The organism is Streptomyces sp. NPDC058758, assembly GCF_042746075.1.
Lineage (GTDB): Bacteria > Actinomycetota > Actinomycetes > Streptomycetales > Streptomycetaceae > Streptomyces.
Map to the genome: position 1 here is coordinate 1 of NZ_JBHYPS010000046.1, position 56772 is coordinate 56772.

Consider the following 56772-nt stretch of genomic DNA (forward strand, 5'->3'; position numbering starts at 1 on the left):
CGATCTCCCACAAGCCGTCCGGAACAATCCAACTCCAAGTACCCCGCCCCATGCCGGTCTCAACGACCGCCTCACCACATAGGACACGGTCTTAGCCTCCGACCGCTACCGCCGTCATGCCTCATCGGCCCGGGACCGGCGTGGAATTTCGCGGAATCCGCGCTGCGAGTGCACCAGGGCCGGGACGATGGCGGCATGAGCGAACAGGACGCGGGGCCGGGAGATCCGGTGGTGGTGAGGGTTCCGGTGGAGCCCGTGGACGCCGTGATGGAGGCTGATGCCCGCGATGCCGTGGACCGCTACAGCGGCCTGGCGGTGCGGGGCCCGTTGTTCGGCGTCGCCGCACAGGACCCGCAGGACGGGCGGCGGTGGCGGGTGGTCGTAGAGGTCACCCACGGTTGTCCGCAGTACGCCCGCGACGCGCTGAACTCCCTGCTCTGGTTCCGGGCCAAGGACGAGGCGCCGAGCAGGCAGGAACGCCGCGCGCTGCTGGCGGCGGTCGCACGCCTGGAGACCGAGCCCGTCGACGAGCTCACCGTCCTGGGCACCCGCTACCGCGTTGTGCGGGCGGAGGAGTACGCGGCCGTCGACGAGCGCGGCGGTATCGAGACGCCGCGGCCGACCGACCCCGAACCCCTCACCCCCCACTGGGGCCCCGGCCTGCGCAGCGTCCGGGTCGATGACGGTCTCGTCCTCGATCCGGACGCACCCTTGTCCCCGCTGCAGGCGGCGGAACGCGTCGCCCTGCGCCCCCTGGCCTACAGCGGCATCCGCTTCCCGGACACGGTCCTCGCCGATTCCGCACGGGCCGTACAGAGCCATCCGGACGTCCTGCTGATGCCGGCGGCGTTCCTGATCACCGAGCGGTCCGGCGACGGCGAGTGGTCCGCGGGCAGCAGCCTCCACGCCACCGCCCACGACGCCCGCCGCACCCTGGACTTCGCCCTGACCTGGATGGAACCCCGCACCCGCGGCCTGATCCCCTACGACGCCGACCGCACCGCCGACGCCCGCAACCCACCCACCGGCACCACCGACGAGACAGCCGCAGAGCTCAAGGAATACGCGAGGGCCGCGGACACCCTGCGCGCCGGCCGCTGTGACCAGGTCGAAGCGGCCGGCACCGTCTACCGCATCACCCGCTCCCGACGCCTCCTGCGCTGGGGCCCCGACGGACCAGAGAGCCCACGCCCCTCCGACATCAGCCCCCACACCCCCGCAGCGCTTCACCCGTGCCTCGACGACGACGGCACCGTCCACGCGGACGGCCTCGCAGGCGAGGAACCTGTCCGCTGACACAGGCCAGGGCGCACGGGGCGGGCAGCCACCCGCCGAGCCCGAGCGGCGGGGCTTGGGGCATCCGTCCGGGTGATGGGGGAGTGCCGGGCATTTCTGAGGGGCAGGCTCCGGCGGGCCGGCCTGGAAGGTGCCGACGCCGAGCGGAGGAGTCGGAGATGGAGCTGGTGGTGGAGCGTCCGGCGATCGTGTGCCGGGTGTGCCCGAGCGCGAAGACCGACGTGGTCGCGGTGGAGGGCCGGCAGGTGCTGCGATGCCGTGCGTGCCGGAGGACCTGGCCGCCCTACGACACCTCCCCCTCCCCGGCCCCCGGCTACCGCGACGCCTACCGCACCGCCCCACCCGAACACGAGGAGGACGAGACCCTCACCGCCCTTCAGGCCTGCCTCGCCGTCGCGACCGCGGCAGCGAAGGCGGCCGGACAACGCCGCCCGGACCCGATGGCCCGCCGGCTGCTCCTGCTGCGCCGGGCCGCGCTCGCCGACCGCCGCGCCTACGCCACCGAACTCGACCACCTGCGCGGCGGCGCCACCGTCACCCAGACCGAGCACGCCCTGGACCGTGCCGGCGCCACCGCGGCGGCGCTGCGCGTCTTCGACGCGGAGACCGACGGCGTCTACGCCGCCGGCCCCCTACGGGCCGAACATCCGCTCTGGGACGACGAGCCCGATACCGGACGCGCCTACGTGCGCCAGGAGTACGCGGAGTGGAGCCGCACCGAGGACGCCGCCTTCTCCCGCGCCTGACCGCTCCCTGCGGCCGGGCGCCGCTCTCTGCCGCGGCGGGAAGGACCGGGGTCTTCCCGGCGGCAGCCAGAACCTCGGGGCCCGCACCGGGCCAGAACACCTCGCGTTGCCCACCACCTGGTGGGCCACAGCGGCAGGGCGGAGATGAGGGATATCGAATCAGTGTTCTCTTTGTGCGAGATGGCGGGTTAGTGTCCCCTTCAAGCAAAATCCCGCAGAGGGGAAGCACCACATGCGCGCCACCGAAACCGCAGGTCGGCCCGGTCGTCCACCCGGGATCCAGGTCGACCCCGATGGGCTGACGCCCCGGCAGACCGCGATCATCGAGTTCATCGAGCGCGAGACCAGCCGCCGGGGATACCCGCCCTCCATGCGCGAGATCGGCGCTGCGGTCAAGCTCCGCAGCACCTCCTCGGTCGCGCACCAGCTCCTGGCGCTGGAACGGAAGGGAGCGATCTACCGCGACCCCCGCCGCCCCCGCGCGTACAGCGTCCGCACCCGCTGGACCGAGGACTTCCCGCACGCGCCGACCACGCCCGCGCCAGTCACAGCCGCTGTCCCCCTGGTCGGCCGGATCGCCGCCGGCGCCCCGATCCTGGCCGAGGAATCGGTCGAGGACATCATGCCCCTGCCCCAGCAGCTGGTCGGCGAAGGCCGGCTGTTCGCGCTGAAGGTGGTCGGCGACAGCATGATCGACGCCGCCATCTGCGACGGAGACACCGTCGTCGTCAGGCAGGCCGACAGCGCGGACCACGGCGACATCGTCGCCGCCATGCTCGACGACGAAGCCACCGTCAAGCGCCTGCGCCGCGAGGACGGCCACGTCTGGCTCATGCCCCACAACGCGGCCTACGAGCCGATCCCGGGCGACGACGCCGTCATCCTCGGCAAGGTGGTCACAGTCCTGCGGAGCCTGTAGTCCCTCGGACGGCCCCGCTGCGGAACACCCGCTGCTGACCGGAAGGCCGCGAGGGCGCCGGACCCCTCGGGAGGGGCGAAGAGGGGCCGGCGCCAGCTGGCGGAGAGCAGCGGTCCTGTACGCCGCTCCACCGCGACCGTACGAGACCTCCTCGCAGGGCGCAGCTCCTGATGAGCCGCCAGAGGACGTGCGATCCTCTGCGAACCGACTCCAAGGAAGCGCGGGGACTGATAGACCCGGTGATCGACAGTGCCTCGCTTCTGGAGCCGCCACCATGACCACACCCTCGCCCCCGTCCTGGCCATACTGCGCCCGCGGCGCCGGCCCCGCCGATCCCCTCGGTTGCCGCGGCATCCATGTCCCCGGCCACACCGCCTGCCTCGCCCACCTGCCCGACACCGACCGCGACGCCTACCTGGCCAGCCTGGCCCCCGGCGCCAACATCAACCACTGCGGCACCCCCTTCACCGAAGACCTCCTCAACCGCCTTTTCGACGCCGTCTGCCACCCCATCACCGGCAACCCCCGCCTTGGCGTCGCCCGGTTCGAGGGGGCGCAGTTCTCCGGCGTCGCCCGGTTCGGCGGGGCGGAGTTCTTCGGGGGCGCCCGGTTCGAGGGGGCGCAGTTCTCCGGCGTCGCCCGGTTCGAGGGGGCGCAGTTCTCCGGGGACGCCCGGTTCGAGGGGGCGCAGTTCTCCGGGGACGCCCGGTTCGAGGGGGCGCAGTTCTCCGGCCTCGCCCGGTTCGAGGGGGCACAGTTCTCCCGCACCGCCCGGTTCGAGGGGGCGCAGTTCTCCGGGGACGCCCGATTCGACGGGACACAGTTCTCCGAGGACGCCCGGTTCGAGCGGGCGCAGTTCTCCGGCCTCGCCCGATTCGACGAGGCGCAGTTCTCCGGGGACGCCCGATTCGACGGGGCGCAGTTCTCCGGCGCCGTCTGGTTCTACAGGACGCAGTTCTCCGGGGACGCCCGATTCGACGGGGCGCAGTTCTCCGGGGACGCCCGATTCGAGAGGGCACAGTTCTCCCGCACCGCCCGGTTCAGGGAGGCGCAGTTCTCCCGCGTCGCCTGGTTCGGGCGGGCAAAGTTCTCCAGGGACGCCCGATTCGGCGAGGCGCACTTCTCCGGCGACGCCTGGTTCTACAGGGCGCACTTCTCCGAGGACGCCCGATTCGATGGGACACAGTTCTCCGGCGTCGCCCGGTTCGAGGAGGCACAGTTCTCCGGCAGCGCCTGGTTCGGCGGGGCGCAGTTCTCGGCGACTTCGGGATGGGGACCGGTGGTGTGCGGAGGGCTGGTGGATTTGTCGGGGGCGGTGTTCGAAGCGCCGGTGACGCTGGAGATCTCGGCGAGGAAGGTTGTGTGCACGCGGACTCGTTGGCAGTCGACCGCGACCGTCCGGGTCCGTCACGCTGCCGTGGACCTCGGCCACGCGGTGCTGGAGGCCCCTCTCGCCGTCACCGCCCACCCCACCCCGTTCACCGCCGTGGGCGGCACGCTCCTGGACGAGGGCACGCTGTCGGGGAGCGGGGCGGTGCGGGTGGTGTCGGTGCAGGGCGTGGACGCCGCGCACCTGGTCCTGACCGACACTGATCTGTCCGACTGCCTGTTCTCCGGGGCCTTCCACCTTGACCAGCTCCGGCTGGAGGGCCGCACCGTCCTCGCGCCCACCCCCACCGGCTGGCATCGCAAGCGCATAGTTCCCGTCCACTGGACCCGCCGGCGCACACTGGCCGAGGAACACCACTGGCGCGCGCAGACAGCCGGACAGCCCCCAGCCACCGCCGGCGCTCCGCCGGAGCCCCGCCGGTGGCGTACCGGTCCGCACCACCCCGACCCCGCCCGGACCCCAGACCCCGACGACGTCGCCGCCCTGTACCGGCAGCTGCGCAAGGCGTTCGAGGACGGCAAGAACGAACCCGGCGCCGCCGACTTCTACTACGGCGAGTGCGAGATGCGCCGTCACGACCGCACCGGCACCCCGAGAGCCGAACGCTGCCTGCTGTGGGCGTACTGGCTCCTCTCCGGCTACGGCCTCCGCGCCGGCCGCGCCCTGGGCTGGCTCGCTGCCGCCATGCTCGCCACCATCGTGTTGCTGATGGCGTTCGGCCTGCCGACGTCGTCACCGAAACAGGAAGCGACCGGCACGGTCCCGGCGGGCGGCGGGACCGTCACCTTCGTCATCGACAAGCAGGACCCGAAGAACCCCACCGGGGACAGGTTCACCAGCAAACGCTTCGACAAGGCCCTGAACGTCACGCTCAACTCCGTGGTCTTCCGCTCCAGCGGCCAGGACCTCACCACCACCGGCACCTACATCGAGATGACCTCCCGCATCCTCGAACCCACCCTCCTCGCCCTCGCCGTTCTCGCCATCCGCGGGCGCATCAAGCGCTGACGCTGGCCAGGAAGCCGACTGCCGCGGCGGCCATGAGCGGACGTCCGGCAAGGGCGGTTCGCCCAGGTCGCCACAGGCCGCGAGACCAGCTTGGCGCGGTCGGCCCGGGCACGCCGCCGCACGGCATCCCGCACCCGCTGCTCCGCGGCCTCCTGGTCGCCCGCGCTCATCACACCGCCCCTTCCGCGGCCGCCCACTCCAGCCCGAGGTCGGTGAGCGCGGCCCGCCGCTCGGGAGCGAGTCCGGCCTGCCGGGACTTCGTGTTGGACAGCCAGACCCCCAGCTTCACCTCGACGCCGCCCGCCAGAGCCTCCACGTGGCCCCTGGGGACGGTCACGGAGCCCGTACGGGCCCGGTACTGGGCCAGCGCCGCTACGCCCCGCTCGAAGGCGCCACGGGGCGCCTGGGCGGCCGCCGAGGCTTCCTCTTCGGCCGCGGTCTCGATGGTGGGCGGGGCCTCGACCTCCGGGGCGGGCGGGACGACGCCGACGTCCTCCAGGCGCTCGCGCTGCCCGTCCGTCAGGGCCGCCCACACCTGCGGCCGGCGCTGCTGCGCGAGCCACCGCCCGATGTCCATCCCGTGGACCGTGACGCCCGGCTCCACCACGGCCGGCCCCTCCTCGTCGCGCACCAGGTCCCGCAGCGCGCCGAAGTGCCGCTGCCACACCACCGGCCACGACGGGTTCCAGTCCTCGTCCAGCTCCGCGAGGGCCGCCGCCCACTCCGGCCGCCCCTCCAGCGCACCGGGCCGCCGCAGGTTCGACAGCCACTGACTCACCGGCCGGTCCAGCACCATCGCGTCCCTCGGCGCGCACAGCGTCCAGTGCTTCGCCATGTACACCCGCGCCGCCGCCAGGTTCTCCAGGAACCGGTCGTCCGCCGCCTTCCACGCCATCCCCAGGGCCTCCAGGCGCCGCGCCCGCGTCCCGTTCATCTGCCCCGCCTTGTAGGCCCGCCGCTGCTCCGACACCCACGCCCCCAGCGGATACGAGCCCTCCCGGTGGTCGTACGGCACCTGAGCGTGCCCCTCGCGCTGAGAGAACTTCTTGAGGTTCGCCCAGCCGCGCGCCCAGTCCTGCCGTTCCGTGTCGATCACGTTGAAGCTGACCCAGTCCGCGACCATCCCCGGGTCCCGCTGCGACGAGAACCGCAGCAGCAGACGCGATTCCTCCTCGCCCTCCTCGGGCGCATCTCCGAGATAGGTCGACGGCTCCACCATCGCTTTCTGAGGCTCCTGCGGAATCGCCAGCAATTCCACCGCCTCCTCGTCGTGCGCCCGCAATCCCTCAAGCACCCGCACCAAAGCACGGTAAGAACCGGAGGTGAAAATGTCCTCCGGCGTCTCACCCGGCGCGAGAAAAATGGGAACGATCAAAGACGCCAATTTCCCCTGCCCCGGCTTCTGCCGCAGAGCCCGCCCGATCGCCTGCACGATGTCGTGCGGCGCCCCCTTCGGGTCCAGCAGCGCCACGGAGTCCACCGCCCGCACGTCCATTATCTAGAGGCGGGGAGCGCGAGCGACGTTTGTTCTGGTTGCTGGGAGAGGGTGAGCCTCGCAGGGTAGGGCGAGCAGAGCCGCGTGGCCTGACGGTACTTCACGGGGGGCTATGGACTGCGTTCGCGCGCATGGGAGCTGAATGGCGATTCAAGTACCTGCTGTTCGGGGTCGTGGATATATGCGAACAGTATCTGAGTCAAATTCTTCCAGGCCGACGATGCTCTCCGCATAGTGCAGAGATACTTGCAGTCCTTCGATTCGTTTAAGGGGAGTGATGTCGGTGGCGTCGGGTAGCGATGCGCGACAGTTGACGAAAACGCTCTTCAGGTTGGGGAATGCGTCGGGGACCAGGTGTAGCTGCGCATCTGCATCGAGGGGTGACAAATTCAGGTGTGTCACGTGGGGTATGGGTGCGGTCTGCGCGAGATCGTACTCGGAAATATAGAGTTCCGTTAGGTGTGGTAGGGAGGAGATTTCTCTCCACTCTGCAGGTGTCGGTCCCGAGTTGATCACCAAGCTTTTCAGGAATTGCCACTTGGAGACGCCTCGCAGGGGCGTATCAATCCAACGGGCTAGGCGCAGTTCAGTCAAGTCCAGAGGTGCGGGCATCTCCTCCAGGCTGCCCCACGGCAGGCGGGTGTAGAGAGCAAGCTTTGTGAGTTCCGGCAGTGAAGCCAGAGCGTCGAAGGAGGATTCGTCTGGAAACTGCAAGAGGTGCAATTCTGACAGTGATAGCCCCGCAAGGTCATCGATGTGTGTGAGTTGGCTGCACTCGGATAGGGCGAGTTCGTTCAGCGCTGGGAGTTGGCGGACAAATTTCAAATCTGTCAGCAATTTTCCGGAATAGATTCTCAGTGTATGGGTGTGCTCGGGGGAGATATGCTCGATCATTTCTTCTGCGGTGAAAGCTTCTTGAAACGTGACATCGTAAATGGGGGCCAGTAGCCGCAGGGCGTTGCGCTGCTCATGAGTGTGTACGACTAGAGGTAGGCAGTCCCTGAAGGGGAGCAGGATGTCCCGTGCGTATGGGTCAGAATCGAAGTTCTTCCAGCCGTTGACGAGTTCGTAGGGTGCTGACTCATGAGCCAGTGACTGAGCGAAGCGGCTGAGGAAGGCGTAAGCATGGTCGCCGCCGATGGTGGCGGCAGTCTGGATGACGGGGCCTACTTCGTCGTGTTTCAGGCCTTGGGGTCCCGGCAGTAGATCCAGGATGCCTGGCCCGAGCGCGGCCAGTGTCGTCGCCTCTTCCGGGGAGCGGGGAGGCATCAGGACACGCGCCCGTTGTTCGACCAGTCTGCGGACGTCGGGTTCGATTTCGGTGGCGTACTGCAGGCTGGCGGCTGCCAGGAGGTGGAGTCTGTTCCTGTGTTCGCTTTCAGCGTCACCGCGTTCTACGAGGCGGCGGAGTAGATCAGCGCTTTCGGCTGGGCGGGCGTGGGCGACGGCCATGCGCAGGACGTCTTCCAACTGGTCGTCGTGTGCGTTGTTGACCAGCAGGGGGAAGTCGTGGACTTCGATGGCGGCTTTGGCCCCGAGGTAGTCCTGGAAAGTGCGGTGGACGAAGTCGATGGTGTCCGCGGTGGGCTGGCGCAGGAGCCCGCTGCGGCCGACCAGGTGGGTCAGGACCTGGTCGGCTGTGCCCTGCTCGGCCACGGCCTGCATGGCCGGCAGCGCGTTGTCGACCAGGGCCATGGCGGTGGCCCGTTCCATCTCTGTCTGGCGGTTGCGGATGAGCCAGTAGGCCAGGCGCTGCAGTAGCTGGACGCTTTGGTGTTCGGTGAGCTGAATACCTTCTGGGACATCGATGCTGCGCTCGAGGTCGCGGCGCACGAGCAGCATCGACAGTGCTGCCTCGTAGAGCTCCATGCGGCTGTGGGGCAGGTGACCGCGGCGGTCCCGGTGCAGTGCGCAGATCAGCGCGCACATCAGGGGTGTGCTGGACAACTGCGCCAGGTCACGTTGAGCACGCACTGTCACCTGGAGCGCTGCTTCTAGATCATTCAGCTGTGACCGTTCGGCGTCGGTCGCTGCACTGTGCCGGGCGGCGGTATGCCACCGGCCGACGAAGACTCCAATGTCAGCGGTACTCATGGGCCGTACTGACAGTTCGGTGAAGTGCGACGAAGTCAGCCAGCCTTCTGGTACAGCGGACGGACGCGTGGTGACCACGAACCGTGCGTCCCTGTAGGCCGCCAGGAGCCGCTCGAGCCAGTCCCGCGTGGCGCCCCGGTGCTCTTGAGGAACCTCGTCGATGCCGTCGACCAGGACGAGTGCCTCGCCTCTGGCGAGTACGTCATCGGCCCAGCCTTCAGGTTGTGAGGCGGCCAGGGGGTTGCCGACCGCAGACAGGAAATCGTGTGGCTCTGGAAGGGGTCCACGCCTCACCAGCGTCCGCAGCGGCAGGATGAACGGAATCCGCCCCCGCCAGTCTGCCAGTTCTGCCGGCAGTTCATCGCGCGCCGTGGCGACAGCCAGCCACTGCAGCAGTGTTGTCTTTCCGCTGCCGGCGAGCCCTCGCAGAAGAACGCGCCGGCAGTCGGCCAACGCGTGCTCGGCACGCTTCACCACGACGGATGGCCGGTTCGATTCCTCGCTGCCTGCAGGCCAGTCTTCCGGCCGCTCCGCCAGTTCCAAGCTCAAGTACGCCGCGTCCAGCGGCCAGCGCGCACGTTCCGGTCGGCTCAGGTCCAGCCCTACGACGGTCAGCTGGGAATGCCGTTCCGTCACGTAGCTGAGGTACCGCTCCTCGAACGAGGGCTGCACCTTGGGCCGCACCGGCCTGCGGGTGACTCTCCTTGGAGAGCCCTGGTACACCTGGGGTACGCGGGCAGCGGCTTCGCGAAGGGCCAGCAGCGGGCCCACATCCGCCCCCAAGGCTTTCGCCAGGGCCACCAGTGTGGTCTCGGAGGGCACCACTTGGCCGTTCAGCGCCTGGCTGACCGTTGTCCGCCCCAGCCCGGTCCGCTGCTGCAACCCACCCATCTGCAGACCCCGCTGCGCCCTGAGGGTGCGCAGCAGTAGCGCGAGTTCCGCCAGCGGATCCTCGTGCACGTCCCCCATGTCCTGCTTCTCCGTCTCCCAGGCGACCGTCTTCGTTCATCTTTGTTCGCCCTGAACCCCGGTGAACACCAGAACCGCGAAATTCACCGAAGTCCCCGTCGTCGGTTGTCCTGGGAAGAAGGCATGAACACCTCATCCATTCACCTGATGCTCCTGGTCCTGCTCCTCGCGGTCGTCGGTCTCTTCTGCATGCTCGTAGGAGCAGCGGCCGGTCTGCTCGCTCGTATCGACGGAGCCACCTATGCCACCGCTCTGCTGCGCGGTGCCGTGGCCTTTGCGGGCAGTGCCACCCTGTCCCTGGCGCTGCTGACCTTCGTCCTCGCGGTGCTGTGAACCGAGGATGCTTTGTCCTCCTACCTGCAGGCGAGAGCAACAGCGCCCGCCCCTGGCGGGGACCGGCTGCGCAACCTCACCCCGATGGGCCTGAAGGCCGCCGCTCGCGAGCTGGGACGGCCGGTGGGGAAGATGGGCGACACGGCCCGCGGCGCCGGCCGCACCGGAGCCTCTCACCCGATGACGGTCAACGAGGCCGTGCTCGCCCTGCTGCGCCCGAAGCCGGACCTCGCCGAGCTCACCGGCGAGCCGGCCGACGTCCGCGCCACCGCGCAGGCCGCTTTCGACGCGCCCGCCGGCCTGGGCACCATCGCCTCCTACGCGACCGAGGTGGCGCTGCCCGCGACCGGCACCTGGTCCAACCCGGGCAAGGGCGGCGCCCAGGCGGACATCGTCATCACCGCGCCCGAGGATGGGGTGCCGCTGCTGTTCGTGGAGATCGACAACTGCTTCGAGTCCGCTCAGGTCCTCGCCGCGAAGATCGACAAGTACATGCGGTTCTCCCAGCGGAAGGTGAAGGACATCGACGGCAAGGAGCGGCCGATGTGGCGCACCCGCTGGTGGGTGCCCGACGGCCGCCGCGGCGACCAGCCGCACCCGCCGCTGCTGCTCGTCTTCAACCGGATCGGCCCGCGCAACCCGGGCACCGTCGTCGCGCAGCTGGCCGGGCTGACCGAGCGGCACTGGAAGGGCACCGCGTACGAGGGCGGCTTCCACATGTACGACGGCAAGCTGCCCATCATCGTCACCGGCATGAAGCAGCTCCAGGAGCACGGCCCGGCCGGAGCGGTCTTCCGCCGCTTCGGCCGGCCGCACAACCAGACGCTCCTCGAGGCGATCGGCAACCCGCGCCGCGAAGCCCACGACGCCCGCCAGCAGGCCGAGTACGACGCCCGCCAGCGCGAGCACCAGGAGGAGCTGCGCCGCATCGCCGCCCAGCACAAGGCCGAGAAGGAGGCCCGCCGTCCGGTGTGTGCCGACTGCGGCACCCGGTTCACCGACGAACGGTGGAAGGCCATCGAGCCCGCCGGGTGGAGCGCCCCGCGCGAGACCCACCCGCACCTGTGCGACGACTGCAAGCAGCGCGCCCACGCCGCCGAGCGCCAAGCCGTGCAGGCCGTGCCCGAGCATGAGAAGCACGACCGGGCCGTGCCCGAGCGGAAGGCCGGCGGCACCTGGCTCTCCCGCTTCCGCGGCTGACGTCCGGATCGAGAGCACGGTCGGGCAGGACGTCCTGCCCGACCGTGGCGGTTACTCCCAGGGCCGCAGGGCGTGCCGCAGGTCCCTGAGCCAGTCGGGCGGGTTGGTGAGGAACTTGTCCACCAGCCGGGCCGTGATGGACCGGGCGGCCCCCTGGGCGGCGCCCTGCGCTATCGCGGCGGTCAGGCCGGCACCGACAGCGGGCTGCTGCGGGACAGGCTGCTGCGGGACGGGCGCGGGGACGGGCGGCTGTGCGGGCGCGGGAACGTTGTCCCGGGTCATGATGCTGCTCCCTTGAGCAGAGGAATCGAGGACAGCGGACACCTGCTGTGGTGTCGTCCGCGTGGAGGTGGTGAGCGCCTCGCGGTCGGCGGTCCTGCGGCTCTCTGCGTGAGAGCGTCCCTGTGGGGTCGTAGCCCTGGCCCAAGGTTGCGTGTCCAGCGTAGCGGCGATCGGCGCGAATGGTGCCCCGGGCGTCTGGCGGGTGGTCATCGGTACTGCCTCCAGCGTCAGTTCGACATGGCGGGCGGACAGTGACAGGACTCAGGTGCTTGCGTCTCGTCCTGGCGGGCACGGCTTCTTCAACCCGCAGGGGCCGAAGGCCGGGATCCCGGCAGCAGCGACCGGGAGGAACGATCCCGGGGCACGAGGAAGGCCCGGACGCCTGGTCCGGGCCTTGAGCTGTCGAGGGATGGTGAGTGAGTCGACTGCCATGAAGGGAGTCGGCAACCTGTTCGTCTTCGCCACCGCCAACACCGGCCTTTGACCGGCCGACGGGTACAGGGCCTCCACCCACCACCACACTTACCACCGGCCTTACCAAGCCGCCGCGCACCGCTGTGACCTGCAAGGGTCAGTACTTGGGTTACTCCTCGCCCGCCAGGACCACGGCCGACCCCGCCCCCGCCACCCCTCTCGGCCCTACGCCCCGCCGCACCCGGGTAGGGTCGGGCACAGCCCGCGCCGATATGGCGTGCGCGGGCGAGGCCCGGTGCCCAGCGCGTTCTGGGAGCAGTACCACCGGGCCGCCCCTTCCTTTCCGCTCGGCCTGTCCGTACGGGTTGCGGGTCGCCTGCACGAGCCGTACGGGATGCGGCTGGTGAGTGCAAGTCACCATGGTGAGTCCGGCCGTGACCCTGATAGGTCCGCCCCCTGTTTTCCCAGGTGAACGGGCCTGCTGATAGGCGAGGCTGATAGGAGTTCGGGCCGCACTTACCACGCCGGAAGCTGAGCAAAATGTGCGACTTGCTCCGCCTGCGGTGTGCAAGCATGTGGCCATGAGCGAGCAGCATGAGCCGGAGCCGGAGCCGGAGCCGGAGCCGGAGCCGGAGCCGGAGCCGGAGCCGGAGCCGGAGCCGGAGCCGGAGGACGAGCCGGAGCCGGAGTCGGAGGACGAGCCGGATGGCGAGGCAGATCTTTCCCGCATTGGCCTGCCAGATTTGTCTGGTATCTACGTTCCGGACCTCTCCGGCGTCTACGAGTCGATCCTCAATCCGCTGAGGCCGTACCTCGAATATCAGAGCCATCTGTCCAGGTTCGCCGCTGAGGCCGCTCGCCTTTCGAAGTTTGCCGTCCCACGCGTAGCCATCCCGACTCCGGGGCTCACCACCGCGATAGAGGCCATGCGTTCCCAGGTCGCTGACCTGACCGGCTTCAACGACGCGATCACACAGGCCCTCGAACCGATTACGTCGGCGTATTTCCAGACCGCGCGTTGGCATCAGGTCTTCTCGTCGATGGCCGAAGCGGCCCGGAGTATCTACCCGGAGAACCTGCGAGAGGTGACACCCGGGCTCGACGAGATGGAGACACTTCTCGTCGACGAGGGAATCCCACTCATGTGGGTTCCCGGACCGGGCACCGTTCAGGCTCTACTAGGAGCTCCTGATGGTGCTGCCCGCCGACGGCTCATCGGGCAACGTTGGAAGGGCATCACCAACGACTGTGAGGACGTTCTCGAAGAGGTCAAGCACCCAGCCCTCCAGGATGCCCGCAGCTTCGCCCTGGACGTCGTGAACGCATTGCGGGATGGACACACCAGCGCGGCCCAGGCCCTGGCGGCCAACCTGCTCGACTCCGTCCTCCAGCGCCACCTCAGTAGCGCCCTGCGAGTCCAGCTCACGCGGAACGACTTCAAGAAGGATGGCGTCAAGTTCAAGCTGGACGCCTACAAGTTCAAGGTGGCCTGCACGTTCGCCCCCGTCTGGTACGCGCATGCCAAGTACTACCCCGCCAAGGGGGACGCGATCCCCCGCACGTTCGGCAGGCACCCCAGCACCCACGGCGTCTCCAAGACCCAGTACTCGCGCATCAACACTGTCTACGCCCTGATGCTCGTCACCTCGGTGATCAAGCTGTTCGACACCGAGCTGCCTCGCTGAGACGAGTTCGTCCGCCGCCGGCGGCGGACAGGCGCGATGGGACCACGTACAGGGCCCGGCTGTCGGTGGTGGCTGGGAGGCTGAGACCCATGGACAGGGATGAGGAGTTGCTGCGCGGCCGGGTCTACGGCGCCGACCACGACCACCCGGGCCCGCTCCCGCACCGCGACTACGTCGAACTGGTCGGCGGCCCGCTCGACGGGCTGCTGCTCGACATCACCGGCTGGACAGCGGACGAGATCCAGACCGGCGTCGCCCTGACGACGGAGCTCGGGCAGTTCGGCGCCGGCGTCCGCGCCCTGTACGACCCGCGGCCCGGCGAGCGGAACCGCTGGGATTGGTCCGGCGACACACCCTGACGCCGCGTCCGGGCACGCTCAACTTCGGCTGACCGACGACAGCGGGGCAGGACAGGATCACCCTGCCCGGCCCCGCTGCCCGTTCCGGCTGCTCACCGGCTGAGGCGGATGCCTGGACCCCACGCGAACTCGAGGTCGTCTAGGAAGACGGTCTCCAGCTCCTTCTCCCACTCGCTGCGCAGACCGAACGGGTTGGTCTCCATCCGCTCCAGGATGACCAGGGTCTCCGGCTGCCCGATCAGTGCGTACCGGCCGTGGGAGGCGGGCTGACTGCCCGGCCCGTACGCGCGCAGCAGTTCCTCCAGGCGGGCGCGGTGCTGCTCCACGAACGCCTCCAGGCGCTCGATGTAGCCCTGGCGTTCTTCGGTGCGCACCGTGCGCAGCGCGACGTCCAGGAACTCCCCATCCGGCCAGTGCCGCGTCCCTGGGGCGGCCAGGGCCCACGGGGAGCGTTCCGCAGTCGCCAGGACGTCTTTCGCGTCCAGCGCCGGAGCCGGGGCCGGGTCCTCCTCCACCGGGTCCTCCTGCGGGGCGGGGGAGGAGGGCTGCTGGAGGTGGGCGAGGAGCATGGCGCTGGACGCGGCGCGCCCTCGCCCGGTGGTGGCTGTGGTGTCGGCGATGTGCCGTAGGTGGCTGGCGACGTCACGGACACCGGCGAACCAGCCGTCCTCGAACCGCAGCTCGGCTCCGTGCGGGGAACTGCTCTTGAGATCCAGGTTCGGGCCGCACGTACCACGGGGCTGAGCCGGAAGTGCTCGGGACCGCGAAGGAGTCGACTGCTGGCTCTCGTGCTTCAGGTTCTCCTGAGCACAGCGGACCGGATCTCCCCGGCTGTCGACTGACGATCACAGACCCCTTACGCTGCGTGCTTGGGGGAGTAACGAGAGGGGGGCGAATGGCCGATCCGATAGATCTGGAAGCACCGGATGACACAGGGTCAGGTGTGGTGCGGCGGTTTGAATACCAGGTGCACATCGCCGTGCAGCCGGTCCTGGAGATGCTTGCTGGCGGATCGGTCACCCACGTGACCTGCGAGCACATCGAGGACATAGTCGTGGCCCGCCGTGGTGATCCCCGGTGCGTCGACGATGGGGCATTCTGGGACTTCCAGCAGATCAAAACCAGAGATGCCGTGGAGCCCTGGACGCTCAGAGACGTGCTCGCGAGCAAGCCCCTGAAGAGCTTGTGGCGCACCCATGAAACGGTGGCGGGAACCGGCCTTACCTATCAGCTGACCGCGGGCATCGAGGGTCCTCTCGACCCAGCCGACGAGGCGGTCGTGGCTCTGTCCAAGGGGCAGGGCGGCGACAACGCGGCGTGCCGCCAGCGGGTCGCGACGCACTTGAAGGTCGAAGAGAACGCACTCACCGACTTTCTCCCCCTGGTACGTATCAGGACGCTTCCACGACGCGGCGACATTGAGCTGCGCAACACGCGGGTCCTGGCGGATCTCGGACCGAAGCTCACCATGGAAATGATCGACGCCCTCTACAACGAGCTGCTCCGGCGTACCCGCGATGCGACCCAAGGACTTCCCGTAGCCCGGTGGACAGAGCTCCTGGTCCTTGACAGTCCGCCCCCAGCCGTGCTGAACAAACGCCTCTCGGCGGGGACGGTTGCCGACGTACGCCAGCGCCTGACTCGCCCCGACCACGTTCTGCTGGAAGATCTGTCCCAGCAATTGCATGGTCCCGAAACCGCGCTGGTTCGCAAGCTCCGGGCGGGCGCGGCTTCCAGGGAGGTCATCGAGGAAGCACAGATGCTCCGTGCCCACGCTGAACGTCACCGATTCAAAGAGCTGGCCTTGGGGGCCTGGCCCGGCGACCAGGCCATCGAGATCGACCTCGACCAGCGTCTGCTCTTGCTGGCCCGCCGCGCCGGCCGGTCCCACAGAGGACAGCCCCAGCCCGCTGACGCCATCTTCGACGAGCTCCAGCGCATGCTCGACGCCAGCCCCGGCACGTACGACCGCCACCCCCTTTACGCCCAGGACGGTGTGCTCCTGATGGGCAGAGCATGCGCGATCTCGGACGAGTGCAAGTTCGATTGGGGGAGCGATCGAGATGCCTCCTAGCGCTACCGCGCCGACCACCGCCGTGCCCCCCACCAGGCCGCCTTCGGCCGATGCGCAAGCCCGCTTGCTACTTCTCATCGACGTCTTCTCGGAGACCAAGGCGGGCAAGGGCATCGAAGGGCGCATGAAGCTGGCCAAGCTTGACTTCCTGCTCCGCTACCCGGACCGCTTCAACAGACTCATGGCTGTCCGACGGCCCGACGTCGAGGCTGGCGAGAACCCGTGGCTAACCGGAACGATCGAGCAGAGCATGATCCGTTACAGGTACGGGCCATGGGACCCCGCCTACTACGCGCTGCTTGGCGCCCTTACAGGCAAAGGACTCATCGAGCCCAAACACGAGGATGCCATCGCGACCTACTGCACAACCCCCGCTGGGCATCACGTGGCGCAGGCTCTCGCCGAAAGTGAGAGCTGGCGCCCGGTACGCGACCGGGCCGTGCTGTTGCGCCGGCACTTCAACCTATCCGGCATCACCTTGAAGAATTTGATCTATGAGACGTTCCCCGACATCGTCGAGGCGGACTGGGGGACCCACCTATGAGACTCCGTATCGAAGAGATCACCCTGGTTGGCACCAGTCGCACGATCCGCTTCGAACCCGGCATGAACGCGATCGTGGGTTCCATGAGCGGCGGCAAGACCGCCACCGTAAGCTGCCTGCGAGCCCTGCTAGGTGCTGACGTGAGCGTCGTCCCCGAGCTTCGAGGACGAACGATCGCTGGCACCGTGCTGGTCGGAGATCGCAGATTCCGCATCGTCCGTCCCCTGGTCACGACAGCGACCGCCATGGTGGAGATCGCCGAAGTCGAAGGCCGCCGAGAAGTATGGCGGCTGCCCGCCAGCCAGCTCCAAGCCGGGTACGACGCGACATTCCGTGACTGGTGGCGCGACGTATTGACGTTGCCCCGACTTCGTGTTCCGCGCGCCCCCAACGACGACAGAAGCCCCCTGGTTCCCGTCACTATCAGCGACTACCTCATGTACTGCGTCCTCAGGCAGAAGGAGATCGACTCCTCCGTCTTCGGAACCCCGGACAACTACTCCAAGAACATCAAGCGCAAGTACGTTTTCGAAATCCTCTACGGCCTTTACGACCCCGAGGCAGCCGGCCTACGCGACCGCCTGCGCGAAGTCACCACAGAGCTGGCAGCCCTCACCGCAGATGCGAACACCCTGGAACGGATCCTCCTGACCACCGCCTTCGCCTCCCGCGCCCAGCTGGAAGTCGAGCGCCAGGAGACCGAGCGGAAGCTCACCTACGCCCGGCAAGCCGACCTCCACCTCACAGGAGACATCAACCTAACCGGGCCGATCACCGTCACCCTCCGCGAACGGATCGCCGAGACGGAAGCAGAGATCGCCCGGATCGCCGGTGCGACTGAGGCCGAAGCCGTCTCCGTCACTAACCTCCAAGAACTGCACGGACAACTCATCGCCCAGAGTCGCCGGCTCACCCGCGCTCTGGTCGCCGAGCGACTCCTCAACGACTTTGAGTTCCACACCTGCCCCCGTTGCGGATCCGGTGTACAGGACAGGGGAGACGAGCACACCTGCCGGCTCTGTCTCCAGACCCCACCCGACCTGCCCGCGCCTTCTTCTCTGGCCGCGGAACAAGACCGGGTAATCGAGCAGGTAACAGAAACCGAAGAACTCATCGCTCGGAGCACCCGCCGCCTCGCTCAGCTGCAGACAGCCCTGGCTACCCAGACTCAGCACCGGGCAGACCTCGGTGCCGAACTGGACCGAGCAACGTCCACCTACATCACCGACCAGGCAGATCGCATCCGAAGCATCGCCGCTCAGCAGGCTCGCCTGGAGGAGCATCTCGCCCGCTTGGACGACGGCCTGGCCCTCCACGACCGGCTAGCAGGACAGGCCGAACGAGTTGCCGAACTGGAACGCGAGCAAGAAGACCTCAACAGCAAGATCGACGCCACTCGCCACAGCAACCAGGTCGTCAGTGGGCGCCTGCGGAAACTCGACGGCGCTTTCGAAGCCGCCCTCCGCAGCTTCGACGCTCCTCGCTTCGACGGCGAGCCGGGCTCCTACATCAACAAGAAGACATACCTGCCTGTCGTGGACGGTCGCCCCTTCGCTGACCTGCAATCGCAAGGCGTCGAGGTACTGGTCAACGTCGCCCACGTCCTCGCGCACCAGCACATGGCACTCAACGACCCCGACATCCCCTTGCCCAACCTCCTGATCATCGACGGCATCAGCAGCAACGTCGGTCACGAAGGTGTCGACCTCGAACGTCTACGCAAGATGTATGCCAGCCTCCTGCGCACCGCCACCGAACACGTCGACCGCCTGCAGATCATCGTCACCGACAACGACTCCCCTCCGATCGACGGCATCCACCGGGCACTGGAACTGTCCGACACAGACCGACTCGTCCCGATGCTCCCGATCGAATCCGGTGACGGGCCGTTTGAAGACGCGCCCCCAGAAGAGGAAGCCGGCGACTGAAAAACCGCAGCGGGGCCGGACAGAAACACCCTGTCCGGCTCCGCGCCCGCTGACCAGTTATGTCCAGCGCATTCCGATGGCGGACAGCTGCTCCATCCGCTCCGGCGTCAGCGTCGCCGCCCGGGAGCGCTGGTTCCCGACCCACGCCCCGAGCCGGAGCTCCCGCTCCTGCTGGTCCTCGCCGACGATCCGTTCGACGTGCTTCCGAGGGACCCGCAGGTGGCCTCGCGCTCGAAGAACTGCTTGGCGGCCGCGTAGTTCAGCGCCCATTTGTCGGCCTGTGTACGGCGCGGGGTCGGCTTCTCTTCCTCGGTCGCGGGTGTGATCCCGAGGACCTGCTCACACATCCACTGCTGCACGGTCGTGAGCTTGTCCCACCCGAGCCGCTGTGCCCGCACCCACCGCCCGAGGCCCTCGCCCTGGCGCATCACCTTTCCGGGCTCGGTCGGCAGCGCGCCGCCGACCTCCTCCAGGTGCTGCCGGACGAGTTGGAAGGCGCGCTGCCACTCCACCAGCTAGGCCGGGCACCATGACGGGTCGATGTCCTCCAGCTGCTCACGCCGCTCCGCCGGCAGGGCGCCGGACCAGGACTCCACCGGCAGCCCTTGGTCCTGGCGCTGCCCGAGTTCCAGAGCGTGCCGGGCGTCGACTCCACCGATAGGCCCTTCGCACCGAGCGCACACCGCTTGGCTGGCGTGTCCGTAGAGGGGGTGCCGAGGACGCTGCGGGCGCGCCGTTCGTCAAGGTTGGACAGGTGGATACCGGGGAGTGAGGTGTGGAGATCGGCCTCAGTGGCTCGGCTCTGCGGGCCCGTTCCCAGGACACGGCGAGAAGTCTCATGATCATCGTATGGGCGTGGGTGCCTCTGCCCGGACCGGATTGTGCACGGAGTCCAGCGGTAACGGCGGCTGCGTCCGTCATGCTTGTGCCGCTGGTCACGAAGAGGTCTCGCGGACAGCGCTCTGGGCGGAAGTTGTTACGAAACTCTGAGCTGTTCCCTCTCCCTCTCAACGCCTGCTGAGCTGCGGAAACTAGCTGGTTAGCGACGTTTGCTTGTAGTGAAGCGATGACTTGGCTACGGTCTGTCTCGGACGGGCAGGCGTGTGCCCGGACACTCCGCCCCCGCCTTGTGCGGGGTTTTTTGTTACCGAGTTGCTGATGGGCCCCGACACCAATGGTGTCGGGGCCCATCGGTTTTTTTGGAGCCGAGGGAGTAGATACGAGTGGACAACACACTGGCTGTGATCCTGCTGGTCGGGTTCGCCTTGCTGATGCTGTGCTTTGTCGTTGTGGTGGCGATTGTGGTCTTCTCGCGCATCGCCGACAGAGTGGTGCAGCGCACCCGCCCGGAAGACTTGCCTCGGGTGCTGGAATCGGTGGGGAGGATCCTGTCGGGCCTGGTGGCAGCACTGGGCCGAAGCATCCGACAGCTGCCCATCGGTAGCCAGGCCAGTGCGCCCCAGCCCCAGGTGGCGCCTGCGGCCACGGATCCTGGAGCCGGTGCAGTGCAGCCGACGAGCGACGTGCAAGCGGGAAGCGGGACGGCAGGGGCAACCTGGTGACGAGACGAAAGATCTACGGGCCCGACCGGGACCCTGTGTCCCGGCACATAGGCGAGCCCCTGCTGGACCGGGCGCTGCGTGAACTGCTCAAGCCTGGAGAGCTCCAGCTGCTCAAGGAACTCATCCACGGCCTGCATCCAGACCAGATCGCCCGGAAACACGGAACAGTAGCCTCATTCGTGGGAGCCGCTCTGGCTGAGATCCTCCATAGGCTCAAGCAGTCTCCTCATAGTGACGCGCTGCTGGAAGACCTGCGCTCACGCGGCGGCCCCCGCTTCTCTTCCCTGCTCTGGGAAGGACGTTCCGAAGTGCCGACCGTCTACCGCTGTGGGCGGGAGACATGCGCCAAACTGCTCGATCAGAAGCCAACCGGCCGTACTCGCAAATTCTGCTCCAACGCCTGTAAACAGGCTGACTACCGCGACCGCCGCCGCGCCGGACAGCCCACCAGCCGTCCAAAAGCCAAGGCCGTCTCGCCGACCGGCACACACCTCGAGTTCCGGCTCCGCAAGAGCCTGCCGGAACTGCCCACCCCTCGCGAAGTGCAAGGAGAGGTTCTTCAGTATCTGAACGCTCTTTCAGCGAGCATTGGGCGGTCACTGGCGCCTGCGACCGGTACACCGGCTTCGGGACGATTGGGAGTGGTACGTGGGCCGGTCGGGTCCGGGAAGTCGAAGCTCTCATTGATGATGAGCCGAGTGGCTGATGGCCGGTCTCGTCTCGCCTCAACGATGCACCTGCGGCGGCTCGTCCATCGACCTGCGACGCATCAGTTCGTGTTTAGGTCCGAGGCATCTTTGACAAGCCCACTGCACGTTCTGCTCCCGGTGCCGGACGGTCGCGCTGTGCCGTGTGAGGTGCTGCCCTTCCCGGACGCCGAGATTCGGTACGAGGCTTGGAGTCCGACCCCGGGGACAGGGCCTGTCCCCAGCAGACGTGCCAAGGAGAAAGGCTGGTCACAACGCCGACAACGTCATGCGCAGTCTCGTCCTAGAAGTGCTCCTTCGCGCTGGTGAGGGGCCTGGGATTCAGAGTCTTCACCGCAGGCTGCGTGGCCGGTGGCTCTGGGGTGGCTTCGGCGGCCGGCACCACACCCGCCCACTTCATACCCACCCCGGCGAGCGCGGCTCGCCGGCGCCCGGCGCTCTCCCAGCGGGCTGTGACCGTCCGCTACGTCTGGGGCGACCTGGTCGACGCGTGGGCGAAGAAGGACGCCGGCACCATCGACGAGATCTGGGACGAAGTCATCACCGACCTCGACTCCGACTACGGCGCCTACGCGTACGTGTCCTCCGTCGGTATCAGCGCCTGACACCCTCACGCCTCCACCCCCGGCGCCCACCGCGCCGGTGGGCGCCGTGCACCCGCCCGCGGCATCGCCAGGACAGGACCAGAACCAGCCCTCGCCGGCGGCACTCGCGGTACGTACCTCGCGGCCGGCTGCCGGAGCCGGCCGGAATCCATGCGGGCCCCCGGGGATGCTTCGGGGGCCCGCCATGTCGAGGGAGGGTGGTGCCGTTGCTCGCGGGTGGTCAGCGGTGGAGCTGGTCGAGCTGGGTGCCGATGGTTTCTCGGAGGGTGTCGTGGCGGGGGTGGAGTCGTGTCTGTTCGTCGTTCCACTGGTCGCGGGGGTAGAGCCAGACCGGTCGTTGGGCGAGGTGGACGGGTTCCCAGGTGTAGCGGGGCCATACGTGGGCGTGCAGGAAGGGGTCTTTGTTGCCGAGGATCTCGAGGTTGACCCGCTTGAACGCGGGGTCCAGGTGTCGGCAGGCGTGTTCGACGGCCTCGCCGAGCAGATCCATGTCGGACAGGAACGCCAGTCGTTTCGGCCGGGGGAGGTCCGACAGCCGTTGGGCGGTCGGGTCGTCTGAGAGCAGGACGCAGTAGCCGGGCAGGAACTGGACGTCCCCGATGGCGGCGAACCCCGCTGTCAGCCTTCGCAGCACGGTCGGGTTCTCGTCGCGCAGGGCGCTTTCGATCCGGTGTGCTTGCCACGCGTTCACGTCGTACCGCCCGTTCGCCGGTTCGGGTCCGGTGTCTTGTGGTGTGGGTTCACCGGGGTGTGATGAGTTGGGTGAGGTGGTGGTGGGTGCGGGGGTCGGTGGAGTGGACGCGGGTGGTGTGGGTGCCTCGGGTGAGCAGGACGCGGTAGATGTTCAGGGCATAGCGCAGGTACTGGTCTGCCGGCAGGTGGCGCAGGGTTTCGTCGTGGCTCTTCTGAGGGTGGGCCGTCCAGCGTTGGTTGGTCCAGGTGAGGTCGGGGCCGATGATGACGCCTGAGTGCTGGTATTCGAGGCCTTGGGCGGTGTAGACGCAGCCGATCTGCTGGTGTCCGCCGGTGTGGCTGGCCCAGAGCTGATTGTGGGGGGCCAGCGGCCGGCCGTCGTCGGGGTGGGTGAGCGTGGCGGCGGCATTCCACGCGGCGCGCCAGGTACGGGCGGGCGTACCGGGGCCGGCGGGGGTGTCGATGGCGATGTCAAGGGGCAGGGTAGTGACACCGCGGCGGCGATGGCGGGTCCAGCGCCAGCAGAATCCCGCGGTGATGCGGGCGCTGTGGCCGGCGGCGGTGGCCTGTTCGACCCACCGCTGGAGCTGGAAGGGGTCGGTGGCGAGGCCGAGCTGGTAGGTGTCCTGGCCTTCCCAGGGGCGGGGTGTGCCGTAGAGGAGGTCGTCGACCCAGGCGGTATAGGCGGCCGATCCGGCGCAGCGGAAAGAGCCGGTGAGCTCCAGGTGATGATGGACCCGCCCCACACGCCGCGCGGCATCGCGGATCTCTTCGACGGTGACACCTTCGTCCGGGCGGATGACCTGCCGCTCGTCGAGGAAGACGACGGCGACAGGGACCTGCCCCACCACCTCGCCCAGGTCCTGCGGCAATCCGTCCGCGCCGCCGCGCTTGACCCGCTGCGCCTCATCGATGATCAGCGCCCCCGACTGCCGCGCGGCCGACCGCAGGGAAGCGATGGAGGGGAACAGCTCACGCGCCGCCCCGTGACCGCTGACGGCGTCGAGAAGATGCGCGCGCAGGGTGCCGGAAGGAGTCAGGAACCGCGGGCGGGCCACGGGATGGTCAAGCATGAGACGGCCCAGCAGCCGCACCGCGAGCGCGGTCTTGCCGCTGCCCGGCCCCCCGCGCACGGTGATGACCGCTCCCGCCCCGCCCCGGTCCCCGACACCCCCGCGGCCGGCGTGAGTGCCGAGGCCGGGCAGGTACCGTGCCGCCGCGGCACGGATCCGCACGAACGCGTCCTGCTGATCGCCCACCAGGGCGAAGGCGCTGTGGCCCTCCAGGATGGCGCCGACGTGGTCGAGCAGCCTGCCGGACGGCTCCCACCGGATGCCCTCGAACGCCCTCACCCCGGCAAGATCCGGCGCGGACAGGTCCCCGCAGCGCAGCAGCCCGGCCAGATCCTCCCCCGGTGCGGCCAGGTCCGCACCGCTGAGAACAGGGATGTCAGCGACCGTGCCGGCGCCCGCCCGTACGACGGCCGCCTCCTCGGCGGTGGCGTTGTGCAGCACCACCACGGCCCGCACATCCAACTCCGGCGCCTCCTCAGGCCGCCAGTGCCGGAAGAAACTGCGGTAGGCGGCCACCTGGAAAACGGGATGGGCCGTCACCACCCCGTCGGCACGCAAGACCCGCTCGGCGTCCAGGACGCGACAGGTCTGCCACTGCTTCAGCTCCACCACCACCAGACCCAGCCCCCCGTCCGGCCGCGCCCCGACCAGCAGCACGTCCAGGCGCCGGCTCCCACCCGGGGTGCCGTACTCCAGATACACCCACACATCCGACAGTCCCGCCCGCACCAGCGCCTCGAGCACAGGCGGCCAGCTGTTGCGCCAGCTGCGCACCTCCGCCTCACCGGGCACCCCGAACCCCACCGCCGTGTACCGCGCAGCGCACTGGACGACGAAGGACGGATCGTCCAAGCGGGCCGCGAGCTCACCCGCCCTGCCCGAGGCCACACACGCCACTCGTCCCGCCGGCCGCGGCAGGGCACCTGGGGCGATACCCGTGACTCCGTCGTGCGCGGACGCCGTCTGTTCGAACATGTGCCGATTCCCCCCGATCTCCCGATGCCTGCTGTCCCCGGACCGCGGGTGCTGCCCGCCCGCCCACCTGCCGGACGGGCGGGGGGCATACCGGCCCGCACCGTCTGTCCTGCTGCCGGCCGGTTTCCCCGCCGGCGACCCGAAGCGGTCCGACCACCACCCTAGAGAAGGCCGTCAAAATAAAAAACTATCCAGCTCTCGATAACACTGCGCCTATGATACCCTGCATGGGTATAAAGAGTTCGACGTTCGTCATGGTCCACGTCGGCCAGAGCACCGAGTCGCAGCGCAACCTCGTCCACGGCATCGAGACCCTCACCTGGGGATTCCCCGAGAAGAAGCCCGAGTACGAGCACGTCACCCCTCAGTTCGCCGTCCTCGCTACCGGCGCCTCCCCGCGAGTCCAGCTCCCCGTCTGGCTCCAGGACACCGCCACCCTCTACCTCTTCCAGGTCCGCGGCGGCTTCTACGAAGGCACCTCCTGGCACTGGCCCGACGAGGAAGCCGAACAGCGCCTGAAGTACCCCCAGCGCTTCGGCATCGAACCCCTCGCCAAGCTCGACCACGTCCCCCTGGGCCCTACAGGCCCGCTCACCGAGGCCGGCAGCGACGCGATCCGCCGCTCGGGCACCGACCGCGGCATGGGCAAGATCGTCCAGATGTCCCCCCAGCGCCTTCTCGACCTCGCCGGCATCCCCTTCGACGCGAACCAGCCCCAGGACGTTCCCCTGGACCGTTCCCCTGGCTTCACTGCCGAGCAGGTCGAGGGAAAGAACAAGCCCCAGCGCCGGCGCCGCGGAGCCGGCTACATCTCCGACCCCAAGAAGCGCAAGAGGATCGAGGAGTACGCCGAAGACCTCGCGATCGCGCACTACGAAGCCCAGGGCTGGACGGTCGAAAAGCTCGGCAAGCCCTACGACCTGCACTGCACCCGCGGCACCGAGGAACGCCACGTCGAGGTCAAGGGCACCACCGGCGCCGCCACCAGCGTCGAACTGACCATCAACGAAGTCCTCCACGCCCGGAACAAGGACAACACCGTCGACCTCTACGTCGTCAGCGACATCAAGATCGACACCACCACCGACGACTACCTCCCCAGCGGCGGGACGACCACCCATTACACCGACTGGGAACCCGCCGAAGAAGACCTCCGCCCCCGCAAATACGAGTACCGCCTCCCCTGCCCGACGGCCTAGGACACCGCGCCCCTCCTGCGGGGATGGTCCCAGCTGGTCGATGAGGACGAGGTGCGGGGCCTGCACCTCAAACCCCTCGGTAAGGGTGACCGCCATGGCGCCGGGGGACCGCTTGACCACCATGGCGTACTCGATGCGAGCGAGCTCGGCGCGCAGTTCGGGGCTGGTGTGGTGGGGGCTACCCGGCAGCGGTCGGCGCGCCTCATCTTGCGGTAGGCGCCGATGAGGCATTCGGTCTCGTCGGCGAGGGACGGGCCGTCGTCGAGGTCGACGTCAGGCAGGGTCGCTGTCGTCATCCTCGTCCTCGTCGATGTAGAGGGTTTCGTCTGGCTCGTCGGCGTCGCCGTCGGCCGGGTCGGCGCCGTCGGGTTCGTCAGCGAGGGAGATGAGGTCGTTCAGCTCCCTGCTTGTGCTGCCGAGCGCTTGTTCAAGAACTGCTTCGCTACTTCGACTGCTTCCCTGCTGAGTTCCTCGAAGGGGACTCCACAGCTCTCCTCCCAGCCGTCCAGGTTGTGTGCGCAGTAGACCAGTGGCTCCAGCTCTTCGGGGTAGCCGAGCTCCTCGGCAATGTCTGCCCGGATGAGGTGGATGCCGCACGCGGGGTGGTCGGGGTCGGCGACGAAGGGGTCCACGGTCGCAGCTGTCCACAACTCCCCCGCAGGGTTCTTACGCGTGCGCGTACAACCGTGGTGTGGATCACGTCTGGTAGTGGCGGATAAAGAAGAACCGCCCAGGTTAGGCGCGTTGCTGATGGGCCGTCTGCCCGCGTAGGAAAGAGGGCGGCGCGACACACACCAGCAGTGTCCTGCCGCCGGGTTGAAGGGCGGCGGGGCCGGAGGGGACATGTCTTGTTCGGCACGTCGATAACCAGAAGGAAAACCGCTCTTGCGGTGGGCACCGCGGCACTGGTGCTGTTAAGTGCCGGCGGAGTGGCGGGCGCGGCTCCGGCCGTAAAGCCCGACCCCAATGCGGCACCGCCGAAGGTGCACGGTCCGGAGAAGACCACGTTCGCCGCGGCGGCGGGCGCACGTCCGGCGTCGGGTAAGACGCCCAAGGCTGCGCCGTTGTCGAGGAACGCGGCGCCTGGCGGGTTCCAGCGGGTGAACTCGCAAAAGGTGCAGCTTACGAACACGGTGACCGACCCCGATGGGGATCAGGTCAACCTGACGTTCGAGGTGTGGACCGCGGACGCGGCCGGGAATCCGGTCACCAAGGTCAAGCTGAACGACTCCACCTATGGCGTCATCGTCTCCCCCTATGTGGCTTCGGGGGGCACGGCGAAGGTTGACGTTCCGGCGGGCAAGCTGGCGCTGAACACGAACTATGTGTTCCGCACCAACGCCTACGACGGCTCGCTGTACGAGACGGTGTGGTCTCCGTGGGCGAAGTTCCGGGTGGAACTGCCCGTGGATCTCACCCTGCCGACTCCGAACTACGCGAACCCCAACCCGAACCACTTCGACGCGCAGCAGCCGCACTACTACCAGACCAAGCCTCTCGGCCAGCCGGGTACGCCGCTGTCGGCGCGGGCCACGGCCGCGGCGAAGGACGCGGTGGAGCAGTGCAGTGAGCCGGATGAGACCGGCCGTCAGGTGTGCTTCGGGAAGTCGACCCCCGCGCCCAAGGGCAAGGCGCCCCACGCGTCCGCGAAGGCGGGGGTGGCTGCGGCCACGGCCGGGGTGGAGTGGTGCAACACCGACTTTGAATCGATCCTCGCGACGCGGTTCATCGAGTGCGATGTGCGGTCGGTGCCGGTGATCATCAGCATGGACGGTGTGCCTCAGGCTGTGGCGAAGTTCATGTTCCTGCGGATGATCGAGCTTGACGGTCAGAACACGTTCACCGAGCACCTGACGATCGAGCCCGCGCAGCAGATCCCGCCCGCGTTCCGTGAGATCAACTTTGTGGGCTGGAACCACCTGTGTGAGAACTTCTGCACTCCGCAGGAGCAGCCGGTGACGGCGTGGCAGGGCAAGCCGTGGTGGGTGCCGGGTGAGATGCACTCGGCGACGCTGACGACGCCGTACACGTGGGATACGTCGCTGGCCGGTACGGACTACCGGTTCAAGCCTGACATTCAGATCGACGCGAACATTCTTCCCGCCGATGGGAAGATCCGCCCGTTCAAGACCGGCTACCAGTGGTCGCTTGACTACGACGGCGGCACCGAGGATCTCGACCGTATCCGCTGCGACACCCCTGCCGCGGACGCTCCGGCCGGATCCGTTCCGGGCTGCGTGTTCGTGAATGTCGCTCCGACGTACACGTTCAACGCGAAGGCGTTCCCGCAGGCCGCCGCGCACGCGTGGCTGATCCAGAAGGCCACGCCGAAGCACCCGGGTTCGATGACGGATCAAAAGCCCCTGTACTACATGGGCGACGAGGCACAGAACACCCGTTCCCGTGGGCGGATCTGCCCCACTGGGTGGGCCGCGAACAACGGTGACGCCTCCGCTCTGGTCGACGCGGGCGACACCCTGAACTGTGACGAGTTCGCGTTTGCCTCGTCGTACAACAGCGGCGGCATGTCGTCCGCCGAGGGCGGCATCAACCCGGCGATCCCGCCGGGGAAGACCGCCCCCAGCGGGGATGCGTGCATTTCGATGTACGCGAAGAAGCACGGCAGCATGATCCACCTGTTCTCGCAGAACGGGGCTGACCCCACGTTCAACGAGGTGTGCGGCCGGGCGGCGATCTCGGGCATGCACAACCAGGAATCCATGGGCGGCCACTTCGCGAACTTCATGAAGCAGATGCGCATCAAGGACAAGGATCCGTACTGGCTGGATACACGCATGAATGACGGCGGCACCTGCCGTTACGGTGTCGGCGGCGGTCAGCCCATGATCTGCCAGCTCGCTGCGCAGTAACACCCGGCACGACAGCGAGCGGCCCCCACCCGGGTTCTGGGTGGGGGCCGCTTCTGTGCGCGCGGGGTCAGGGCATCAGAAGGTGGACGGCGGGGAGGTCACCGGCCATCACAGCGGCCTGGTCAATGACGACGTCGGTGTACTTGCCGACGGCGGTGAACACCAGCTCCGGCAGGCGCGGCCCGTGCTCCTCGTGGTAGGCCACCACCTCGGCCTCACTGACATCGGGGATCGAGGGGAACACGGCGCCCTCGGCGGTCAGCGCCAGGTCGAGGGAGCTGCCCCGGCCGGTGGCGGTGCCGAACTCGGCCCGGTAGGCGCGCCCGTCACCGGGAGCGTGAATGAGCGTGGCGGGCGGGCTGTACCGGTTGACGGTCAGGCACAGGATCTCTTCATCCGGGCAGGGGGCCATGGACTTGACCTTGCCTTGGTAGCCGCCTGCCCAGGTGGCCATATGGCCGTTCTCCAGCACGTACGTCCAGTCCCCGCACGTGCCGTACATGGCGTAGCTGAACTGTGCGGTGGGCGGCGCTTCGGGGAGAGGCCGGGTGCGCAGCTCGAACAGGGGAACGCGCTCGCTCAGCTCGTCGAGATCAGCACCGAGGTTGATGAGGAACTCGTCCTGATCGACACCCCGGGCGAGGGTGAGGGAGATCCCGGCGTACATGCCACGGGTACCGGGCGGGGTGGGGGTGGTCTGCTGTGCGCCTATCCACGCGATGCCGTCGCTCATGGCGGTCACACTATCGGGCTGGTCTGGCAGGGGCAGGGCGGGGAGCAGAGTGCCGGCTTCGCCCATCTCAAGAACTGGCGGATCCTCACCAAGCTCCGCACCGGCCCCCCGTTACCTTTTTCGTGGCTCCGCAATGGGGCCTCCGGCCTTCGGGTCCGGTATGACTTCCCCCCTTGTTGTTGATGATCCGGGGGGTGGTGTCACCGGGTCCGGAGGCATCGACGGACCGCTGATGAGGGGCTTGAGCACCGGCTTCACCCAAGGCCGGAAGAGCTCTCCGTAACGTGGATGTGGCAGCTCGGTGCCCTGGCAGGGCCGGAGGAAAGCGTGATGGAGGGGCCTGCACGTGATTGACACCGGCGACATCGGCGTCTTCCTCGGCCTGGACGTCGGCAAAGGCGAACACCACGCCACCGCCGTCACACCGACCGGGAAGAAGGCCTTCGACAAGCGTCTGCCCAACACTGAACCCAAACTCCGCGAGCTGTTCGCGAAACTCCAGGCCAAGCACGGAATGGTGCTGGTCGTGGTCGACCAGCCGGCCTCGATCGGAGCCCTGCCGCTGGCCGTCGCCCGCGACATGGGCTGCCCGGTCGCCTACCTGCCCGGCCTGACGATGCGGCGGATCGCCGACCTCTACCCCGGCGAGGCGAAGACAGACGCGAAGGACGCGTTCATCATCGCCGACGCCGCCCGCGCTGCGGGCGATCGACGGCGAGGACGAGACGATCGCCGAGCTGGAGATGATCGTGGGCTTCGACGACGACCTGGCCGGCGAGGCCACCCGGGTTGCGAACCGGCTGCACAGCTTGCTGACCCAGGTCAGTCCGTCGCTGGAACGGGTGCTGGGACCGCGGTTGCAGCACCCAGCCGTCCTCACCCTGCTGGAGCGGTTCGGGTCACCGGCCCAGATCCGCAAGGCCGGACGCTGGCGGCTGGTCACCCTTCTGCGGCCGAAGGCGCCCAGGATGGCCGAGCGGCTGGTCGAGGAGATATTTGCCGCCCTGGACGAGCAGACCGTCACCGTTCCCGGCACCGAGGCGGCCGCGTTGATCGTCCCAAGCCTGGCCGGCTCGCTGACGTCGGTGCTTGACCAGCGAAAGCTGTTGGCCGGACGGATCGAGGAACTGCTGGAGGCCCACCCTCTTTCGAAGGTCCTGACGTCGATGCCGGGAGTCGGCGTCAGGACGGGAGCCCGCATCCTGATCGAGGTCGGCGACGGCAGCACCTTCCCGACCGCCGGCCACCTCGCTGCCTACGCCGGACTCGCCCCGGCGACCCGCAGCTCAGGTTCCTCGATCCGCGGCGAGCAGCCGTCCAGGAGAGAAAACAAGCAGCTCAAACGGGCCTTCTTCCTCTCCGCGTTCGCCGTCCTGGGGGACCCGGCGTCGCGGGCCTATTACGACAAGAAGATCGCCCAGGGCAAGCACCACGCCCAGGCCCTGCTCTGCCTCGCCCGCCGCAGGGCCGACGTCCTGTTCGCGATGCTCCGCGACGGAACCTTCTACGAACCCCAACCCGTTCAGGCGACTTGAGACTTGCTTGCCCTCCACCCAAGCCCATGGTCAGCTTCGGGCATGGGAGACGAGAATTCCGAGCACTTGGCGCTCATCCGCCGCTGGGTCGCGGGCGAAACCGTCAACAACGCCGTCGGCATCAAGGTCGTCGGCGGCCCGGTCGACGGACAGACCAAGATCGTGCTTCTCGATGAGGACGGAACGCCGCCCGCCGTCATACGTAAATCCGGCGGCTCAGCTGGCCCGGTTCGACATGCCTACGAAGCGGTCCGCTCAACCGACGCCCGAGCCGGTTGGATCTACGCCTACACCGGCCCTGAGCCAGCCACCGAGAGCTGAGAAACAGTTTCGAACCGCTTGAACAAACATATAGACACCTCACGTTGCTACGCCGTCAAGTCAGGCCGCCCGAGTGGTGAGGTCAGGCCTAGTCTTCGTCGAACAGGTCGTCTCCGATTTCGACGAGTTCATCGTCGGTCAGCTGCGGCGGACTCCAGTTCCTGTTTCGGGCGTCCTGGACGAATCGCTGGTCCAGGGCGACGTGGTACCGCTCGACGTAGTGGGCAAGGTCCGAGTACCAGAACCACTGACCGTCGGTGAGCAAAGACAGTCCGCCGATCAGCTCGCGCTCCGGGCTGAGGACGTCGTAAAGCCTGGTCCCGGTGACAGCAAGGACTCCCCCAGCACGCAGGTAACGCGCGAGGGACTGCTCGTCAGGATCTCCTTCGCCACGTACAGCAGCATGAAGCGAGGGCCCATCGCTGCGGCCGTGCCCGAGTTCCCGGAAATCGCCGACGAAGCGGCCTGAGACGGAGGACTGGTCGCTGCTCATGCCTCGGGAGCCTAGCCACCCGAGCCATAGCTCCCATGCCCTTTTTAGATGGCCAGGACTATGCAGCTTGCGCTGCCTCCTCGACCCCTATCGGGAAGGCGGCTGCCTCGTCGAAGGCCTGTCCGTGCTGGAGGCAGTGGTAGAGCTGTCCGATCATGCGGTTGAAGAGGTTGCGCTGTGCGGCGGCGTGCCAGTCGCCCTGGTCGCGGCGGATGCCCGCAGTGAGGCGAAGGCCCAGAGGTAGCCGGCGTGGTTGAGCCGGTCGTTCTTCACCCAGCGTCTGGTGATGGCGGACTTCTTGCCCGAGGCGCGGGTGATGGGTGAGGAGCCGGCGTAGGCCTTGAGGCCGCGGGCGTCGGCGAAGCGGGTTCGGTCGTCGCCGATCTCGGCCAGGACGCGGGCGGCGAGCTGGATGCCGAGGCCGGGGAAGCTCAGCAGGATCTCGGCGTCCGGGTGCTGAGGGAAGACCTCTTCCACCGCTTCGGCGAGCTGGTTGGCGGCGGTCCCGGCGTCCGGAACACCCGGCCGGCGCGACCGCCCCCTCTGATTGGTCAGTCTGGCCAGATAACCCGCGCGGGCGGCGTGCCTCTCCCGGTGTCGAGGCGGGCGCCGTCGTCTGACGCTCCCCCGAAGGGGCAGGGGCAGGCCGGATGAAGAGTCACCTTTTAAGAGACACCTCACGTAGTTAGCGCGTCAAGTTTGTTGCTGTGGGCGGTCGAACAGACAGGGCAGGTACTCGGGGTCGGAGTGGGATGATCCGGGTGTGGAAACTCCTGATCCTTCCTTCCGGCGTCGCCTGCTGAACGAGGCGCTGACGGTAGTGGCGGCACCTGCGCGGGTCCAGGCAGCATGGCTGGAGAAGCACGGTGTCGTGACGGATGAGATCGCCCTCGACTTCGATCACGCCTTCCGCCTGGCCGAGGCTCTGGTGGAGGAAGGATTCCTCAGCCGTGACGCCCTGCCTGAGCTCCGGCTGATCGACTCGATCTTCGATGAGATGAGCCGCGACAAATCCACGGATCGGTGGACGACCGCGGCTCTGATCAGCGATGCGGGGTGGATTCGTGCCCGCGTGCTGGCTCAGCAGGTTCTCGCCCGTGAAGGGGTGGACGCCCCGCCGCTGCCAGACATCTCTGTCGTCCGGTAGCGAGCCCGACAGATCAGGCCGCTGCCGCCTGTGGGGCGACGTCGCCTTCCCCGCACCAGCCCCCACCACCGCCCAGGCGGCCTGACCGAGGGAACCTCACACGAGTCCTGCGGCCCGCCGGAGCGTCGCCCGGCGATCAGGGCTGGTCAGTTCTTCCGCCAGCATCGCCACCACCCTCGCGTGCTCCGTGAACACAGCCCGACACTGCTCACGCTCGGGATGCTCGACGTCGCTGCCGAACCAGAACACCGACACCTCCCCCTCGGCATCAACCGGCTCGGAAAACTCGGCGACCACGACCAGAAAATCCAGCAGTTCGGACCGCACAGGAACCTCTGGATCACTGGCCAGGCGCAACAGGAACGGCAGCGCCATGGGCATGGCCGCGTTCATCGCCGTGATGCCGTTGAGAAGGGAGTTGCCGAGCACGCGCTCAGCCTCGGATGCCGCTTCCTGGTCGAGAAGGGCGCACAGCAGCACCGGAATCCCGGCAGGGCACTCCGGGAACTCGGACCAGCGGACATCCTCACACCCCTGGAGCGCGGGATGGCCACGACCGGCATCAGCCGCCTGCGGGTACTCGCCGAGGAACCTTGCGATCGCCGCCTCCTTGGCGGCCACATCCACCTTGCACACCTGACTGCCCCGTCCTGGCTTCACAAGCCACGTGCTCCCCGTCAGGCGCACTCTCACGCGAGCGGAAACCCGTGCGCAACCCCAGACCACGAACCGACCACGTTCGACTCACAAGCCACACAGACCAGCGCGGCTTGACGAGTTACGTGCCTGAGGTGTCTGGATAGGGACTGTAAATCGTTCGGTGTAACTCCCGATCATGGAGGATGCATCGATGACCAGTGAGAACGTGACCGAGGCCGGGACCGTCGAGGCGGCTGAGCCGCAGCCGTCGAGGGTGGTGGATGACCGGCTGATCGACGAGCTGGTGTCCCGGGCTCAGGCCGAGGGCCTGCAGTTGGCCGGTGAAGGTGGACTGCTCCAGCAGCTGACGAAGCGGCTGCTGGAGTCCGCCCTGGAGGGTGAGATCACCGACCACCTCGGCTATGACAAGCACGACCCGGCCGGGAAGAACGGCGGCAACTCCCGCAACGGCACCCGCGCGAAGACCGTGCTGACGGGCGTCGGTCCGGTGGAGGTATCCGTGCCCCGTGACCGGGACGGCTCCTTCGAGCCGAAGATCGTCAAGAAGCGGCAGAGGCGTCTGACTGGGGTGGATGAGATGGTCATCTCGCTGTCGGCGAAGGGCCTGACCACGGGCGAGGTCCAGGCCCACCTTGCCGAGGTTTATGACGCCGACGTCTCGCGTCAGACGATCTCCACGATCACCGACAAGGTCCTCGAGGGCATGGCCGAGTGGCAGAACCGGCCCCTCGACCCGGTCTATCCGGTCGTCTTCATCGACGCAATTCACGTGAAGATCCGCGACGGCGCCGTCGCCAACCGGCCCATCTATGTCGCTTTGGCCGTCACCGTCGAGGGCCGGCGCGAGATCCTGGGCTTGTGGGCCGGGGATGGCGGCGAGGGCGCCAAGCACTGGATGCGCATTCTGACCGAGATCAAGAACCGCGGTGTGAACGATGTCCTGATGCTGGTCTGCGACGGGCTGAAGGGCCTGCCCGACGCGGTCGAGACCGTCTGGCCCCGCACAGTCGTACAGACCTGTGTGGTCCACCTGCTGCGGAACTCCTTTCGTTATGCCGCCCGCCAGGACTGGGACAAGATCGCCAAACTTCTCAGGCCGGTCTATACGGCGGCGACCGAGGAGGCCGCGCTGGAGCGGTTCGCGGAGTTCGCCGATGCTTGGGGCCGGAAATATCCGGCGATCGTCCGGCTCTGGGAGAACGCGTGGGAGGAGTTCACGCCGTTCCTGCGGTTCGACACTGAGATCCGCCGCATCGTCTGCACCACGAACGCGATCGAGTCGGTGAACGCCAGGATCCGGCGGGCGGTCAAGGCCCGCGGACACTTCCCGAACGAGCAGGCCGCGTTGAAGTGCGTCTACATGGCGATCATGTCGCTCGACCCGACCGGCAGGGGCAGACCCGCTGGACCCTGCGCTGGAAGACCGCGTTGAACGCCTTCGACATCACCTTCGACGGCCGCCTCTCCGCAGCCCGTCAGTAACCCCGAACACCCCCGTTACACCGTTCGATTGACAGACCCTCTGGATTAGCCTTGCGGCATGACCGAATCGGCCTCCACCCAGCGCTCTTTGCCGACGTGGGACCAGGTGGTCGCGCTGCGCGACTTCATCCAAGGACGGACGTATGCGGCCGCAGCTCCGACCATCCGTCTCCATGGGGAGCCGCCTCACGCACCGGGTTCCGGGTTGGCGCGTGTGGCGGAGGTCAACGGCGCCCTCTACGAGGTGACGTCCCACCTCTGCCGACGGCTGTATGACGAGCTCGGGAATGACGTTCCTGGCCCCGTTGCCGAAGCATCTTGGGATGCCCTTCTCACGATCACGGCGGCCTGGCGGGATGACCCAGAGCTGCCGTCCTGGGCGAACGAGCTGCTGCCGGTCAAGCCGCGCTGACTGCGAGCTCAGGCAGTCCTGGTCGCGGCGGCGCCGGTAGTGGGCATTGGCCCCGGCGGATGCCCGCAGTGAGGCGAAGGCCCAGAGGTAGCCGGCGTGGTTGAGCCGGTCGTTCTTCACCCACCGTCTGGTGATGGCGGACTTCTTGCCCGAGGCGCGGGTAATGGGTGAGGAGCCGGCGTAGGCCTTGAGGCCGCGGGCGTCGGCGAAGCGGGTTCGGTCGTCGCCGATCTCGGCCAGGACGCGGGCGGCGAGCTGGATGCCGAGGCCGGCGAAGCTCAGCAGGATCTCGGCGTCCGGGTGCTGAGGGAAGACCTCTTCCACCGCTTCGGTGAGCTGATCTGCGGCGGTCCAGGCGGCGTCCAGCTGAATGAGGAGGGCGAGCATCTGCTTGCCGAGCGCGTCCTAGACCAGCGGCGGCTGATGGGCCCACTCGGCGCGGAAGACCTCGCGGAGGCGGTCGGCCTCGGCTTCGATGCCGCGCTGGCGGTCGGCGCGCTTCAGGGCGGCCTGGATCTGGGTGTGGGTCAGGCGCACGGCCCGGGCCGGAGTCGGGGCGGTCTTGAGGAGTTCACGGGTCTCGGGCCGGCACAGGCCGTTGGTCCAGGTGGCAAAGGCGGCCAGGGCGGCGGGGTAGTACTCGCGCAGCAGGGATCGGAGCTGCTTGGCGAGCTGCTGCCGGTTCCACAACGAGTCCTGCTGAGCGCGGGCCAGGACGGTGATCGCCCGACCGAGGCCGGAGTCGTCTGGCAGGGGCCGGTGGGCGTGCATGTCGGTGCGGAGGATGTTGGCCAGGACCAAGGCGTCGCCGGGGTCGGACTTCTTGCGCGAGACGCTGTGCCGGTCGCGGTAGCGGGCGGCGGCCATCGGGTTGATCGCGAACACCTTGCGCTTGCCGGTCCGCAGGACCGCGACGAGCAGGCCTCGGGCGGCCTCGATCGCGACCGGGATCGGATCCTCCTCGGTGTCGCCGTACTCGGCGAGCAGCTCCAGCAGGATCTTGTAGCCCGCCGCATCGTCGGCGATGTGCCGCTTGGCCAGCAGCTGGCCGGCGTCGTCGACCAGGGCGACGTCGTGGGTCCGTTCCGCCCAGTCGATTCCGCAGTAGATCAAGATTCCCCTCCCCAGAGTTCGGTGTTTGCGCTGGTCACGAGCGCATGCGGGCCACGCAGCGCCCTAATCCCAGACCTCGGCCGCAGCGCAGTCGGGCCGCCACCTCACTTACTGATCGTTTCGGAATGAGTTCGGCGCGAGGGCTTGGCGATCAGTTCTGGTGGCGGCAGAGTGGTGCGGGTGTCGGATGATCTTGTGCCTGATGAGCTGTGGGAACGCATCGCTCCTCTGCTGCCGCCCCGCCCGCCGCGGCGACATCGGTATCCCGGACGTCTGCCGGCGGACGACCTTGCGGCCCTGCGGGGCATCGTCTATGTGCTGCGCAAGAACGTCAGCTGGAGGGACGTGCCCGCCGAGCGGACCGGCTGCAGCGGGGTGACGGCCTGGCGGCGGCTGCGGGACTGGACCGAGGCCGGCGTCTGGCCCCGCCTGCACGAAGTGCTCCTGGCCGAACTACGCAAGGCCGGTCTGCTGGACATGGACGACTGCGCGATCGACGGCTCGCACATCCGGGCCCTGAAAGGGGGGCTCACACCGGACCTTCGCCGGTCGACCGGGCCCGGCCGGGCAGCAAGCACCACCTGATCGTCGACCGGCACGGAACCCCTCTCGCCGTGACTCTGACCGGCGGAAACAGGCACGACGTCACCCAGCTGACACCGCTGCTGGACGCGATCCCCCGCATCCGCGGCCTGGTCGGACGGCCGCGGCACCGGCCGGGCCGGCTGTTCGCCGACCGCGGCTACGACTACGACAAGTACCGCCGCATCCTGCGGGCCCGCGGCATCACCCCGAAGATCGCCCGACGCGGAGTCCCGCACGGCTCCGGACTGGGCAAGACACGCTGGGTCGTCGAGCGGACCTTCGCCTGGCTCCACCAGTTCAAACGCCTGCGGATCCGCTACGAGATACGCGCAGATCTCCACCTCGGCCTGCTCCAACTCGCCTGCAGCATCATCTGCTTGCGACGACTCCGAACCTCATTCTGAAACGATCAGTTAGCCGTATGCTCAGGGCGCTGGTGGTGAGTCCGAGCGCGGTGGCGAGGGCTTTCTGTTCCACCTGGTGGTTCTCCACGAGATCGAGCAGCGCCTGATTGAGGGAGCCGCGTTGGGCGGGCAGGGTGCGCAGCGAGGCCAGTTCCTCGACGGTGGGCGGGCGGCGGGCGCCGAACTCCGCGAACTACGTCGCGTACGAGGAGTACGGCGCGGGACCGGCTCCGCGCGCGCCGGCCCACCCATGTACGAGCTCTTGCACGACGCTCTGGCCGAGTTCCTGGGCGGGATCGGCGTCGCCCTGTCCGTGTTCGCCGTCACTGGGGCCTACCGCAGGGTCAAGGCCGCCACCCGCACCGCCCGTCCCGGTGATCCCGCGACCACGCCCGAACCCTCGCCGTCCGCGGATCGTCCTGGCGGGCATGGAACCGGTTGATCCCGTCCACCTCGCCGAACCCGGCCTCCTCGTCCTCGACATCACCGCGCCCGACGAGACCGCCCTCCGCACCGCGGCCGGTACTGGGCCACCTCCGGGAACCCCCACGGCACGCTGCACCCCGGGCGAGCCGGGCGTGACCGGCCGCCTCTACGCCGACCTGCGCCGCCCGGGCACCGCGCCCGGACCGGGCAGCGGGTGAAGAGGACGGCCCGGGAGGCCGACTGGCCGGCGCCCCCTGGGGCCGGTCGAAACGGTGGGTGTGCGCGGGGCGGGTGGGGGTAGGCGATGCGACAGAGCGAGGTGGAACACCTCTCGGACCGGGCACGCGCGGACCTTCCCCCGGCTGCGCGCCGGCCGGCCATCAACAGGCCCTCGCCCGGGTCTCCCGGGCGAGGGCCGTTCCATGCCCCGCGCCGGCCGCCGCCCGCTCAAAGACGGAGCCGTCGCGCCGCACGAGCCGCTCCACCACCCGGCTTCAGCTGGGACCGTGCGTGAACGCCGAGTTGACCCCGCACGGCGGGCGGTAGGCTGGGCTCACACAACGCGGCGCCGTGAATGGCCACCGCTCACACGGGTCGAGGGCCCTTCAAAAAAAGCCCTTTGAGTTGCCTCCTGGGTGGAGACGGACCGTGGCGTAGCTCGTTCGACTTCCCCTGGCACGGGATCTGAGGGCTTCCTCCCGTAGGCGGAGCTGTAGCTCCCCGGCCCTTTGTGAGTTGTGCGGTGACCTTCAAGATCGACGTGCTGAACGTCTGCGTCCTCGTCCTGGTGCTGTTCGTCGCCTGGGTGGTCTACAAGCGGACCGGCAGTATCGAGTCCGCCGTGGTGTCCGGCGCCGCGGTCGTCGTCATTGTGCTCATGCTGTTCACCCCGATCGGCAACGGCACGACGACCGAGACCACCATCCCCACCTCGACAACCTCGGCGTCCAGTCCGCCGGTCCCGGCCTCCCCGGCGCCGACGGGCTGAGGGGCCGGGTCTGCCCGGTCGCCTGGCGGCAGCCCGCAGTGTGGTTACCGGTTACAGCCCCCGCAGGAGCGCCGGTTCACGCTCCCCAGGGCAGCATCCCCGGTGACCGGGCCTCGCAAGGGAAGCCGGGCACTTGCACAATTGGGCAAGAACGATCTTGGTCGCCGCTCCGACCCTTGCTCCGCTGAGACCGGGGGCGAGCACCCCCGGAACTCACCCGCCCCACTTACCACCGCGCTCACCAAGCCCCGCCGCGCACCGCGCTGACCTGCGAGGGTCATCGTTCGGGTCACTCCGTAAGCCACCACCTGGGCCCTGTCGTGCAGGGGGTGGCATCGAGCACCAGGCCCACGGTCCCGGCCGCGCCCGCGGGGTACGTCAACGGCCCCGCGCGTACGTCATCTCGGTGACGTACCGCCGCCCGGCCGCAGCCCGCCGTGGCTTTGTTCACGAGCACGGGCTCTGGCTCAGCTTTCGTGCAGGGCCACGGTGAGTAACGACTGAGCTTCTCCGGGCGGTATGTGAAGTCGCCCGAAAATCGACCGGGACCGCGATGCCTTCATCGCCGGTCTGACGCTGCCCTGGAACTCCGGGGTCGTTGAGGGCCACGTGAACCGGATCGAGGTGATCAAGCGTCAGATGTTCGGCCGCGCAGGCTTCGGCCTTCTTCGCAAACGGGTCCTGCTCGCCCCGTAGTCGTGTTGTCAGTGCCTGATGCGAGGATCCGGGCGACCATACGCAAGGAGATCAGCATGGGCACCTGGGATACTGGTCCCTTCGACAACGACACAGCCGCGGACTTCGCCAACGCGCTCGACGACGCCGAGCCCGAGGTGCGTGAAGCCCTGATCCGAGGCGTCCTCGTCCGGACTATCGAGGCCACCGGCTACCTCGCGGAAGCGGAAGAAGCGGTGGCAGCCGCCGCTTTGATCGCGGCGCAATGCCCGGGAGGCGAACCCGTCGACATGTCCTACGGCCCGGAAACACCGATGCCCGTGTTCCCTTCAGACCTTCGGGTACTTGCCGACGAAGCCCTCGCCCGCATCGTCGGCGACGAGGATGGGCCGGCCTCAAACTGGGTCGACCCGGAGGACTGGAAGCAGTGGCGAGCCATATTGACGCGCCTTCGCGCGGTGCTTGTCCCGCCGCCCCCGTCCATTGCTCTCTTTGATGTCCAGCCGTAACGGAGCGTCACTCAGCACGGAAGTCGTGCCAGAACCCGGGAAATAGCGGTGCCTGTGCTTCGTCATTGCCCGGTGCGTGGCCGGGTGAGTCCGGCTTTGACCTTGGTCAGGATCTGGTCGAGGAGGTGGAGAGCTCGTGCGCGTGTCGGCACTCCGTGTGCTGTGCCCGTCCAGTAGGCGTCGGTGAGTTTCTCGGTCACCGCGAGGGTTTGGCTGTCGTCTTGGGCGGCCAGCACGAGGACGAACCGCACGTAGTCACCGATGTCGGTGCCCTGGGGGTGCTGGTTCATGAAGGTGTGCAGGTGCGCTGTCAGGGTTGGCAGGGTGCGGTCTGTCGGGAAGACGACGGCGAGGCCGGCGAGGGCCAGCCGAACTGCGGGGGATTCGGCCGGCCAGCGGGCGAGTAGATCAGGGGTGTGCAACTGGACTGCGTTGCGGGCCCGGACCTCGCTGTCGGGATCGGCATGCTGCGGGGTGGCCGGCCAGGTCTCGGCGAGGTGGCGCTCGGCGACGGTGGCGGCGCTGAACAGCACGTTGACGGCTTGGAACCGGTGTCGGGCGGGAATCCGGTCGTCGACGGCCAGGGCCGCAAGCAGGGCCAGGCCGTCGGCGGTGTGGGGCTGGCAGGTGTCCTGGTGGAGGATCTCGTTGTAGAACTCAGCGAGGAAGGACCGGTCGTCCCAGGTCGGGTCGATCTCTGGGCCGAACAGCATCGCCGCTTGGAGGGGCATGCGGTCCTGCATGCGGTCGGCGATGACTTCCCGGAAGAGTTGCCGGATCGGCGGACCGCAAGAGATCGCGTCGTGCCGAGTCTGCTCGGGTGCGGCGTGCGGGTCCATGACCAGCGCAGCCTACTGGGGCATCTTGGGATGACGGGCCGCCGCCCGGAGGGCGGCGGCCCGTCAAGGTAGGCGGCGGCAGGGGTCAACCAGCCTTGGCCGCTTCCTCGGTTCGGGCTCGGGTGCCGGCGGGGCGGTAGGAGCCGGTGCCGGTCTCGATGATGGTGCCGTTGAAGGCGAGCCCGCTCCCCGCGCGCGGGGATGGCCCCGCGTCGGTGAGGACGCCGGCCAGGTCGAGGTCCTGCTCCCGGTTCGTGCGGGGGGGCATCCGAGTCCTTGGGGAAGCGCGCGGCCGGCTCTGTTCTCTGCTTGCGCGGGGATGGTCCCGGCGGATCCGTCGTGTACGCCACCGGAAACGGTTGCTGCTCTGCTCGTGCGTGGATGGTCCCGACGGGGCGGAGGCTGGATGGCAGGGGTGTGTGAGTGTTTGGGATCCGGCTGGCAGTTGGGGTGGCGCGGGATGTGGTCGGTTTCTTTGTCCTGGGCGTCCCCTTCCGTACTATGTACTGGGTGAAAACTGATTTTGACCCTTACTCGCTCCGTGTTGGTTCGCCGCCCGTGGAGGTCTACCTCCGGTTGCGGGTGACCTCGGGGTTGAGCGCGAAGACTGTGGAGGCCGCCGAGGCGGGCCTGCCGAACACCTGGCACGGCGTAACGGTGTTGTGTGGGGATGAGCCGGTCGGGATGGGGCGTGTGATCGGAGACGGTGGTTGCTTCTTCCAGATCGTTGACATCTGTGTCGTGCCTCAGCACCAGGGGCGCGGCCTGGGCAAGAGGATCATGGCGGAGTTGATGGGTGAGCTGGAGCGGAGGGCGCCGGACGGTGCGTATGTCTCGCTGATCGCTGACGGCGATGCCCGGTTCCTGTATGAAAAGTTCGGATTCCGGCAGACGGCCCCGGCGTCGGTCGGTATGTACCTCGCTGTGTGACGGAGCTGGGCTGTGGTCGCGGCGGGCCCGGGTCCAGGAGGCCGTCAGTCGATGGTCGGCTTCTTCGTCCAGTCGGTCGGTGGGCCTTTGCGGGTGAGGCGGCGGGTCGTGAGGGTATCGTCGCCTGTTCCCCGTTCGTGCGGGGATGGTCCCATGCGCGCCCGCTACGCGGGTGGCGGGATTAACTGCTCCCCGCCCCCTGCGGGGATGGACCCAGGAACGCCCCGAAGGCGGGGTGGACGCCGATCTGCTCCCCGTGCCTGCGGGGATGGCCCCCAGAAGGGACGCCCGAGCTCGTCGATCCTGTCCTTCTCGCTGCGTCTGTGGGGATGGCCCCTGCAGTACGTCACGGACGACCTGCCCGGCTGCTGTTCCCCGTGCCCGCGGGGATGGCCCCATCGTGTTCGGCATGACGGTGCGCACGACCAGCTGCTCCCCGCTCGTGAGGGGATGGGCCCGGGCGTTTCTGGAACAGTATCCGGAGTCAGATCTGTTCCCCGTTCGTGCGGGGATGGGCCTGACGCGCTGGCGTACGCCCACCTCAAGGGATGCTGCTCCCCGCCCGTGTGGGGATGGGCCCGGCTTTGTTGCCGGCCTCGCTCTGGAGCCGGCGCTGCTCCCGCGCGCGGGGGTGGCGGTGGGGGAGTGGGTGATGTGTTTTCCGCATAGTGCTGGAGTTCTGTATCCCGTATGCGGAAATCGCATACGGGACGTGTGGTGTCGGGCGGTGTTCCGTTGGCGTGGCGTGTTGCTTCTGCTGCCTTGTGCCCCGGGGCGCTTAGTTGGGGGAGAGTGCCCCCGCCCGGAGAGGCCGGGCCGACGTTGCACCTTGCCGGGCGTCCTCTCGCCTGCTTGTGCCGGCCTTGCCCGGGTGCCCGCTGTCTGCCGGTCTTGTGATGTCTGCGGGGGTCCGGGTGGTGGGGGAGCCGGGGGTGTTCTGGTCTGGGTAGCCTGTGGTGAGTGGGGGGTGCTGATGTGACTTCTCATCAAGAGTGAGATTTGTGCGGCTCTGTGAGCTGCGGTGTTGCAGATAGTTGAGAACGGGGGGTGTCCCTCTGTATGTGCTCTGACCTGCTGTGGTGCAGGTTGATTGAGAAGGGCGCAGATCCAGTGAGAACTCCTGTGGACCTGGGCGCTGACCGGAAGGCTCGATCTTGTGGTCTGGCCTGGTCGCTGGGTTCGTGGGAGCAGGGAGCAGGGCCCCGGCGTTCAGGCTGGATGTCCAGGTTCGTGATCACGTGAGTCCGTAGAGTGCGAGGACGCGGTGCCGGTCGGCGTGGGCGCGTCGGGCAGCGGACCTGGCTGGTGTCCTCGCAGAAGGTGACATCGTGGCACCAGCGCAGGGTGTTTTTCACGGTCCAGTGGCCGCGGGCCCAGGAGGCGATCTCTGCCGTGGTGGCCTGCTCGGCGGGTAGGTCGGTGATCGCGTGACGGTCTCGGTGCGCCAGCGTTTCTGCCCGGTCACACGCCGGTTGCGCTGGATGCGCAGGATTTGGCGTGCGTGGGGGAACAGCAGGTTGTTGACGGTGGCGACCTTGATGAGCCGGCGTTCGCTGCGGCCGTGGCCGGTGAAGTCGTCGCGGTGGACGACGGGGATGTCCTTCCAGGGCAGGGTGTGCAGCTGGCGGGCGAGCTTTTTCTGGTTCCCCTTGATCGTGAACAGGTAGTGAGCGCTGCGCTGTTCGACCAGGTAGGTGGCGTGATCCCGTTGTGCGTGCAGGGCATCCACGGTGACGATCGCGCTAGGCAAGTCGGTGTCGTCGATCTGGTCGAGGAGCGGGGCGAACTCGGGGATTTCGTTGGTCTTGGCGGCGATCTCGCGGCAGGCAAGGGTGATGCCGTCGCCGTGGGTGACGGCCGAGAGGACGAAGACGCGGCTGCTGTCGGTGGGGCGGACGCCGCGCAGGCATTTACCGTCGATCGCGATCGCGCGGCGACGTGAGGTGGGGCACTCCCGGCCCGCGGTCGCGTGGCGGCGACGCTGTTCGCGCTCGTCGAGCCCGTCCGGCGCGGCGCGGCGGTGGCTTTTGGTCTGTCCGGGTTCAGGCAGCAGGTAGGCGAAGGCGACGGTGCTCAGGCGAGCCGGATCGAGCAGGCCCAGCACCCGCCTAGAGTCTTCTCGCTGGGCACGCGGTAGCCGCCCGTGACCAGGTCGTATGGGAGCTGGAGCGCGGAGAGTTCGGCGTCGGTGGCGTGCCGGCACCACTCGGCCGCCGCGGTGAGCGAGTCGTGCCCCGCCGGAGTCAGCGCGCACAACGACAACGTCAGGAGCGACGGCAGCGGGAAGCGGCGCCCGCGCGCGGCACGGGGATCGGGGATGCGGGCGAACTCGGCCAGCAGTATGGCGACGTCCTCGCTTCGGGTGTTCCACATCGGCGGGCAGGGGCATGGCCGGGGGTATGCGGCGCACGTGCATTCCGGCGGGGATCTCCACGATCAAGCTGACGGAGTCGCTACCGGCGTCGGTGAAACGCGGTGTAGAGAGTGCTCGACGAAGTCGATCTGTTGCGCGTCGAGGAACTCGACAGGGAGATGCCCAGATCGCATCGGAGGCCCTTCCCGCCCCTCGGGGCGCTCGGCTCGATCGAATGTGGCGAGTGCGGCCCTGCAACGGCTGCTCTGGTTCGGAGATGCTGGATCGTTTCCTGTTGGCAGCTCCAGGTCATGGCTGGTGCGGGGATGGGGCGGAAGCCGAGCTCGGTGGAAAGGGGGAGTCCGGCGGGGGAGGCGTTGAGGCGGACGGAGAAGCAACCCTGGTCGGCGAGCCACTGCATGGTTGCGGTGACGACGGCGCGTCCATAGTCGCGCCGACGCCAGGCGGGGTCGGTGGCGGCAGAGTGGATCTCGCCGTGGAATGGAGAGCCGCTGGTGGGGCTGTGAAAGCGAGGGGCGTGGGTGCTGACCGGGCAGGAGTCGAGACCGGCACCGTCGGGCGCATCGACGGCGAAGGCGACGAAGCAGGGGCCTTCGAAGAAAGCGGTGAAAGCCGCCTCGCATGCCGTGACCCATTCGCCGTCCGGTGTGGGCCGCGTGGTGTCGAGCATGATGCGGCGCAGCTGGGTGAGCTCGGCCGCGTCATGCCGGGCGGCACGGCGGAGGTCCAAAACACTCCTCCTGCCGTACGAATCGGTTTGCCGACGGGGTGGTGGGTCGACCGTTTGCATCCTGACGCCGGCTTACAGGGTGGTGCGGGGGCGGGTGATGTCGTAGAGGTGGGTGCCGTGGGCCCATCTCTTCAGGTTTTCGTGGCCGACGGTGATCAGACGGTGGCGGGAGGCGAAGTCGAGGGGGCTGCGTGAAGCCGTTGAGGGCCGATGATGACGGCGTAATCGGCACCGCGCTCCGGGCAGGCGGTGCCGTTGAACTGTTGGATGGCATCTGCACCCGGAACCTTTCCCTCCGCCCGGGATGCCGTCGACGCGCAAGCGATGCGCCCTGAAATCCGACGAAGACCCCCGCCGGACAGGCTGGGGGCCTCCGCGTGCGTGGTGCCGGTGGAGCGGCACCACGCGGTCGGCATCACTACGGACGCGACAGGTTCGACCATGAGAAGCGCAGAACTTCCTCGGGGGTGGAGAAGATGTGCTCGTGCCCCGTGAAACCTTCGTGTTCCGGTACGTCGAAGGAGACTCCCCACTCTCCGAGGGAGGGGACCCCGTCCACCACGGCTACTCGACCCTCTAAGCGAATGTCGATCGAGACGGCCCCGGAGGAGAAACTGTGTACAGTCCAGTCGGCGACGCCACCGGTGACTGATTCCAGCAGTGACTCAATGTCGGAGAGAGGTTGATCCATCGCGGTCACCCACCACCCTTCTTGCTATAGACGGTTTCACCCGATTTCCGATTAAGGATCGCTATTGATCCGTTCGGAGATATCCGAATAATATTACCCTTGGTGGTCGCCTTGATGCTGCCGTCGATTCCCCGCTCGATGTAATCCGACCGGGGCGGGTACATCCGTCCGTCGAACTTGAGGCCTGGATTCGGGTTGGCAATCACGCCGCTGAACTGATCCTCGACTTCCACGAGTGTGGAATTCAGCATCTCCAGGGCTTCGTCCGCGGTCTTGGGCGCCGGAAGGGCGTCAAGACGCCGGTAGAGCTCCGCCAGCCGGTCCTGGATCGGCAAGCTCGAGCTCACCGCCGGATCATCGGCGTGCGCCGCTCCAGGACCGAATCGCGGCGGGACCTGAGAGCCCGGCCGGAGACGGCCAGCTATCCAGTTGGCTGCGGGACCCATGAGGCTACTGCTGGCTCCTCCAAGTGCGCCGAGGAGGAGATCCCCTGGGTCGGTGGGTCGGCAGTATGCCTCATTGATCGCCCAGGAGAATCCTGCTCCGACGCCGGCGTTCACGACGGCGGAGGTGGCCAAAGCGCGGCCACCGGACAGGCCTGCTACCCGAGCTGCCGCGTTGCCGGCGCCGGGCAGGAGGGCTCCGGCTGCGGCCCCTGTGACTGCTCCTTGGCCTGTCGCTTTGGCGAAGTCGCCCCAGGAGAAGTCACCGTTACGGTGTTGCCAGCCGTAGAAGCCGCCCTCGATGACTGCTCCGACGACGGCACCGACGCCGATGCTGACGCACAGCGGGCAGCGGCCTGACGGGTCTGCCTGGTTGATCGGATCATTGTTGGCGTACGCGTACGGGGAGAGGTTGGGACTGTCGTTGTCCGCGGGTTTCGGGTCAGGCGAGGCGAAGCGGCCGGTACTGGGGTCGTAGCTGCGCTCGCGTAAGGGCTGTCCCGTAAATGATCTACGAGTCACCGAGGATGAGGTCGCGGCCCACAGTGACCTGTGGGCCTATCCGGCGAGGGCGAGGTTGTGCAGCCGGGCGATACCGAGCACGGCATGGTGGACACCATCACCCTTCAAGCGGCAGTCCCGGAGGATCTTCCAGGTCTTCATGCGGGCGAAGACGTGCTCGACGCGGCCCCGGACCTGCTTGTGGGACTTGTTGTGGTCCTCTTTCCAGTCCGGCAGTTCGGCCTGGCCGCGCCGGCGCCGGTGCGGGATGACGAGACCGGTGCCCGGATAGCCGCCGTCGGCGATCGTGAGGGTCCTGCCGACGGCGACCTTGGCTCCGGATTCCTCCCATGCCTTGCAATCGTTGCGGTTCCCGGGCAGAGGCCGGCCGACCACGACGACCAGGCGGGTGTCGGCGTCGATGACGACCTGGTGGTTGGTGGAGTACCGATAGTTCTTCGACCGCTCGGCGATGGTGTGGTCCCGGGTCGGGACCAGGGTGCCGTCCACGATGAGCACGGTGTCCTTGGCGAACCGCTTCCGGGGCCGGAGCGCGAGCATCGGCCCGAGGTGGTCGATGATCCGATCCGCCGCCGACTTGGACACCCCGAACAGCGGTGCGAGCTGGCGCATGGTGAGGTTCGTGCGCCAGTACGTCGTGACCAGCAGTACCCGGTCCTCCAGCGGCAGACTCCACGGCCGGCCCCTGCGAACCGCGTCCGCCCCCTCGCGCCGCAGTACCGTCACCATCTTCCTGAACTGCCGCGGGCTCAGCCCGGTGAACGGGGCTATCCACGCCGGCTGCGTAGCCGTGATCACAGCAGTCACGGCTAGATCGTTCCAGCCACCACCCCTCGCCGTTGGAAATTGTTGTGTGGGTCAAGGCGCCAGCGCGGTGGCCACCCGGGCCAGGCGATCGGCTGACAGGGCGAAGCGGTTGGTGGGGTTGCGGAAGGAGTACTCGCCATCGTTCACGGAGAAACCGTGCCCGGCTACCGTCCAGCGCGCGGGGCCGGGAGCCCCTTGGTCCTCCAGGAGAGCAGCGGCGAGGGTCTCGGGGTCTTCCACGCTCGTGCGGGCGCGTAGCGCACCCGCCAGACGGCCAACGGCGTCGTCGGGTACTGCATCGTCGCCGAACGCAGGCACCAGGAGCAGCAGGCGGGAGTGGGGATCGGTGGTGCTGCCGCCGGGCAGCATGTTGTCCGCAGCTGCCACGAGCTCGGGCCAGGACAGGCCCGGACCCATGAAGTGCCCGTCATCCCGGGCGAGGAGTTCGGGCTGACCCCAGTCGGGGTGGTGGAGGAGGTAGTCGATTCCGGTGTCGTCTGCGACAGTCCGGTAGACCACGTGAAGACGGTGCTCAGCAGCGAGCGGAACCGTGAAGGCCGGCCACTCGGCCCGCTCCCAGAACCGCCGCTGGAAGTCGCCGGCCGCGTCATAGTCCGCGCCGAACAGCAGTTCCTCGGCCTCCTCGCTCTGGATACACGAGGAGAGGTGCCCCAGCCAGAAGAGCGGCTCGTCCAAGAGCCCGACCTGGTACGTGAGGGGGCCACCGTTGTAACCCGCTATCCGGGCAGGCTGCAGGTCTGCACTGTTCATCACGGGGGACATCATGCCGCCCTGGCTCCGCACCCTTGAGGCCGGGCGCACCAGCCGATCATTGCGGGACAGCCCTTAGACGAGACCACGCCTGCACCCAGAGCGACATGATCGGGATCACGGTTTAGTGGAAAGGGCACGTATTCAGGACAGTGGCCCGCCCCGCCGCCCGGCAGCGCAGCCGCTCACCTGCTACGCGGCAGCAGATGAGAACCTGAAGGCGTCGGCGCCGGCAAGGTTGACCTCCAAGAACGGCATGGAGAACGGCCAGCCCTGGCTTGTCGGTGACCGGAAAGGGCGCGCTGGCACCGTGGGTGCCTCTTGCCTGCCACCGGGGCCTCGGACAAGACGCCGAGGAGAGACGCAGACCGTTCGCGTTCGGTTCAGCAGGTGTGGTGGAAGGTGGAGGCGGACGATCGCGAACCGCGCGGAGCCTGGGTCGACGATGGGCCAGAGCGCCCGCCGGGACCTGTGTCCTCCCTGCCCGCTCACCCACCCCATGCAGCATCACCGTGGCATCGGCGACCGCGCCGCTGAGGGGACCAGGGGCGGTGGCCGGGAGGTTTTCCGATTCGGTGAAAGTTGCTTGGGAGTGGACCGGTGTCGGTTAGAACTGCAGGTCAGGAAGTCTGCTCCCCCCGTCAGGCTCGTTGTGACACCGACTCGGCCGTCGGCCTGCGGACCGGCTGCTCCCCGCCCCCCGTGAGGCTGGTTGTCCTGTGTGTGCGCTGATCCCGGTGTTCCAGGCCGTTCTCCGCGTCTGCGGGTTGCGCCTTTGATGGTTTGGCCGCCCTCGCTTCCGAGGCCCGAGTGTGCCTTGGACGAACTGGACCATCAGCCGGGCATGCTTGTCACGGCCAGTGTCGTGTCTGCTTGGCGGCCGAGGGGCAGCGGAACTTACAGCGGCAGGCCCCGGAGCTGCAGATGCCGCGTGTTTGTGGTGAAGGAGCCTTCGCCGGGATTCGAACCCGGGTTTCCGATTCCGGGCGAACCGGAGACCGGTGTCCTTGGCCGCTGGACGACGAAGACCACCCCGGCATCGTACGGGCAGGTGCTGCAGCGACCCATCGTTTTTCCCGCCCCACGACCGAGCCGCCGGTCTCGCCGCGAAGAGAGCCCGGTTTCGTCATGCTCAGGGAAGCAACGGAACCGGCCGCGACAATGGCCGCCTGCAGGCATTGCTGTCGGTGGTCACAGCGGCGGGGGAGCGGTCGCCGTGATTGCTCACCATGGCCGGGGCTGCTTCCCCCTGGTGTTCACCACGGGTGGTTCTCTGGACCTTGAGGGGTGTTTTGTCTGTACCGGTGAAAGTTGCCCGGGAGAGGGCTGGCGTCGGGTAGAACTGCTGGCCCGGAAGCTGGTCCCCGCCCCCGCGGGGAGGCCTCCACGCGGGGGCGGGCAGTCGGCGAGCAACTTGTCCCCGCCCCCGCAGGGATGCCCCCGAATCTACAGCTCGACGTTCTGGACACCCGTCTGGCTATGACGGCTTCGTGGGGGCGATAGTCGAGGAGTCCGGGAGGCACGTGACCCGGGGTGCAGTGATCAACATCGACAAGTTTTGATGCCGATAGCGTGTGCGATCACGGGTTGAGGGGTCTGCTCCATAATCCAGCTGTGGACATATCCGATGAGGGACAGCCGCTCGATCCCGTGTGGCATGAGATCAGCAACAATGTGTGTGGCGGCCTGGCCGAAGCCCCGAGCGCGTCGTGGGTGGCCGAGCGGTTCATCGGGGCCGGCTGGAGATCCCAATCCGGCTCGTCGTGGGAGTCGTATGAGGTCGAGACCGGCTGGTGCCGCATCGAGGTCGACCCGACCGACGGGGACACGCTCCTGAACGGAGTTGTCGATCCTCAACGGTTCGAGGATCTCGCTGTGCTGCTGACCCGGTTCGGTCTGCGGTTCAGTCTTGAGCTCTATGACGATGACGGGGAACTGCTGCGGGAGATCGAAGCCGGAACCCCGCCCACGCCTCATGACGCAGTTCCTCAGCCTTTCCGCCGGCTGCTCGCTCCGTTCGGGCTTGGGGGGGCGAGGCGGTAGGTAACGAGCTCGTGCGCGATAAGGATTGACGCTCCCCCTCCATCACATCCATGCTGGTCAAAGCCTCGTCTCTTGACAGCAGGCTCCGCTGGTGTGCCCGAATTTTTATCGTGCACGAGCTCGTTAGTCCCACCAGAACGACCAGCACGTTCGTCCTAGGAGGTCCATCGCGTACTCGGGGAAGGGCGTGGGCGGGTTGTCGACGATGTTGTTCGCGGTGGAGAGTGCGTGTTCCACGGCGAGCAGGTTCGTGTGCTCTGCATCGACCGGCGGCCTGGCGACCGAGACGTGCAGCTCGCTGCCGAACACTGCCACGACTCGGGCATCGAAGCGGTCTTCCCAGCTCCGCAGGAGCGCGCACAGCAGGGGCAGCGGTGCCTTTGCGGGCCAGCCGATCGATGCCAGTGCATCGCTGCCGCGACGGGCGGGGACGAGCGCGAGGCGGCACTCGTCCAGCCCGAACTGGCCCGTCTCGGTGAACCAAGCCAGCAGGCTTGCCGCCGCCTCCTCGGGTTTCCGGTCCACGGGTGCAGCTGGCGTCTGCGGTGCCAGGCCGGGCCACTGCTCGAAGGGCGGCCCGGGGTCGTGTGGCCATGGCTCGATTCCCTCAGGAGCCGGGGCCGGTGTCGGGTCCGTCCAGAAGGGCAGTCTCCTGCGCCGGTACTCGGCGAAGTTTGTGGCCAGCACCTCTTCCAGGCGGACGGCGTCGACGTGGTCCAGGCCGAGCGGCCTTCCCATGGCGTCGGGCCGACACAGGAGCGGAACCAGGCCGTAGGCTTTCTGCTCCCTCGCCAGGCGAGGCCACAGGCGCTCGATGTCATGCGGGAATTCGTCCGAGACCCACACGCATGCGGGACCGGAAGACAACAACCGGCCGGGAGGCAGACCATCGGGCAGGGCGAACGACATGGTCGCACCGTAGACGGTGGTGCTGACAGTGCGGCTCTTGCTGATCAGGAAGACTGCTCCCCCCCCGCTTGCGGGGATGGCCCCCACTCCAAAGGAGTGTCGAACCTGTCGCTCGCGCGGGGAGCGACGGCAGAAGCGTGGTTCCGCTGTCCCCCTGATGGCGAAACCACCCGTGTGGCAGGCGGTCAGCCGTCGAAGCTTCGCCAAGGGATGTCGAGCTGCATGAGGGGGTGTAGCGCGCTCCGGCGGCAGGCGCCAATGCGGACCTCGACTTTGTCGTCGTCCCAACCAGGCGTGACGGTGGCGACAAGCCCAGGAGCAACCAGGAGGTCTGTCGGCGCTATCGGCGCCAGGAACGGCTGCAGGGGAACGCGCTGCAGACAGCTCTCAAGCTGGGGTAGGAATCGCCTAGGAAAATCGAAGGAATAGGCCACGTAGGGTGCGGTGACCGCTGCCTCCTTCAAGGCGAACTGCAGGAGGAATCCACTCAACGGTTCGTGTTCCGCCGCGGAACGATGGTCCTCGAAGCGGGCGTCCTCAAGCCTCACGGAGGGATCGACATCAGTGTCACCTGCTGTCCGGGGTATCGACCAGGTCCAGCCCCCCTGGCACTCGACCCCGAAGACAAGGAGTTCCGCACCCTCCTGCGCGCGCAACTCGGCCATCGGCACGATCCGGTTATGGCTGCCCATGAGGGCGGGCCTTCGCGCGGCCAGCCGATAGAAGTCGGCCAGTGCCCCGGGGATGAAGTCAGGCATGGCAACGTCCCAGGTCTGAGTGTCGCTCTCCGGGTACCAACCGGTGACAAAATCTTCCAGAGCCCTGCCGGGTTTCGCTCCTGTGTCGCTGAGCCAGTCCAGGCCGGGAAGAGGCGGCAGCGTGACCGGAGGCCGCACCAGGTCGAGGATCTCGCGTTTCAACGGAGGGCTGATACGCAGGTCGCAGCGGCTGAGTACGTCCTCGCCGGCTTCACACATGGAGACCTGCACCACGCCGAGGTACAGACAGACGCCATCGAGCCGTACGAATAGGTGGAGGGGTACCTTCTCCGGAGCCCCTGCTGTGCTGAAGGGCATGGGTCCCATGAGCCTCGACGTGACCGGAGCAGGAGCAGGTCCGAGCAGGCGGAACTCTCCGGCATTCCACACTCCGCTGGCCGCAGGATCGTCGCCGGCCTCCGCGACGATGACCGTTGACGTGGCACCGAGGGCGACGGTCGCGCCGGGCACAGGGAAAACGTCCGCGTCGGGACCGGCCAGGGAAAGGGCCTCATTCTCATCGACGCGGTCCAGGAGGGTCAGCTGCACCTGGCCAGGGTAGGGGCGAAACGATCAACTGCTACCGCAAGAGACCGCTGCCGGCAGAGCCGCCGACATCATGCGAGGGCCACCGTCAGAGGTGCATCCGAGCTGAAGGCGTTCGAGGCGAGACACCCGAGACCACTGAACGCCACCGAGTCCGACTCGGTGTTCCAGATCGGTCGCTGACCGAGACACACGGGAAGGTGGACACGGCCCTTCGCCACGACAACCCAGTGCTCTCCGCACGCGCAGGGATGGACCCACTCACCTGTTCCCGAACGGCACTGAGTTCGCCTGTGCCCGCTCCCCGGAGCGGGCACAGTGCTGTGCGCAGCGGGGGCCGTGGACGGGACATCCTTCTTTTCTCCGGGGCGGGTTCGCTGTGAGGGCTGTCTGCGAGGCGCGGCCCCGACACGCCCGCTACGTGAGGGATCCGTCTCCCGACACCGCACCGCCGGCAGACGTTTCGGCCCGGCTGCCGTGGCCGACCCGGCAATGCCTGCCGGGGTCCGCTGTCGCAGGTCGCACCTGGGTAACCTCCGGACCTGACGGACTACAGATTCTTCAATCCGGCATACAACCCTCGGGGTGCCTGGTGAGTCATGCGGGCGTGGCGTGTCGCGCCATCCCGCACTCCTGGGGAGGAACGTTTCCTTTGCCTCGCACCGCCCACCCGGCCCGCGCCACTCGCGCTGCCCGTACGTCGTCCGCCACCACCGCTCCTGGCTTTCTCACCGCCGCGGTGAGCGTCGCCCTCGTGGTGACCGGCGGTGCCCTGACCATTCCGGCGTCCGCGGCCGTCCCGGCGGCGGTGACGGCCGCCGACGCCCCGCAGGACGTCGCGCGGATCCGGCCCGGTGGAACCGTGGTCGGTGGCGGACCTTCCGGGTTTTTGACCCGGTACTCCGCCGACGGCGTGTTCTCGTACGCGTGGACCCGGTACGCGGACGGCTCCACGACCCTGCTGCCCGGCTCCAGGCCGTACGTCCAGACCGGGCGGACCGACCTGCTCACCCAGGGCGAGGGCACCGTCCGTACCGTCCGGGACATGGGCACGGGCGGTGAGCCCGTGGCGACGGACCTCGCTCACCTGGCGCCGGGTTACACGTCGGGGGTGGCCTCCGGCCCGTCCTCCTTTGTCGCGGTGTGGGCCGACCCGGGGGGCGGCGAGGAACTGCACATTGTCACCAGGACGGCGACGGGGCTGCGCGCGGAGAAGGTCACCGGGTTTCCCGAGGGCGCGGACTTCACGTCCGTCGCCATCGACTCCCCTCACACCGTCCTGGTGAGGTACGTGGACCCGCCCGACACGACGGCCGTCTCCCATCTCGCCGTCGTCGACATCGAGCGGCGCGCGAGCGCCGACGACGTGACGCCCGCGCACGCGACCAGCGGTATTGCCGTCTCACCGACGCACCTGGCCTGGGTCGAGACGCCGGCGAACTCCACCACCGCCACCGTGGTCGTCATGCCCCGGGGCACCACCCCTGACGATGCCCTGCGCATTCCCCTGCGAATGGCGGCGGGGCTCCGGGTCGCCCTCATCGACGGCTGGGTGCTCTACGGTCAGGGCGGCGCCCACGAGGCGTACCGGACCAACGCGCTGTACGGGCTCACCGCCCGGTCCCTGACGGACGAGAGGTCGGTCAAGGTGCTCGACACCTTCGACCGCGCCGTTCCCGGCCCCGGCGGCACCATGCTGGCCCAGGGCGGGACCCTCGCCGGAGGCGAGGGTGTCTACCGGATCCTCCTCGGCGCGGACGGCGTCCCGGCGGCCGAGCAGGTGGCGAGCGACGGCCGGCCCACCGCGCTCACCTACCTGAGCGACGACGTGCCTGAGGTGATCGACCTCGATCAGGACAAGTCGGCGGACTTCTTCTGGCTACTCAGCAACCGTCAGGCCCTCACGGTGGTGAAGGCGACCCACGTGGCCACGGGCCGGACACTGACCTGGTCCCCGAGCACCCGCGGGCTCTCGGACGCGGAGCGGTACACCTGGAACGGTGCTCTGTCGGACTACATGCCGGAAAGCGGCGTCCCCGCCCCCAACGGCGCCTACACCTGGCATCTGACGGCCACCCCCGCCAACGGCATCGGCCCAGCGGTGGAGAAGAGCGGGACGTTCACCGTCAAGCGCGCCCCCGTGCCCCATGACTACGACGACAACGGCGTCCCGGACCTGGTTCACCGCGAATACGACAACAGTCTGGTGGCTCACAACCCCATCACCCCCCTCGGCGCGTACAACACCTCCTACACCCAGCCCTTGTCCCTGGGTACCGGCGGCTGGCAGATCTACGACCGGATTGTCGCCACCGGCGACCTCGCCGGCCCCCCGCACTCCGACCTGCTGGCCCGCGACCGGGCCGGCGTCCTGTGGCTCTACCAGGGCACGGGCAAGGGCCTCACCCGCCGGGTGCAGGTCGGCGGCGGCTGGCAGGTGTACAACCGGATCACGAGCGCCGCCGACCTCACCGGCGACGGCCACACCGACCTCCTCGCCGCCGACAAGGCCGGCGTCCTGTGGCTGTACAAGGGGACCGGCAGCGCCTCCGCGCCCTTCGCCAAGCGCACCAAGGTCGGCAGCGGTTGGGGCGTCTACAACGACCTTGCCGCCGTCGGGAACGTCGCCGGTGCCGCGGTCGGCGACCTCGTGGCCCGCGACCGGGACGGTGTCCTGTGGCTGTACCTCGGCAAGGGCGACGGTACCTTCACCGCCCGCACCCGGATCGGCGGCGGCTGGCAGGTCTACGACCACGTCTTCGGCTTCGGCGACGTGGACCGGGACGGATACGCCGACCTGGTAGGCCTGGCGGAGGCCCCCAACAAACCGTACGTCTACCGGGGGACAGGCCTGAGGACGACACCTTTCACCGCACGCCAGCCCCTCTACAACGACGCCTACTTCAGTCTGGACCTCTACTGACGCGGACGGCCGCCCCAACCGTCCTGCCGACCGTCCGGTCCCTGACCTTCCGGCGGTGGCAAGGGTGGCCACGAGCAGCCCGTGGCCACCCTCTTCGTGCTCATCAAGCAGTACGGCGACACAGCAGCGTCGCGCCGAGGGCCTGCGGGGCCCAGCACCTTGCGCACGTATGCGTCGACCGGCTGATCGTCACACTGATCCACCCGCGCCACGACCTCCACTGCGGCCATCCACAGGCCAAACCGGCCGACGAAGCATCCACTGCCCCCGCTACCGTGAACGCCAAGGAAGTAGAGCTGATTGACCGTTGGACCCTCGCTCCGCCCGTGCCCCGTACCCCGGAGCGGGGCACAGCGCTGTACGAAGGCGACCCGAGCGCGCAGAGCGACGCAGGCGGACGGCGTGCCTTCTGCCTGAGACGGTTCACGATGAGTCCGCCTCCCGCGTACGGTGGCATCACCACGCCCCTCACGGAGGTGCCGATGAGCGCGCAGCCCGAACATACCCCTGCTCCGTCCTACGCTCCCGCGCCCGGCGCACCGGCCGAGCTCCTGGCCCAGCTACGCTCAAGCGAGTACGCGAAGCGGTGGGTGCCGGCTTTCGAGCGGGAATGGACGGCCGCTCTGGAGGAGTCCCGCCGTACGTTCTCTCTCGCCGGACTGTACGAGGTCGTCCAGGACTGGCAGGGACGCCTCGCCCACGCTCCGGCCGTCGACGCGTTCGCCGCCTCCGGCTATGACGACAGCGACGCCATCGACATGACGCAGCTGCGGGGGAGGCGCCGCCGGTGACCGAAGCGCTCTATGCGGTCCGCATCTCCTCGCAGGCCGCCAAGGCCCTAGGCCGTTTCTTTCGGATCAGGCCGGGTCAGGGAGCGGCGTCTGGTGCGTGCGATCGCAAGGCGGAGGAGGGAGACCATGCGGAGCATCGGCGACCGACGACAACGCGGCGAGCGTGCGTGCCAGGCGTCGCGAGCCCGGCAAGATCCGAAAGAGATGGCCTAGACACCCTGCCCGAACATGTCGAAGACACCGTATGGGACGTCCTGGACGCCGCCGCGGCAGATCCCTGGGGGTTCCGCCAATGGAACGAGGACGACCCTGAAGGCGAGGACGTGCGCTACGCCTTCGTCGGCCAGATGTCCCTCACCTACTGGGTCAACCGTCCTCTGCGCCGGCTGACGGTCCTGAACATCGTCTGGCTCGGATAGAGGCAGTGTGTCGCTGGTAGCGCTGGGGGCACGGGCTCCTGCACGGTGTCCCGTGCCCCCCGTCAGGCTGCTGCTCGCGGGTCAGAACAGGTGGTTGTACGTGTTCCAGCCGCCGCCGATCCGGGTGCGGGCGGTGAACGGGCCGGCCGCCTTGCCCGTGCCCTTGTAGAGCCACAGGACGCCCGTCCGGTCGCGGGCCACCGCGTCGGTCCTGCCGTCGTCGGTGAGGTCGCCGGTGACGACGAGCTGGTCGTAGCCCTGCCAGCCGCCGCCGATCCGGGTGCGGGCGGTGTACGGGCGGGTGGCGTCGCCGGTGCCCCGGTACAGCCACAGCACGCCGGACCGGTCGCGGGCCAGCAGGTCGGCGCGCCCG

46 protein-coding genes, 1 tRNA gene and 6 pseudogenes are annotated in these 56772 nt (G+C 68.2%); 28 read left to right on the forward strand and 25 right to left on the reverse strand.

Going from position 1 to position 56772, the window contains the following annotated elements; genetic code table 11:
- Nucleotides 1-195 precede the first annotated feature (195 nt).
- The 4 genes from ACFW6A_RS34070 (at nucleotide 196) to ACFW6A_RS34085 (ending at nucleotide 5359) form a co-directional block, all read left to right on the forward strand.
- Entirely contained in the window at nucleotides 196-1296 is a 1101-nt protein-coding gene (locus tag ACFW6A_RS34070) for a DUF5954 family protein (protein ID WP_386645454.1), read from the forward strand.
- A 158-nt stretch (nucleotides 1297-1454) separates the two neighbouring features.
- Nucleotides 1455-2042, forward strand: coding sequence for a hypothetical protein (locus tag ACFW6A_RS34075; protein WP_386484843.1), 588 nt, complete (start codon nucleotides 1455-1457; stop codon nucleotides 2040-2042).
- A gap of 232 nt (nucleotides 2043-2274) precedes the next feature.
- On the forward strand, nucleotides 2275-2961 hold the full coding sequence (gene lexA, locus ACFW6A_RS34080) for a transcriptional repressor LexA (protein WP_386484845.1): 687 nt from the start codon (nucleotides 2275-2277) through the stop codon (nucleotides 2959-2961).
- 274 nt (nucleotides 2962-3235) lie between these two features.
- Nucleotides 3236-5359, forward strand: a complete 2124-nt coding sequence (locus tag ACFW6A_RS34085; RefSeq protein WP_386645457.1) for a pentapeptide repeat-containing protein — start codon at nucleotides 3236-3238, stop codon at nucleotides 5357-5359.
- A gap of 169 nt (nucleotides 5360-5528) precedes the next feature.
- On the opposite strand, the gene ACFW6A_RS34090 is transcribed toward ACFW6A_RS34085, so the two are convergent.
- Together ACFW6A_RS34090 and ACFW6A_RS34095 are read right to left on the reverse strand one after the other, a co-directional pair.
- Nucleotides 5529-6578 carry a helicase associated domain-containing protein gene (locus ACFW6A_RS34090; protein ID WP_386484849.1) on the reverse strand — a complete coding sequence of 350 codons (1050 nt, stop codon included), beginning with the start codon at nucleotides 6576-6578 and terminating at the stop codon, nucleotides 5529-5531.
- A 426-nt stretch (nucleotides 6579-7004) separates the two neighbouring features.
- Nucleotides 7005-9917 (reverse strand): NACHT domain-containing protein, encoded by a 2913-nt coding sequence (locus ACFW6A_RS34095; protein ID WP_386645460.1) that lies wholly within the window; start codon nucleotides 9915-9917, stop codon nucleotides 7005-7007.
- 123 nt (nucleotides 9918-10040) lie between these two features.
- Between ACFW6A_RS34095 and ACFW6A_RS34100 the strand changes: the two genes are divergently transcribed.
- Together ACFW6A_RS34100 and ACFW6A_RS34105 are read left to right on the forward strand one after the other, a co-directional pair.
- Complete coding sequence (locus ACFW6A_RS34100; protein WP_386486282.1) at nucleotides 10041-10250, forward strand: hypothetical protein; 210 nt, start codon at nucleotides 10041-10043, stop codon at nucleotides 10248-10250.
- Between the two features lie 12 nt (nucleotides 10251-10262).
- On the forward strand, nucleotides 10263-11450 hold the full coding sequence (locus ACFW6A_RS34105; protein WP_386486279.1) for a replication-relaxation family protein: 1188 nt from the start codon (nucleotides 10263-10265) through the stop codon (nucleotides 11448-11450).
- 51 nt (nucleotides 11451-11501) lie between these two features.
- On the opposite strand, the gene ACFW6A_RS34110 is transcribed toward ACFW6A_RS34105, so the two are convergent.
- Complete coding sequence (locus tag ACFW6A_RS34110) at nucleotides 11502-11732, reverse strand: hypothetical protein (RefSeq protein WP_386486276.1); 231 nt, start codon at nucleotides 11730-11732, stop codon at nucleotides 11502-11504.
- A gap of 995 nt (nucleotides 11733-12727) precedes the next feature.
- Between ACFW6A_RS34110 and ACFW6A_RS34115 the strand changes: the two genes are divergently transcribed.
- Complete coding sequence (locus tag ACFW6A_RS34115) at nucleotides 12728-13831, forward strand: hypothetical protein (protein ID WP_386645463.1); 1104 nt, start codon at nucleotides 12728-12730, stop codon at nucleotides 13829-13831.
- An 89-nt stretch (nucleotides 13832-13920) separates the two neighbouring features.
- Nucleotides 13921-14190 (forward strand): hypothetical protein, encoded by a 270-nt coding sequence (locus ACFW6A_RS34120; protein ID WP_386477282.1) that lies wholly within the window; start codon nucleotides 13921-13923, stop codon nucleotides 14188-14190.
- Between the two features lie 92 nt (nucleotides 14191-14282).
- Here the strand turns inward: ACFW6A_RS34120 and ACFW6A_RS34125 are convergent, their stop codons facing one another.
- Nucleotides 14283-14759 carry a hypothetical protein gene (locus ACFW6A_RS34125; RefSeq protein WP_386477279.1) on the reverse strand — a complete coding sequence of 159 codons (477 nt, stop codon included), beginning with the start codon at nucleotides 14757-14759 and terminating at the stop codon, nucleotides 14283-14285.
- A gap of 326 nt (nucleotides 14760-15085) precedes the next feature.
- Between ACFW6A_RS34125 and ACFW6A_RS34130 the strand changes: the two genes are divergently transcribed.
- The 3 genes from ACFW6A_RS34130 to ACFW6A_RS34140 are packed head-to-tail and all read left to right on the forward strand — an operon-like array spanning nucleotide 15086 to nucleotide 18736.
- Nucleotides 15086-16264 carry a dsDNA nuclease domain-containing protein gene (locus tag ACFW6A_RS34130; protein ID WP_386477276.1) on the forward strand — a complete coding sequence of 393 codons (1179 nt, stop codon included), beginning with the start codon at nucleotides 15086-15088 and terminating at the stop codon, nucleotides 16262-16264.
- Between the two features lie 22 nt (nucleotides 16265-16286).
- Nucleotides 16287-16808, forward strand: a complete 522-nt coding sequence (locus tag ACFW6A_RS34135) for a hypothetical protein (RefSeq protein ID WP_386477273.1) — start codon at nucleotides 16287-16289, stop codon at nucleotides 16806-16808.
- Complete coding sequence (locus ACFW6A_RS34140) at nucleotides 16805-18736, forward strand: hypothetical protein (RefSeq protein WP_386477270.1); 1932 nt, start codon at nucleotides 16805-16807, stop codon at nucleotides 18734-18736. The genes ACFW6A_RS34135 and ACFW6A_RS34140 overlap by 4 nt, the downstream gene beginning before the upstream one ends.
- A gap of 57 nt (nucleotides 18737-18793) precedes the next feature.
- On the opposite strand, the gene ACFW6A_RS34145 is transcribed toward ACFW6A_RS34140, so the two are convergent.
- Nucleotides 18794-19006 (reverse strand): helicase associated domain-containing protein, encoded by a 213-nt coding sequence (locus ACFW6A_RS34145; protein WP_386477267.1) that lies wholly within the window; start codon nucleotides 19004-19006, stop codon nucleotides 18794-18796.
- Between the two features lie 953 nt (nucleotides 19007-19959).
- On the opposite strand from ACFW6A_RS34145, the gene ACFW6A_RS34150 reads away from it, so the two are divergent.
- On the forward strand, nucleotides 19960-20298 hold the full coding sequence (locus tag ACFW6A_RS34150; RefSeq protein WP_386477264.1) for a hypothetical protein: 339 nt from the start codon (nucleotides 19960-19962) through the stop codon (nucleotides 20296-20298).
- Between the two features lie 1159 nt (nucleotides 20299-21457).
- Entirely contained in the window at nucleotides 21458-21610 is a 153-nt protein-coding gene (locus ACFW6A_RS34155; RefSeq protein WP_386477261.1) for a hypothetical protein, read from the forward strand.
- A 220-nt stretch (nucleotides 21611-21830) separates the two neighbouring features.
- Here ACFW6A_RS34155 and ACFW6A_RS34160 read toward each other — a convergent pair whose 3' ends face one another.
- Both ACFW6A_RS34160 and ACFW6A_RS34165 read right to left on the reverse strand, forming a co-directional pair.
- Complete coding sequence (locus ACFW6A_RS34160; protein WP_386477258.1) at nucleotides 21831-22301, reverse strand: diadenosine tetraphosphate hydrolase; 471 nt, start codon at nucleotides 22299-22301, stop codon at nucleotides 21831-21833.
- A gap of 49 nt (nucleotides 22302-22350) precedes the next feature.
- Complete coding sequence (locus tag ACFW6A_RS34165; RefSeq protein WP_386645466.1) at nucleotides 22351-24351, reverse strand: DNA/RNA helicase domain-containing protein; 2001 nt, start codon at nucleotides 24349-24351, stop codon at nucleotides 22351-22353.
- A 227-nt stretch (nucleotides 24352-24578) separates the two neighbouring features.
- On the opposite strand from ACFW6A_RS34165, the gene ACFW6A_RS34170 reads away from it, so the two are divergent.
- On the forward strand, nucleotides 24579-25550 hold the full coding sequence (locus tag ACFW6A_RS34170) for a DUF3883 domain-containing protein (RefSeq protein WP_386477253.1): 972 nt from the start codon (nucleotides 24579-24581) through the stop codon (nucleotides 25548-25550).
- A 395-nt stretch (nucleotides 25551-25945) separates the two neighbouring features.
- Here ACFW6A_RS34170 and ACFW6A_RS34175 read toward each other — a convergent pair whose 3' ends face one another.
- The gene (locus ACFW6A_RS34175; protein ID WP_351847544.1) at nucleotides 25946-26182 is read right to left on the reverse strand and encodes a hypothetical protein; all 237 of its coding nucleotides are present in this window, start codon (nucleotides 26180-26182) and stop codon (nucleotides 25946-25948) included.
- Between the two features lie 216 nt (nucleotides 26183-26398).
- Here ACFW6A_RS34175 and ACFW6A_RS34180 point away from each other — a divergent pair, with 216 nt between their 5' ends.
- Complete coding sequence (locus ACFW6A_RS34180) at nucleotides 26399-28420, forward strand: hypothetical protein (RefSeq protein ID WP_386477250.1); 2022 nt, start codon at nucleotides 26399-26401, stop codon at nucleotides 28418-28420.
- A 67-nt stretch (nucleotides 28421-28487) separates the two neighbouring features.
- On the opposite strand, the gene ACFW6A_RS34185 is transcribed toward ACFW6A_RS34180, so the two are convergent.
- The gene (locus ACFW6A_RS34185; RefSeq protein WP_351847539.1) at nucleotides 28488-29153 is read right to left on the reverse strand and encodes a hypothetical protein; all 666 of its coding nucleotides are present in this window, start codon (nucleotides 29151-29153) and stop codon (nucleotides 28488-28490) included.
- Nucleotides 29154-29499: 346 nt separating this feature from the next.
- Here ACFW6A_RS34185 and ACFW6A_RS34190 point away from each other — a divergent pair.
- Nucleotides 29500-30688, forward strand: a pseudogene (locus tag ACFW6A_RS34190) (IS110 family transposase).
- 42 nt (nucleotides 30689-30730) lie between these two features.
- A complete protein-coding gene (locus tag ACFW6A_RS34195; protein ID WP_386477247.1) occupies nucleotides 30731-31009 on the forward strand; it encodes a hypothetical protein in 279 nt (92 codons plus the stop codon).
- 88 nt (nucleotides 31010-31097) lie between these two features.
- On the opposite strand, the gene ACFW6A_RS34200 is transcribed toward ACFW6A_RS34195, so the two are convergent.
- Both ACFW6A_RS34200 and ACFW6A_RS34205 read right to left on the reverse strand, forming a co-directional pair.
- Complete coding sequence (locus tag ACFW6A_RS34200) at nucleotides 31098-31502, reverse strand: hypothetical protein (RefSeq protein ID WP_386477245.1); 405 nt, start codon at nucleotides 31500-31502, stop codon at nucleotides 31098-31100.
- A gap of 58 nt (nucleotides 31503-31560) precedes the next feature.
- Nucleotides 31561-32003: pseudogene (locus tag ACFW6A_RS34205) on the reverse strand (IS110 family transposase); the annotation flags it as partial.
- 262 nt (nucleotides 32004-32265) lie between these two features.
- On the opposite strand from ACFW6A_RS34205, the gene ACFW6A_RS34210 reads away from it, so the two are divergent.
- Entirely contained in the window at nucleotides 32266-32649 is a 384-nt protein-coding gene (locus tag ACFW6A_RS34210) for a hypothetical protein (RefSeq protein ID WP_386477242.1), read from the forward strand.
- 96 nt (nucleotides 32650-32745) lie between these two features.
- Here ACFW6A_RS34210 and ACFW6A_RS34215 read toward each other — a convergent pair whose 3' ends face one another.
- Nucleotides 32746-33276: a hypothetical protein gene (locus ACFW6A_RS34215; RefSeq protein ID WP_386477239.1), complete on the reverse strand. Its 531-nt coding sequence runs from the start codon at nucleotides 33274-33276 to the stop codon at nucleotides 32746-32748.
- A gap of 223 nt (nucleotides 33277-33499) precedes the next feature.
- Here ACFW6A_RS34215 and ACFW6A_RS34220 point away from each other — a divergent pair.
- Nucleotides 33500-34791, forward strand: a pseudogene (locus ACFW6A_RS34220) (IS256 family transposase).
- A 433-nt stretch (nucleotides 34792-35224) separates the two neighbouring features.
- On the opposite strand, the pseudogene ACFW6A_RS34225 reads toward ACFW6A_RS34220, so the two are convergent.
- Nucleotides 35225-36319: pseudogene (locus ACFW6A_RS34225) on the reverse strand (IS110 family transposase); the annotation flags it as partial.
- A gap of 177 nt (nucleotides 36320-36496) precedes the next feature.
- Between ACFW6A_RS34225 and ACFW6A_RS34230 the strand changes: the two are divergent.
- The 4 genes from ACFW6A_RS34230 to ACFW6A_RS34245 all read left to right on the forward strand — a co-directional run bounded on the left by ACFW6A_RS34230 (nucleotide 36497) and on the right by ACFW6A_RS34245 (nucleotide 39903).
- Nucleotides 36497-37305 (forward strand): IS5 family transposase gene (locus ACFW6A_RS34230; RefSeq protein WP_386477236.1). Its coding sequence is split into 2 segments (ribosomal slippage): nucleotides 36497-36836 and nucleotides 36836-37305, totalling 810 coding nucleotides; the frame shifts between segments, so codons are not numbered across the junction.
- A gap of 428 nt (nucleotides 37306-37733) precedes the next feature.
- The gene (locus ACFW6A_RS34235; protein WP_386477233.1) at nucleotides 37734-37949 is read left to right on the forward strand and encodes a DUF6207 family protein; all 216 of its coding nucleotides are present in this window, start codon (nucleotides 37734-37736) and stop codon (nucleotides 37947-37949) included.
- Nucleotides 37950-38473: 524 nt separating this feature from the next.
- Nucleotides 38474-38719 (forward strand): hypothetical protein, encoded by a 246-nt coding sequence (locus ACFW6A_RS34240; protein WP_386477230.1) that lies wholly within the window; start codon nucleotides 38474-38476, stop codon nucleotides 38717-38719.
- A gap of 752 nt (nucleotides 38720-39471) precedes the next feature.
- Nucleotides 39472-39903 carry a DUF4259 domain-containing protein gene (locus ACFW6A_RS34245; protein ID WP_386477228.1) on the forward strand — a complete coding sequence of 144 codons (432 nt, stop codon included), beginning with the start codon at nucleotides 39472-39474 and terminating at the stop codon, nucleotides 39901-39903.
- 62 nt (nucleotides 39904-39965) lie between these two features.
- On the opposite strand, the gene ACFW6A_RS34250 is transcribed toward ACFW6A_RS34245, so the two are convergent.
- Both ACFW6A_RS34250 and ACFW6A_RS34255 read right to left on the reverse strand, forming a co-directional pair.
- Entirely contained in the window at nucleotides 39966-40742 is a 777-nt protein-coding gene (locus ACFW6A_RS34250) for a hypothetical protein (RefSeq protein ID WP_386477225.1), read from the reverse strand.
- 85 nt (nucleotides 40743-40827) lie between these two features.
- Nucleotides 40828-40923, reverse strand: a pseudogene (locus ACFW6A_RS34255) (ATPase); the annotation flags it as partial.
- A 320-nt stretch (nucleotides 40924-41243) separates the two neighbouring features.
- On the opposite strand from ACFW6A_RS34255, the gene ACFW6A_RS34260 reads away from it, so the two are divergent.
- Nucleotides 41244-41672 carry a GNAT family N-acetyltransferase gene (locus ACFW6A_RS34260; protein WP_386477222.1) on the forward strand — a complete coding sequence of 143 codons (429 nt, stop codon included), beginning with the start codon at nucleotides 41244-41246 and terminating at the stop codon, nucleotides 41670-41672.
- Between the two features lie 1277 nt (nucleotides 41673-42949).
- On the opposite strand, the pseudogene ACFW6A_RS34265 reads toward ACFW6A_RS34260, so the two are convergent.
- From ACFW6A_RS34265 to ACFW6A_RS34295, 7 genes and pseudogenes are all read right to left on the reverse strand, one after another.
- A pseudogene (locus ACFW6A_RS34265) lies at nucleotides 42950-44045 on the reverse strand (ISAs1 family transposase); the annotation flags it as partial.
- A gap of 80 nt (nucleotides 44046-44125) precedes the next feature.
- Nucleotides 44126-44776, reverse strand: a complete 651-nt coding sequence (locus ACFW6A_RS34270) for a GNAT family N-acetyltransferase (protein WP_386477219.1) — start codon at nucleotides 44774-44776, stop codon at nucleotides 44126-44128.
- A gap of 418 nt (nucleotides 44777-45194) precedes the next feature.
- Nucleotides 45195-45476, reverse strand: coding sequence for a hypothetical protein (locus tag ACFW6A_RS34275; protein ID WP_386477216.1), 282 nt, complete (start codon nucleotides 45474-45476; stop codon nucleotides 45195-45197).
- A complete protein-coding gene (locus tag ACFW6A_RS34280; RefSeq protein ID WP_386477213.1) occupies nucleotides 45473-46432 on the reverse strand; it encodes an RHS repeat-associated core domain-containing protein in 960 nt (319 codons plus the stop codon). The genes ACFW6A_RS34275 and ACFW6A_RS34280 overlap by 4 nt, the downstream gene beginning before the upstream one ends.
- A gap of 36 nt (nucleotides 46433-46468) precedes the next feature.
- The gene (locus ACFW6A_RS34285) at nucleotides 46469-47239 is read right to left on the reverse strand and encodes a transposase (RefSeq protein ID WP_386645471.1); all 771 of its coding nucleotides are present in this window, start codon (nucleotides 47237-47239) and stop codon (nucleotides 46469-46471) included.
- Between the two features lie 51 nt (nucleotides 47240-47290).
- Nucleotides 47291-48010 (reverse strand): hypothetical protein, encoded by a 720-nt coding sequence (locus ACFW6A_RS34290; RefSeq protein WP_386477288.1) that lies wholly within the window; start codon nucleotides 48008-48010, stop codon nucleotides 47291-47293.
- A 947-nt stretch (nucleotides 48011-48957) separates the two neighbouring features.
- Nucleotides 48958-49039, reverse strand: a tRNA-OTHER gene (locus ACFW6A_RS34295).
- 585 nt (nucleotides 49040-49624) lie between these two features.
- On the opposite strand from ACFW6A_RS34295, the gene ACFW6A_RS34300 reads away from it, so the two are divergent.
- Nucleotides 49625-50053: a hypothetical protein gene (locus ACFW6A_RS34300; protein WP_386645474.1), complete on the forward strand. Its 429-nt coding sequence runs from the start codon at nucleotides 49625-49627 to the stop codon at nucleotides 50051-50053.
- Between the two features lie 123 nt (nucleotides 50054-50176).
- Here ACFW6A_RS34300 and ACFW6A_RS34305 read toward each other — a convergent pair whose 3' ends face one another.
- Together ACFW6A_RS34305 and ACFW6A_RS34310 are read right to left on the reverse strand one after the other, a co-directional pair.
- Entirely contained in the window at nucleotides 50177-50962 is a 786-nt protein-coding gene (locus tag ACFW6A_RS34305; RefSeq protein WP_386645477.1) for a DUF4253 domain-containing protein, read from the reverse strand.
- 185 nt (nucleotides 50963-51147) lie between these two features.
- Nucleotides 51148-52269 carry a hypothetical protein gene (locus ACFW6A_RS34310; RefSeq protein ID WP_386645480.1) on the reverse strand — a complete coding sequence of 374 codons (1122 nt, stop codon included), beginning with the start codon at nucleotides 52267-52269 and terminating at the stop codon, nucleotides 51148-51150.
- A gap of 736 nt (nucleotides 52270-53005) precedes the next feature.
- Here ACFW6A_RS34310 and ACFW6A_RS34315 point away from each other — a divergent pair.
- The 3 genes from ACFW6A_RS34315 to ACFW6A_RS34325 all read left to right on the forward strand — a co-directional run bounded on the left by ACFW6A_RS34315 (nucleotide 53006) and on the right by ACFW6A_RS34325 (nucleotide 56399).
- The gene (locus ACFW6A_RS34315; protein WP_386645483.1) at nucleotides 53006-55189 is read left to right on the forward strand and encodes an FG-GAP repeat domain-containing protein; all 2184 of its coding nucleotides are present in this window, start codon (nucleotides 53006-53008) and stop codon (nucleotides 55187-55189) included.
- 482 nt (nucleotides 55190-55671) lie between these two features.
- Complete coding sequence (locus ACFW6A_RS34320) at nucleotides 55672-55980, forward strand: DUF6247 family protein (protein WP_351850953.1); 309 nt, start codon at nucleotides 55672-55674, stop codon at nucleotides 55978-55980.
- Nucleotides 55977-56399 (forward strand): hypothetical protein, encoded by a 423-nt coding sequence (locus ACFW6A_RS34325; protein ID WP_386645487.1) that lies wholly within the window; start codon nucleotides 55977-55979, stop codon nucleotides 56397-56399. Before ACFW6A_RS34320 ends, ACFW6A_RS34325 begins: the two co-directional genes overlap by 4 nt.
- An 81-nt stretch (nucleotides 56400-56480) precedes the next feature.
- Here the strand turns inward: ACFW6A_RS34325 and ACFW6A_RS34330 are convergent.
- On the reverse strand, nucleotides 56481-56772 hold a 292-nt coding region (locus tag ACFW6A_RS34330), incomplete at its 5' end, for an FG-GAP repeat domain-containing protein (RefSeq protein ID WP_386645490.1).

Coding starts and splice junctions, on each gene's coding strand:
- ACFW6A_RS34070 (WP_386645454.1), top strand. CDS start 196: ATGAGCGAACAGGACGCGGGGCCGGGAGATCCGGTGGTGGTGAGGGTT.
- ACFW6A_RS34075 (WP_386484843.1), top strand. CDS start 1,455: ATGGAGCTGGTGGTGGAGCGTCCGGCGATCGTGTGCCGGGTGTGCCCG.
- lexA (WP_386484845.1), top strand. CDS start 2,275: ATGCGCGCCACCGAAACCGCAGGTCGGCCCGGTCGTCCACCCGGGATC.
- ACFW6A_RS34085 (WP_386645457.1), top strand. CDS start 3,236: ATGACCACACCCTCGCCCCCGTCCTGGCCATACTGCGCCCGCGGCGCC.
- ACFW6A_RS34090 (WP_386484849.1), bottom strand. CDS start 6,578: ATGGTGGAGCCGTCGACCTATCTCGGAGATGCGCCCGAGGAGGGCGAG.
- ACFW6A_RS34095 (WP_386645460.1), bottom strand. CDS start 9,917: ATGGGGGACGTGCACGAGGATCCGCTGGCGGAACTCGCGCTACTGCTG.
- ACFW6A_RS34100 (WP_386486282.1), top strand. CDS start 10,041: ATGAACACCTCATCCATTCACCTGATGCTCCTGGTCCTGCTCCTCGCG.
- ACFW6A_RS34110 (WP_386486276.1), bottom strand. CDS start 11,732: ATGACCCGGGACAACGTTCCCGCGCCCGCACAGCCGCCCGTCCCCGCG.
- ACFW6A_RS34115 (WP_386645463.1), top strand. CDS start 12,728: ATGAGCGAGCAGCATGAGCCGGAGCCGGAGCCGGAGCCGGAGCCGGAG.
- ACFW6A_RS34120 (WP_386477282.1), top strand. CDS start 13,921: ATGGACAGGGATGAGGAGTTGCTGCGCGGCCGGGTCTACGGCGCCGAC.
- ACFW6A_RS34125 (WP_386477279.1), bottom strand. CDS start 14,759: ATGCTCCTCGCCCACCTCCAGCAGCCCTCCTCCCCCGCCCCGCAGGAG.
- ACFW6A_RS34130 (WP_386477276.1), top strand. CDS start 15,086: ATGGCCGATCCGATAGATCTGGAAGCACCGGATGACACAGGGTCAGGT.
- ACFW6A_RS34140 (WP_386477270.1), top strand. CDS start 16,805: ATGAGACTCCGTATCGAAGAGATCACCCTGGTTGGCACCAGTCGCACG.
- ACFW6A_RS34145 (WP_386477267.1), bottom strand. CDS start 19,006: ATGGGCGCTGAACTACGCGGCCGCCAAGCAGTTCTTCGAGCGCGAGGC.
- ACFW6A_RS34165 (WP_386645466.1), bottom strand. CDS start 24,351: ATGTTCGAACAGACGGCGTCCGCGCACGACGGAGTCACGGGTATCGCC.
- ACFW6A_RS34170 (WP_386477253.1), top strand. CDS start 24,579: ATGGGTATAAAGAGTTCGACGTTCGTCATGGTCCACGTCGGCCAGAGC.
- ACFW6A_RS34185 (WP_351847539.1), bottom strand. CDS start 29,153: ATGAGCGACGGCATCGCGTGGATAGGCGCACAGCAGACCACCCCCACC.
- ACFW6A_RS34195 (WP_386477247.1), top strand. CDS start 30,731: ATGGGAGACGAGAATTCCGAGCACTTGGCGCTCATCCGCCGCTGGGTC.
- ACFW6A_RS34200 (WP_386477245.1), bottom strand. CDS start 31,502: ATGAGCAGCGACCAGTCCTCCGTCTCAGGCCGCTTCGTCGGCGATTTC.
- ACFW6A_RS34235 (WP_386477233.1), top strand. CDS start 37,734: ATGGAACCGGTTGATCCCGTCCACCTCGCCGAACCCGGCCTCCTCGTC.
- ACFW6A_RS34245 (WP_386477228.1), top strand. CDS start 39,472: ATGGGCACCTGGGATACTGGTCCCTTCGACAACGACACAGCCGCGGAC.
- ACFW6A_RS34250 (WP_386477225.1), bottom strand. CDS start 40,742: ATGGACCCGCACGCCGCACCCGAGCAGACTCGGCACGACGCGATCTCT.
- ACFW6A_RS34260 (WP_386477222.1), top strand. CDS start 41,244: ATGTACTGGGTGAAAACTGATTTTGACCCTTACTCGCTCCGTGTTGGT.
- ACFW6A_RS34290 (WP_386477288.1), bottom strand. CDS start 48,010: ATGAACAGTGCAGACCTGCAGCCTGCCCGGATAGCGGGTTACAACGGT.
- ACFW6A_RS34305 (WP_386645477.1), bottom strand. CDS start 50,962: ATGTCGTTCGCCCTGCCCGATGGTCTGCCTCCCGGCCGGTTGTTGTCT.
- ACFW6A_RS34320 (WP_351850953.1), top strand. CDS start 55,672: ATGAGCGCGCAGCCCGAACATACCCCTGCTCCGTCCTACGCTCCCGCG.